47 protein-coding genes are annotated in these 49,257 nt (G+C 68.2%); 18 read left to right on the forward strand and 29 right to left on the reverse strand.

The annotated features are described in order from the left end of the window. A partial coding sequence (locus VHL31_RS05280; protein WP_329660158.1) for a glycosyltransferase family 2 protein occupies positions 1-891 on the forward strand: 891 nt, incomplete at its 5' end. A gap of 14 nt (positions 892-905) precedes the next feature. Here VHL31_RS05280 and VHL31_RS05285 read toward each other — a convergent pair. Both VHL31_RS05285 and VHL31_RS05290 read right to left on the reverse strand, forming a co-directional pair. Beyond that, on the reverse strand, positions 906-1,841 hold the full coding sequence (locus VHL31_RS05285) for a nucleoside hydrolase (protein WP_329660159.1): 936 nt from the start codon (positions 1,839-1,841) through the stop codon (positions 906-908). Position 1,842: 1 nt separating this feature from the next. Then, positions 1,843-3,057 carry a peptidoglycan -binding protein gene (locus tag VHL31_RS05290; protein ID WP_329660160.1) on the reverse strand — a complete coding sequence of 405 codons (1,215 nt, stop codon included), beginning with the start codon at positions 3,055-3,057 and terminating at the stop codon, positions 1,843-1,845. 59 nt (positions 3,058-3,116) lie between these two features. On the opposite strand from VHL31_RS05290, the gene VHL31_RS05295 reads away from it, so the two are divergent. Continuing rightward, complete coding sequence (locus VHL31_RS05295) at positions 3,117-4,601, forward strand: diguanylate cyclase domain-containing protein (protein WP_329660161.1); 1,485 nt, start codon at positions 3,117-3,119, stop codon at positions 4,599-4,601. On the opposite strand, the gene cobS is transcribed toward VHL31_RS05295, so the two are convergent. Continuing rightward, positions 4,598-5,344, reverse strand: coding sequence for an adenosylcobinamide-GDP ribazoletransferase (gene cobS, locus VHL31_RS05300; protein WP_329660162.1), 747 nt, complete (start codon positions 5,342-5,344; stop codon positions 4,598-4,600). The two genes, VHL31_RS05295 and cobS, sit on opposite strands and share 4 nt — an antisense overlap. Positions 5,345-5,425: 81 nt before the next feature. On the opposite strand from cobS, the gene cobT reads away from it, so the two are divergent. Then, positions 5,426-6,424, forward strand: a complete 999-nt coding sequence (cobT, locus tag VHL31_RS05305) for a nicotinate-nucleotide--dimethylbenzimidazole phosphoribosyltransferase (protein ID WP_329660163.1) — start codon at positions 5,426-5,428, stop codon at positions 6,422-6,424. A gap of 6 nt (positions 6,425-6,430) precedes the next feature. Here cobT and VHL31_RS05310 read toward each other — a convergent pair whose 3' ends face one another. Next, a complete protein-coding gene (locus VHL31_RS05310; RefSeq protein ID WP_329660164.1) occupies positions 6,431-7,723 on the reverse strand; it encodes a cobyrinate a,c-diamide synthase in 1,293 nt (430 codons plus the stop codon). 73 nt (positions 7,724-7,796) lie between these two features. On the opposite strand from VHL31_RS05310, the gene VHL31_RS05315 reads away from it, so the two are divergent. Continuing rightward, the gene (locus VHL31_RS05315) at positions 7,797-8,900 is read left to right on the forward strand and encodes a cobalt-precorrin-5B (C(1))-methyltransferase (protein WP_329660165.1); all 1,104 of its coding nucleotides are present in this window, start codon (positions 7,797-7,799) and stop codon (positions 8,898-8,900) included. After that, positions 8,879-9,625, forward strand: a complete 747-nt coding sequence (locus tag VHL31_RS05320) for a cobalt-precorrin-6A reductase (RefSeq protein WP_329660166.1) — start codon at positions 8,879-8,881, stop codon at positions 9,623-9,625. The genes VHL31_RS05315 and VHL31_RS05320 overlap by 22 nt, the downstream gene beginning before the upstream one ends. On the opposite strand, the gene cobM is transcribed toward VHL31_RS05320, so the two are convergent. The 6 genes from cobM to VHL31_RS05350 are packed head-to-tail and all read right to left on the reverse strand — an operon-like array spanning position 9,557 to position 15,728. Next, positions 9,557-10,366, reverse strand: a complete 810-nt coding sequence (cobM, locus tag VHL31_RS05325) for a precorrin-4 C(11)-methyltransferase (protein ID WP_329660167.1) — start codon at positions 10,364-10,366, stop codon at positions 9,557-9,559. The genes VHL31_RS05320 and cobM overlap by 69 nt on opposite strands. Beyond that, a complete protein-coding gene (cobJ, locus tag VHL31_RS05330) occupies positions 10,363-12,162 on the reverse strand; it encodes a precorrin-3B C(17)-methyltransferase (protein ID WP_329660168.1) in 1,800 nt (599 codons plus the stop codon). Before cobJ ends, cobM begins: the two co-directional genes overlap by 4 nt. Continuing rightward, the gene (gene cobI, locus VHL31_RS05335) at positions 12,159-12,857 is read right to left on the reverse strand and encodes a precorrin-2 C(20)-methyltransferase (RefSeq protein WP_329660169.1); all 699 of its coding nucleotides are present in this window, start codon (positions 12,855-12,857) and stop codon (positions 12,159-12,161) included. Before cobI ends, cobJ begins: the two co-directional genes overlap by 4 nt. Beyond that, complete coding sequence (gene cbiE, locus VHL31_RS05340) at positions 12,854-14,059, reverse strand: precorrin-6y C5,15-methyltransferase (decarboxylating) subunit CbiE (protein ID WP_329660170.1); 1,206 nt, start codon at positions 14,057-14,059, stop codon at positions 12,854-12,856. Before cbiE ends, cobI begins: the two co-directional genes overlap by 4 nt. Continuing rightward, complete coding sequence (locus tag VHL31_RS05345; protein ID WP_329660171.1) at positions 14,056-14,682, reverse strand: precorrin-8X methylmutase; 627 nt, start codon at positions 14,680-14,682, stop codon at positions 14,056-14,058. Before VHL31_RS05345 ends, cbiE begins: the two co-directional genes overlap by 4 nt. Further along, on the reverse strand, positions 14,679-15,728 hold the full coding sequence (locus VHL31_RS05350; RefSeq protein WP_329660172.1) for a sirohydrochlorin chelatase: 1,050 nt from the start codon (positions 15,726-15,728) through the stop codon (positions 14,679-14,681). Before VHL31_RS05350 ends, VHL31_RS05345 begins: the two co-directional genes overlap by 4 nt. A gap of 98 nt (positions 15,729-15,826) precedes the next feature. Here VHL31_RS05350 and cbiB point away from each other — a divergent pair, with 98 nt between their 5' ends. Then, the gene (gene cbiB / locus VHL31_RS05355; RefSeq protein WP_329660173.1) at positions 15,827-16,807 is read left to right on the forward strand and encodes an adenosylcobinamide-phosphate synthase CbiB; all 981 of its coding nucleotides are present in this window, start codon (positions 15,827-15,829) and stop codon (positions 16,805-16,807) included. A 10-nt stretch (positions 16,808-16,817) separates the two neighbouring features. Here cbiB and VHL31_RS05360 read toward each other — a convergent pair whose 3' ends face one another. The 3 genes from VHL31_RS05360 to otnI are packed head-to-tail and all read right to left on the reverse strand — an operon-like array spanning position 16,818 to position 19,707. Next, a complete protein-coding gene (locus VHL31_RS05360) occupies positions 16,818-18,278 on the reverse strand; it encodes a cobyric acid synthase (protein WP_329660174.1) in 1,461 nt (486 codons plus the stop codon). Positions 18,279-18,307: 29 nt separating this feature from the next. Then, a complete protein-coding gene (gene cobO / locus VHL31_RS05365; RefSeq protein ID WP_329660175.1) occupies positions 18,308-18,916 on the reverse strand; it encodes a cob(I)yrinic acid a,c-diamide adenosyltransferase in 609 nt (202 codons plus the stop codon). Continuing rightward, on the reverse strand, positions 18,913-19,707 hold the full coding sequence (gene otnI, locus VHL31_RS05370) for a 2-oxo-tetronate isomerase (protein ID WP_329660176.1): 795 nt from the start codon (positions 19,705-19,707) through the stop codon (positions 18,913-18,915). Before otnI ends, cobO begins: the two co-directional genes overlap by 4 nt. Before the next feature lie 76 nt (positions 19,708-19,783). Between otnI and VHL31_RS05375 the strand changes: the two genes are divergently transcribed. Beyond that, a complete protein-coding gene (locus tag VHL31_RS05375) occupies positions 19,784-20,578 on the forward strand; it encodes a DUF6600 domain-containing protein (protein ID WP_329660177.1) in 795 nt (264 codons plus the stop codon). Here VHL31_RS05375 and VHL31_RS05380 read toward each other — a convergent pair. Next, positions 20,575-21,477 carry a PfkB family carbohydrate kinase gene (locus tag VHL31_RS05380; RefSeq protein ID WP_329660178.1) on the reverse strand — a complete coding sequence of 301 codons (903 nt, stop codon included), beginning with the start codon at positions 21,475-21,477 and terminating at the stop codon, positions 20,575-20,577. The genes VHL31_RS05375 and VHL31_RS05380 overlap by 4 nt on opposite strands. 9 nt (positions 21,478-21,486) lie before the next feature. Continuing rightward, positions 21,487-22,359 carry a TIGR01459 family HAD-type hydrolase gene (locus VHL31_RS05385; RefSeq protein ID WP_329660179.1) on the reverse strand — a complete coding sequence of 291 codons (873 nt, stop codon included), beginning with the start codon at positions 22,357-22,359 and terminating at the stop codon, positions 21,487-21,489. Between the two features lie 35 nt (positions 22,360-22,394). Between VHL31_RS05385 and VHL31_RS05390 the strand changes: the two genes are divergently transcribed. The 3 genes from VHL31_RS05390 to VHL31_RS05400 are packed head-to-tail and all read left to right on the forward strand — an operon-like array spanning position 22,395 to position 26,985. After that, complete coding sequence (locus VHL31_RS05390) at positions 22,395-23,159, forward strand: SDR family NAD(P)-dependent oxidoreductase (protein ID WP_329660180.1); 765 nt, start codon at positions 22,395-22,397, stop codon at positions 23,157-23,159. After that, on the forward strand, positions 23,156-23,500 hold the full coding sequence (locus tag VHL31_RS05395) for a DUF6285 domain-containing protein (protein WP_329660181.1): 345 nt from the start codon (positions 23,156-23,158) through the stop codon (positions 23,498-23,500). Before VHL31_RS05390 ends, VHL31_RS05395 begins: the two co-directional genes overlap by 4 nt. Positions 23,501-23,526: 26 nt before the next feature. Beyond that, positions 23,527-26,985: an indolepyruvate ferredoxin oxidoreductase family protein gene (locus VHL31_RS05400; RefSeq protein ID WP_329660182.1), complete on the forward strand. Its 3,459-nt coding sequence runs from the start codon at positions 23,527-23,529 to the stop codon at positions 26,983-26,985. A 3-nt stretch (positions 26,986-26,988) separates the two neighbouring features. Here VHL31_RS05400 and VHL31_RS05405 read toward each other — a convergent pair whose 3' ends face one another. From VHL31_RS05405 to VHL31_RS05415, 3 genes are read right to left on the reverse strand one after another with little or no spacing between them, the layout of a single operon-like run. Continuing rightward, positions 26,989-27,654 (reverse strand): hypothetical protein, encoded by a 666-nt coding sequence (locus VHL31_RS05405; RefSeq protein WP_329660183.1) that lies wholly within the window; start codon positions 27,652-27,654, stop codon positions 26,989-26,991. Beyond that, positions 27,651-28,286 carry a uracil-DNA glycosylase family protein gene (locus VHL31_RS05410; RefSeq protein ID WP_329660184.1) on the reverse strand — a complete coding sequence of 212 codons (636 nt, stop codon included), beginning with the start codon at positions 28,284-28,286 and terminating at the stop codon, positions 27,651-27,653. Before VHL31_RS05410 ends, VHL31_RS05405 begins: the two co-directional genes overlap by 4 nt. Further along, on the reverse strand, positions 28,253-29,452 hold the full coding sequence (locus VHL31_RS05415; protein WP_329660185.1) for a pyridoxal phosphate-dependent aminotransferase: 1,200 nt from the start codon (positions 29,450-29,452) through the stop codon (positions 28,253-28,255). Before VHL31_RS05415 ends, VHL31_RS05410 begins: the two co-directional genes overlap by 34 nt. A 304-nt stretch (positions 29,453-29,756) precedes the next feature. Here VHL31_RS05415 and VHL31_RS05420 point away from each other — a divergent pair, with 304 nt between their 5' ends. Continuing rightward, positions 29,757-29,969, forward strand: a complete 213-nt coding sequence (locus VHL31_RS05420; protein WP_329660186.1) for a twin-arginine translocase TatA/TatE family subunit — start codon at positions 29,757-29,759, stop codon at positions 29,967-29,969. Positions 29,970-30,085: 116 nt separating this feature from the next. Here the strand turns inward: VHL31_RS05420 and VHL31_RS05425 are convergent, their stop codons facing one another. The 3 genes from VHL31_RS05425 to VHL31_RS05435 form a co-directional block, all read right to left on the reverse strand. Beyond that, positions 30,086-30,580 (reverse strand): PaaI family thioesterase, encoded by a 495-nt coding sequence (locus VHL31_RS05425; RefSeq protein WP_329660187.1) that lies wholly within the window; start codon positions 30,578-30,580, stop codon positions 30,086-30,088. Beyond that, the gene (locus VHL31_RS05430) at positions 30,577-31,797 is read right to left on the reverse strand and encodes an acyl-CoA dehydrogenase (RefSeq protein ID WP_329660188.1); all 1,221 of its coding nucleotides are present in this window, start codon (positions 31,795-31,797) and stop codon (positions 30,577-30,579) included. Before VHL31_RS05430 ends, VHL31_RS05425 begins: the two co-directional genes overlap by 4 nt. Positions 31,798-31,871: 74 nt before the next feature. Then, positions 31,872-33,665 carry an ABC-F family ATP-binding cassette domain-containing protein gene (locus tag VHL31_RS05435; protein WP_329660189.1) on the reverse strand — a complete coding sequence of 598 codons (1,794 nt, stop codon included), beginning with the start codon at positions 33,663-33,665 and terminating at the stop codon, positions 31,872-31,874. A 114-nt stretch (positions 33,666-33,779) separates the two neighbouring features. On the opposite strand from VHL31_RS05435, the gene VHL31_RS05440 reads away from it, so the two are divergent. Next, entirely contained in the window at positions 33,780-35,261 is a 1,482-nt protein-coding gene (locus VHL31_RS05440; protein WP_329660190.1) for an AMP nucleosidase, read from the forward strand. Between the two features lie 3 nt (positions 35,262-35,264). On the opposite strand, the gene VHL31_RS05445 is transcribed toward VHL31_RS05440, so the two are convergent. Both VHL31_RS05445 and VHL31_RS05450 read right to left on the reverse strand, forming a co-directional pair. Next, a complete protein-coding gene (locus VHL31_RS05445) occupies positions 35,265-36,314 on the reverse strand; it encodes an FUSC family protein (RefSeq protein WP_329660191.1) in 1,050 nt (349 codons plus the stop codon). Then, entirely contained in the window at positions 36,311-37,309 is a 999-nt protein-coding gene (locus VHL31_RS05450; protein WP_329660192.1) for an HlyD family secretion protein, read from the reverse strand. Before VHL31_RS05450 ends, VHL31_RS05445 begins: the two co-directional genes overlap by 4 nt. 205 nt (positions 37,310-37,514) lie before the next feature. On the opposite strand from VHL31_RS05450, the gene VHL31_RS05455 reads away from it, so the two are divergent. Beyond that, positions 37,515-37,850: a methyl-accepting chemotaxis protein gene (locus tag VHL31_RS05455; RefSeq protein ID WP_349262366.1), complete on the forward strand. Its 336-nt coding sequence runs from the start codon at positions 37,515-37,517 to the stop codon at positions 37,848-37,850. A 192-nt stretch (positions 37,851-38,042) separates the two neighbouring features. On the opposite strand, the gene VHL31_RS05460 is transcribed toward VHL31_RS05455, so the two are convergent. The 6 genes from VHL31_RS05460 to VHL31_RS05485 all read right to left on the reverse strand — a co-directional run bounded on the left by VHL31_RS05460 (position 38,043) and on the right by VHL31_RS05485 (position 43,275). Further along, positions 38,043-38,651 (reverse strand): GNAT family N-acetyltransferase, encoded by a 609-nt coding sequence (locus VHL31_RS05460; protein WP_329660193.1) that lies wholly within the window; start codon positions 38,649-38,651, stop codon positions 38,043-38,045. Positions 38,652-38,690: 39 nt separating this feature from the next. Then, positions 38,691-39,098 carry a ketosteroid isomerase-related protein gene (locus VHL31_RS05465; protein WP_329660194.1) on the reverse strand — a complete coding sequence of 136 codons (408 nt, stop codon included), beginning with the start codon at positions 39,096-39,098 and terminating at the stop codon, positions 38,691-38,693. Continuing rightward, positions 39,095-40,057 (reverse strand): tRNA dihydrouridine(20/20a) synthase DusA, encoded by a 963-nt coding sequence (gene dusA / locus VHL31_RS05470; protein WP_414653641.1) that lies wholly within the window; start codon positions 40,055-40,057, stop codon positions 39,095-39,097. The genes VHL31_RS05465 and dusA overlap by 4 nt, the downstream gene beginning before the upstream one ends. Positions 40,058-40,224: 167 nt before the next feature. Then, the gene (locus tag VHL31_RS05475) at positions 40,225-41,028 is read right to left on the reverse strand and encodes an ATP-binding cassette domain-containing protein (protein WP_329660195.1); all 804 of its coding nucleotides are present in this window, start codon (positions 41,026-41,028) and stop codon (positions 40,225-40,227) included. Beyond that, entirely contained in the window at positions 41,025-42,113 is a 1,089-nt protein-coding gene (locus VHL31_RS05480; RefSeq protein WP_329660196.1) for an ABC transporter permease, read from the reverse strand. Before VHL31_RS05480 ends, VHL31_RS05475 begins: the two co-directional genes overlap by 4 nt. Before the next feature lie 133 nt (positions 42,114-42,246). Further along, positions 42,247-43,275, reverse strand: a complete 1,029-nt coding sequence (locus VHL31_RS05485) for a sugar ABC transporter substrate-binding protein (protein ID WP_329660197.1) — start codon at positions 43,273-43,275, stop codon at positions 42,247-42,249. 318 nt (positions 43,276-43,593) lie between these two features. Here VHL31_RS05485 and VHL31_RS05490 point away from each other — a divergent pair, with 318 nt between their 5' ends. From VHL31_RS05490 to VHL31_RS05510, 5 genes are all read left to right on the forward strand, one after another. After that, entirely contained in the window at positions 43,594-44,832 is a 1,239-nt protein-coding gene (locus tag VHL31_RS05490; RefSeq protein ID WP_329660198.1) for an ROK family transcriptional regulator, read from the forward strand. 31 nt (positions 44,833-44,863) lie between these two features. After that, the gene (locus VHL31_RS05495; RefSeq protein WP_329660199.1) at positions 44,864-45,775 is read left to right on the forward strand and encodes an ROK family protein; all 912 of its coding nucleotides are present in this window, start codon (positions 44,864-44,866) and stop codon (positions 45,773-45,775) included. Then, positions 45,772-46,569, forward strand: a complete 798-nt coding sequence (locus VHL31_RS05500; RefSeq protein WP_329660200.1) for an inositol monophosphatase — start codon at positions 45,772-45,774, stop codon at positions 46,567-46,569. The genes VHL31_RS05495 and VHL31_RS05500 overlap by 4 nt, the downstream gene beginning before the upstream one ends. Before the next feature lie 65 nt (positions 46,570-46,634). Beyond that, entirely contained in the window at positions 46,635-47,342 is a 708-nt protein-coding gene (locus tag VHL31_RS05505; RefSeq protein WP_329660201.1) for a DUF3313 domain-containing protein, read from the forward strand. Positions 47,343-47,860: 518 nt separating this feature from the next. Then, positions 47,861-48,103 (forward strand): hypothetical protein, encoded by a 243-nt coding sequence (locus VHL31_RS05510; protein ID WP_329660202.1) that lies wholly within the window; start codon positions 47,861-47,863, stop codon positions 48,101-48,103. Positions 48,104-49,257: the final 1,154 nt, after the last annotated feature.

The following is a 49,257-nucleotide window of genomic DNA, read 5'->3' on the forward strand; positions in this document are numbered from 1 at the left end:
GTCCAAGAGGCGATCCAGTCGGTCCAGGCGCAGACCATGACGGACCTGGAACTGGTAATCTCGGACAATGCATCCACCGACCGCACCGGCATGATCTGCCAGGACCTGGCAGCCGCCGATCCGAGGATCCGCTACTTCCGCAACGAGCGAAATCTCGGGGCCGGTGCCAACTACAACATCGCCTTCGCCAAGAGCCGGGGCACCTACTTCAAGTGGCTGGCCCACGACGACCGCATCAAGCCCGGCTATCTGGCGGCCACCGTCGCGGCGCTGGACGCGGCACCGGATGCGGTGCTCTGCAACACGGTCGTCGACTATATCGGCAGCCAGGGCCAGCATATCGGCCTGTATGACAGTGGGTTGTCGGCGGCCGACCATCCCAGGCCGTCACATCGTTTCGCGACGATGATCCTGATGTCTCACTCCTGCGTGGATTTCTTCGGGGTCTGCCGGCGCGACGCCTTGGTGGATTCGATGCTGCACGGCCCGTTCCACGGGGCGGACCGTGCCTTCCTGGCCCAGATGGCGCTCAGGGGCCGGCTCCTTCAGGTCAAGACCCCGCTGGTCGAGATGCGCGAGCACGAGCAGCGCTACACGCGCTCGCAGCACGCGCCGAACGCGCGGGCGATCTGGCATGATGCGACGAAGGCCAAGCGGAACAGCCTGCCGACCTGGCGCCTTTATCGCGAGTATCTAGACCTGGTGAGCAAGGAGAAGCTGACGCCAGCCGAGCGCAGCGCCTGCCGCGTGGCGCTCGTGCGGTGGTGGATCGTGAACTGGAACAGCATCCGCGCCAGCGTGGACATCGGCGCGCTGGCCTGGCCAGACCTGCCGCGCCACGCCGAAGCGGTGAAGATCCGCCTGTTCGGCAAGGCGCCCGGTCACTTCTGACGGCGCTGCCCGGTTCAGAGCCTGGCCAGGCGCTCGGTCAGGAGCATGAAGAACCGCTCGGCGTCGACCTCGCGCATGACGGTGGCGTTGGGCACGTGGCGGTCGCTGTTCCACCAGTCGACGAGGGTCCGCCCGACCGAGCGGCCTTCCAGCTCGATCTCGACCGGACAGGCCTTGCCCTGGAAGATCTCGGGATCGATCAGATAGGCGATCACGCAGGGGTCATGCAGCGGAGCGCCGGGCGCGTCGTAGCGCTCCATGTCGAATCGGTTGAAAAAGTCCAGGAGCCCTCGGGCGGCCTCGGCGACCTTTGTGCCGATCCCGCCGATCCGTTCCAGCCGCACCCGCGTGACCAGTACCTGGTGCGTGACGTCCAGACCAAACATGATGATCGGGATGCCGGACCGGAACACGATGTCGGCGGCATGTGGGTCCACATAGATGTTGAACTCGGCGGCCGGCGTGACGTTGCCGAGCTCGATGGCACCCCCCATCAGCACGATCTCCTTCACGCGCTGCGTCAGGTGTGGCTCCTTGCGGATCGCCATCGCCAGGTTGGTCAGCGGGCCCAGCGCGCAGATCGTGACGGTGCGGGCGGGACGCGACATCACCAGGTCGATGATGGCGTCCACGGCATGGCCGTCCTGGAGAGGCATGGTCGGCTCAGGCAGGACGGCGCCGTTCAGGCCGGTCTCGCCGTGAACATATTCGGCGGTTTCCAGCTTGCGTACGAGCGGGCGATCGCATCCGGCCCAGACCTTCACGTCCGTGCGGCCGGCGACCTCCAGCATCTTTCGAACGTTGACCCGGGTCAGGCCGAGCGGGACGTTTCCGGCCACTGCCGTGATGCCGAGGATCTCGATCTCCTCGGGCGATGCCAGCGCCAGCAGGATCGCGATCGCATCGTCCTGGCCGGGATCGCAGTCCAGGATGATCGAATGGCGTGCCATCTCAGCTCTCCGTCAGCTTGAACTCGATCCGCCGGTTGCGCCGATAGGCGATCTCGTCGTCGCGCGGATCGAGCGGCTTGTACTCGCCGAAGCCGGCAGCGGCCAGCCGGTCCGGCGGCAGGCCGCGGGAGATCAGGTACTGCACCACCGCCACCGCGCGTGCGGTCGACAGGTCCCAGTTCGATGCGAACCTGCCGCTGCGGATCGGTTGCCGATCGGTATGGCCATCCACGCGCAGCACCCACGGGATGTTCGGCGGGATGGTCTGGGCGATCTGCTGCAGAGTCTGCGCCACCTTGGCGAGTTCGGCGCGCCCTTCCGGCCCGATCTCCGCCGAGCCGGGGTCGAACAGGAGTTCGGACTGTAGCACGAACCGGTCGCCCACCACCCTGATGTCCGGTCGTTCACCGAGTGATGCGCTGAGCGTGCCGAAGAACTCCGAGCGGTAGCGAGACAGCTCCTCGACCTTGCGCGCGAGGGCCTCGTTCAGCCGCTGCCCCAGATCCTCGATCGTCGCCTGCTGCTGGCCGACCCTGGTCTGGGTCTGATTCAGCGTGCTCTGCATCGCCAGCAACGAGCCGCGTGCCGTGTCGAGAAGACCTTCCAGCTCGCGGATCCGCGCCTGGGCCGCCTGAAGGGCGGCGCTCGTCTCCGTGACGCTGGCTTCTTTCTCCGCAAGCGCAGTATCGGCACGCGCCCTCTCCGCCTCGAGGTCCCGCTCGAGCATGGCCGCGCGCACGGCGCTCTGCTGGCTGACCTGGCGCTCCTGAGCCAGGGCGGCAGCACTGGTCGTGCGCTCCGCCGTAAGCATGGCCTCCAGTTCCGCGATCTTGCGCGCCAGCTGCTGCTCCAGCGTCTCCTTCTCCTTCGTGGCCTCCTGCAGGTTCTGATCGAGGGATCTCTGCTGCTCGGTCAGGTCCTCCACCGTGGTGCCGAGTTCGCCGACCTTGGCGCGCAGCGCCTCGTTAGTGGCGTCGCTGCCCTCCAGCCGCCCGGTCGCCTGGTCGATCTGGTCCTGGAGGAATTGCAGCCCCTCGTCCCGCTTGCGCGTGGCTGCATCCATCTCCTCCAGCTGACGCTTGATCTTGTCGACAAGGGCCTGAACGTCCTCGACAGATTGCGGATTCTGCTCCGCTGCCGGCTTCGCCTCTTGTGCGGGCGCATAGGCCAGCGGCAAAATGGTACATAGGATAGCAAACAAGCCGATGCGCGTCATCCGGCACCCCCCGGGAGCGATTTTGCCGGCATCATCCTGTATTGGGCAAGCGTCCCCGGATGACTGTGGCTCCTGGCGGACCGGTCGTGGGGCGTAGGCTGCCACCTTGGGCGCGGCTGATCCCCCGGCCGGTCGAATGGCTGTCGGGTCACCGTGCCGCGCGTCGTGGACTGGTGGTCAGGATCGCCTTGCCGCTCGCATCGGTGATGTTCCTCGGGCTGTTCGCGTCTGTCCTGCTCCTCAAGTTTGCGGCATCGCATCAGGACGAGCGCGCGCAGGCGCGGGAGGTGCGGTCGATCACGGCCATCCTCGCGACGCGTTCGCGCTTGTTGGAGACCATGGTGCGCGGCCAGGCCGAGGCGCCACGGGCGCTGACGGGTGCGTGGCCGATGAGCCCCGATGAGCTGGATGCCCTCCTGCGCAGCGACCAGACCACGATGGGGTTCGACGGTGCGGCCGTGCTGGACCCGGACGGCGCCGTCGTCGCGGCGATCAGTCGAGAGGGTACCTTCCTTGATCCCGCGGGCGCCAGGCACGCGCTCGGAACGGATTCCTCGGACATCCTCGTGCTGGCAAGGGGCGTCTCCACGATCACAGGCAACGTGCTGTGGGAAGGCGTACCGGCGCTGATGGTGGCAACGGTTCCACCCGACGCGCCCCCGCCGGCGGCACCGGTCGCTCCCCATCTCAGGCCGGTCCTAATCTATGTCGAACAGATGGACGCGGCGCTCCTGTCGAGGATCGCCCGATTGCTGGGCTTGTCCGGCCTCTATCTGGGCGCTCCTGCCAGCGATCAGGCTTCCTTGCCGATCACCGACCTGTCCGGTCGCCAGTTGGCTTCGCTCGTCTGGCAGCCGTCCCGCCCGGGCACCGCGCTGCTCGACGATGTGCTGAACCCGATCCTCGCGATCTTCGGCATTCTGGGTGCGGCGAGCGCAGCGGTCATCTGGCTGGCGCGGCATGCCGCGTCCCTTATTCGTGCCAGCGAGTTGCGCGCCTTGTCCGACCCGCTCACGGGTCTGCCGAACCGATTCCTGCTGGAGGACCGCCTGCAGCATGCCCTGCTCACCATGCGCCGCAACCAGGAGCGGATCACTCTGCTCTACCTGGACCTGGACGGGTTCAAGCGGGTCAACGACACGCTGGGCCATGCCGCGGGCGACGACTTGCTGCGCCAGGCCGCCGATCGGCTGCGCTCGCTCGTCCGGGACATGGACACGGTGGCCAGGATCGGTGGCGACGAGTTCATCGTCTTCCAGCCCGGCGACTGCAACGCCGCCACCATCCACCAGATCTGCGTCCGCCTGATCGACGGGCTGGCGGAGCCCTTCATCGTCGACGGCAAGAGGATCGACATCGGTGTGTCGATCGGCGCCGTCTGCGCACCCGCCGACGGAACGGAGGTCAGCCTGCTGGTACGTCGGGCCGACGAGGCCATGTACCACGCCAAGCGGTCCGGGCGCGGACGCTACCACCGCTGGAGCGACACCGTACGCTCGGGTGGCGTCTTCCCAGGAGCGGGTTCGTCTGAGGCGATGACCTAGTGCCAGAAGGCGGCGAAGGTCGCGAGGCAGGCCATCTCCGCCAGCTGCTGGGTGGCGCCTAAGGTATCGCCAGTAAACCCGCCAAGGCGGCTCCCGGTCCATCGGTCCATGATGAGCTGGACGGCGACCGCGACGAGAATTACCGCGGGCACCAGGGACCAGGACGACAGGGTCGCCGTCACAACAAGGGCGAGCACACAGCCGCCTGCCGCCACGCGGCGGCTCGCCGACCCGGCGGCAGCTCCGAGCCCATCGCGCCGCGCCGGTGACAGCCGCGCCATCGTCACCGCGACCTGCGCCCTCGACAGGCAGCCGGCAGCAACCAGGGCGGCCATCACGGCAGCGGGCTGGGCGATCGCTGCAAGCGCCGCGATCCTCATCGTTACCCCGATCATCAATGCTAGCGCGCCATAGGTGCCGATCCTGCTGTCGTGCATGATTGTCAGCGCCCGTTCACGGTCGGCGTGGCCCCCCAGCGCATCGAACGTGTCGGCAAGGCCGTCCTCATGCAGCGCCCCGGTCACCAGCGCGGTGGCGGTGATCGCGACGATGGCGGCCATGACCGTGGGCAGGCCCAGCAGGATCGCCGAGCCGTAGGCGCCGGCACCGGCCAGGCCCACGACGAGGCCGGCTATCGGGAATGCCCAGGCCGCGCGGGCAAGCGCGGCCATGCCCCCATGCTGATCGACGTGGATGGGAAGGCGGGTGAGAAATTGCAGTGCGATCTTGACGTCCTCGACCAAGTCCTGTGTCCGTGCCGGCCCATCCGTCGGCGGCAGCCTGCCTCCGCACGCTGGGCCGGTAAACGACGTTAGGAGGGCTGGGTGGTGGATGCGATCCTGGACGTGGCGGGCCTGCCAAAGCCGGACGACGCGGCAGGTCGTGCCGCGCAGGCGCGCGAGGCCGTGCTCACCAAGCCCCTGCGCGCGCTGGGCCGGCTGGAGGAACTGACGGCTCATCTGTGTGCCTGGCAAGGCCGCCACCCGCCGATAATGGACAAGGTCGAGATCCACGTGTTCGCGGGCCGGCATGGCGTGACCGCCCAGAACATCTCGGCCTTTCCCGCAAGCGTCACCGATCAGATGGTCGTGAACTTCCAGCAGGGCGGCGCCGCCATCAACCAGCTGGCCGCCGCGGCAGGGGCAGGGCTCACCGTGCACGACCCGTTCGTGGGCCACGCGACCCGCGACTGGACGGAGGAGGAGGCGATGGACCCGGCATCCTTCCGTGCCGCCGTCGATGCCGGCCGTGCAGCGGTCGGGGACGGGGTGGACCTGATCGCGATCGGCGAGATGGGCATCGGCAACACCACCACCGCGGCTGCCCTCTGCGCCGCCCTGTTTGGTGGCGGCGGGCTGGAGTGGAGCGGTGCTGGCACCGGCCTGTCGCCCGATGGCGTGCGCCACAAGGCGAAGGTGATCGAGCGGGCGCTGGCGCGGCACAAAGGCCGCCTGCGGGACCCGGTCGAGATCCTGCGAATCCTGGGCGGGTTCGAGCTCGCGGCCATGGCGGGCTGCATTCTGGAGGCACGTCGGCGCCGGGTCCCGGTCGTGCTGGACGGGTTCGTGGTCGGCGCCGCGGCGGCCGTCCTGTTCCGGCTCGCCCCGGACGCGATCGCCCATTGCCTTGCCGGCCACGTGTCCGCGGAGCACGCGCATCGGGGGCTCCTCGCGAGGATGGGCCTCGTTCCGATCCTCGACTTGGACATGCGCCTGGGCGAGGCATCCGGTGCTGCCCTCGCAATCAGCGTCATCCGGGCGGCCATGGCGTGCCATCTCGGCATGGCAACCTTCGCCGAGGCCGGCGTGGCTGGAAAGCTCTGAGCAAGGTCAGTCGGCGCGGTCGATCAGGTGGATGAAGCTGCCGCATACCCGGCCTGCCATGCAGCCGGCATCGTCCAGCGTGGCGCCGCGGGCATCCCTCAGCGCGAACAGGCGTGGCCCCCGCGCCTCCAGCTCGCGCGCATGGTGGAACTCGTGCGCCCGCCAGCTGGACCGCGGCAGGCCCAGGGGCGTCGGACCGTGTGCGGTCACGCGCCGATATCCCAGATGGAGGCGCGGTTCAGCGAAGCTGGTCACGACCGGCAGGAGCCCGGCCATGGCATGCGATGTGCCGCTCCGGTCGATCAGCGTTTCGCCCAGCGCCATGTAGCCACCACACTCGCCGTAGACGGTCGCATCCCGTCCCACCGCCGCCCGCAGGCCCTGCCGGAACCTGTCACAGGCTGCAAGCGGTCCCGCATGCAGCTCAGGATAGCCGCCGGGCAGGTAGACAGCGTCGGCGAACGGATCGGGCGGCTGATCGGCCAGCGGCGAGAACGGGATCAATTCGGCACCGCGCATCCGCCAGCCCATCAGGGTGGAGGGATAGGCGAAGGCGAAGGCGTCGTCCTCGGCGATCGCGATGCGCTGGCCCAGCGGGTTGAGCGGGACCACATGGTGGCTGATCGAAGTGACCACCGGAAATCGCGCGAGCCTGGCCAGCCGGGCAAGGTCGACATGCCGCTCCACGAGCGCTGCCGCCCGGTCCAGCCGGCCGTCCAGGTCGACCAGCTCCCGCGCCTGCACCAGGCCCAGATGGCGCTCCGGGATGATCATCGCCTCGTCCGGCGGCAGATAGCCAAGGATGGGCAGCGCGAAGCGCGCCTCGCATGCCTCGCGCAGGAGGCGCGCATGGTTCTCGGTGCGCACATGGTTGAACAGGACGCCAGCCACGGCCACGTCGCTGCGATGGTTGCGGAAGCCCTCGATGAGTGCTGCCACCGAGGCACCCATGCCTTTCGCGCTGACGACCAGGACGACGGGGATGCTGAGCGTGCCGGCAAGATCGGCCGTGGAGCCGGTGCCGTCGGTGGCCCCGTCGAAGAGGCCCATCACACCCTCGCCCACCAGGAGATCGACCTCCAGGCCGGCCTGCTCCAGAATGGAGGTCTGGGTGGCCACCCGCATCGCCCAGGGATCCACGTTTACGCAGGGACGGAAGCTGGCGGCCTGATGGAAGGCGGGATCGATATAGTCCGGGCCTACCTTGAAGGCGCCGACCGACTGGCCCCGGCGTACCAAGGCGCGCAGGATCGCGGCCGTGACCGCGGTCTTGCCCGATCCGGATGACGGCGCTGCCAAGATGATGGTGGGAGCCGAACTGATGGATCTCTCCGCGGGGCGCCGGCCTTTGCCGGGACGAGGATAGGTGCTGGTGGCGACGGAACCGATTATCTCCGAAGGAAGGGAGCTTCGTCGAGGCTGGACGACCGGCACCTGTGCCACGGCGGCGACCAAGGCCGCGTTCAGCGCTCTTTGTGGCATGGGCTTTCCGGACCCGGTGACCGTGGCACTGCCTCGCGGCGGCACGGCCAGCCTGACGCTGGCCGACGCCCGGCTGCTGGACAGATCGGCCATGGCGGCCGTCATCAAGGATGCGGGCGACGATCCCGATGTCACCCATGGCTGCCGGATCGAGGCCCTGGTGCAGCGCGGACCGGCCGGCAGCGGCGTCGAGTTCAGGGCAGGCGAGGGCGTGGGCATGGTGACCAGGCCGGGGCTGCCGATCCCGCCGGGCGAGCCGGCCGTCAACCCGGGCCCGCGCCGCATGATGCTGAACGCCCTGGAGGAAGTCGCCGCGGCCAGTGGCGAGCCGGCCGACCTGGTCGTCACGATCTCCATTCCCGGCGGTGAGGCCATCGCGGCCAAGACCTGGAACCCGCGGCTCGGCATCGTGGGCGGCTTGTCGATCCTGGGTACCACCGGGATCGTGGTGCCGTTCTCCTGCTCGGCCTGGATCCACTCCATCCATCGCGGCATCGACGTGGCCCGTGCGGCGGGCCTCACCCATGTCGCCGCCTCCACCGGCTCCACGTCGGAGGCGGCTGTCCAGGCGCATTACCGCCTCCCGGACTTCGCCCTGCTCGACATGGGCGACTTCGTTGGCGGGACGCTCAAATATCTGAGGGCCCATCCTGTGCCGCGGCTCACCCTTGCCGGCGGGTTCGCCAAGCTGACCAAGCTGGCGCAAGGAGCCATGGACCTTCATTCGTCCCGCAACCCGATGCGGCCGGACGCCCTGGGCAACCTTCTCTCGGAACTGGCCGCGCCCGAGGAACTGGTAGCCAAGGCGGGCACCGCCAACACGGCACTGGAACTGCTCCAGGAGGCCGACCGCTGCCAGTTTCCCCTGGCGGGGCATGTGGCTGCGCGGGCACGGGCGGTGGCCCAGGAGAGCGTGGGTGAGGATGTCGCGGTCGAGGTACGGGTCTACGATCGCAGCGGCAAGGAGATCGGATGGGCGCGCGGCTGGTCCTGATCCTGGGCGGCACGGCGGAAGCTGCGGCTTTGGCGGAAGCGCTGGTGGCAGGATCGGCGTGGCACCCGCTGACGTCGCTGGCCGGCCGCACCACCGCCCGCCGCGGGCTTCCGGGCGAGGTTCGCGTAGGCGGCTTTGGCGGGATCGACGGGCTGGTCGCCTGGCTGGAGCATCACCGTCCGGCCGCCGTGATCGATGCCACCCATCCATTCGCCCGCCAGATGCCCCACCATGCCGCGGCTGCCTGCAAACGGCTGGACCTGTCGCGGCTGCGCCTGGCCCGGCCCATGTGGCCACGGCAGCCGGAGGACCGCTGGCTGGAGGTCGAGGATGCCGCGCAGGCCGTGCGGGTGCTGCCGGGCTTCGGCAAGACCGCCTTCCTGTCGACCGGCAGCCAGGAGCTGGAGCGCTTCCTGACGCTTGCAGACCGGATGCGGCTGGTGCTGCGCACGATCGAGAAGCCGGCCGACCTGCCGCCCGGCATCGTCGCTCTCGAGGCGCGGCCACCCTTTGGGCTGGACGACGAACTGAAGTTGCTCCGCCGCTACGGGGTCGACGTCCTGGTGACCAAGGCGTCGGGGGGATCTGCTACCGAGGCCAAGATCGAGGCAGCCCGCCAGCTCGGCCTGCCGGTCGTGATGCTGCGTCGCCCGCCGTCACCCGACGGTCTGCTCGTCCACGACGTCCAGGGAGCGCTCGACTGGCTGGCAGAGTTCCGGGCGTAGCACATGGGTGTGATCGGCGGCATAGAGCCGGCTTTCCGCGAAGTTGCCGGGGTCGAGCACGCGCCCGACCATGATCAGGGCGGTCCGGGTCAGGCCCAGCCCCTTCACCCTGGAACGGATATCGCCCAACGTGCCGCGAACGATCTGCTGATCCGGCCATGTCGCCCGATAGACCACCACTACCGGCATGTCCGCCCCCAGCACCGGGGTCAGCTGGCGCACCACGTTGGCGAGGTTGTTAATCGACAGGTGGATTGCGAGCGTCGAGCCTGTGCGCGCGAAGGCTTCCAGTTCCTCGCCCGGCGGCATGGCCGAGGCCCGCATCGCCGTGCGGGTGAGGATCACGGACTGGGCGATCCCCGGCAGGGTCAGCTCGGTCGCCAGCTCCGCCGCCGCTGCGGCGAAGGCCGGCACGCCCGGCGTGATCGTGAACGGGATGCCCAGCGCCTGGAGGCGACGGATCTGCTCGGCAATGGCGCCATAGATGGACGGGTCGCCCGAGTGGACGCGCGCCACGTCCAGCCCGCGCCGGTGCGCGTCCTCCATCAGCTCGATGATCTGGTCCAGGTGCAGCGGTGCCGTGTCCACCACCTGGGCATCACCCGGCGCCGCGTCCACCACCGCCCTTGGGACCAGCGAGCCCGCGAACAGGCAGACCGGGCAGCGCTTGATCAGCTCCAGGCCACGCACGGTGATGAGATCGGGGGCGCCTGGGCCTGCGCCGATGAAGTGGACGGTCATGGGCGGGACTTCCGGTCGTAGCCGCGGGGCGTCAGGATCAGGTTGCGCCCGGAGGGAAGGGTGAGCTGGCGGCTGTTCGACGAGCCGACCATCACCAGGGACAGCATGTCGACCTGCTCGACATGAAGGTCGGCAAGGGTCGTGACGTCGATGCTCTCCTCGGGGCGGCCGAGGCTCCGCGCGATCGCCACGGGCGTCGATGCGGGGCGGTGCCGGAGCAGGATCTCCCGCGCCAGGGGCAGGAGGTCACGCCGACGGCGGCTGACGGGATTGTAGAACGCGATCACGAAGTCGCCAAAGGCGGCGGCCTCGAGGCGGCGCTCGATGTCAGGGCGCGGCGTCAGCAGGTCGGAGAGCGAGATGGCGCAGAAATCATGGCCAAGCGGCGCGCCCAGCCGAGCCGCTGCCGCCTGCATGGCGCTGATCCCGGGTGCCACGACGAGGTCGACCCGCAGCCAGGTCGGATCGTCAGGACGCTCCAGCAGCTCCACCAGGGGCGAGGCCATCGCGAAGATCCCGGCATCGCCCGAGCATACCAGCGCGACGTTCTTCCCCTGCGCCGCGAGCGCCAGGGCATGGCGGCAGCGCGCTTCCTCCTCGCCCAGCGCAAAGTCGTGCCGGTCTGCCTTGCCGATCCGGTCGCTCACAAGGTCCAAATAGAGGCTGTAGCCGACCACATCGCTGGCTTCCGCCAGCAATTCCTCGACTTCCCGCGTCCGCCAAGCCCGCTGACCGGGGCCCACCCCAACCACGAACAGCCGGCCGCGTGCCCGCCCGAACTGCATCGCGTCGAGTGGAACCGGACTGGCCGCGACGGCACAAGTGACGCGCTCGCCGCGGACCTTCGGCACCAGCAGATGAGCCTCGGGCCCGGCAGCAGCCAGCGCTGCGCCCTCGGCTACGCCATAGCAGCCGACTTCGCGGAACACCGCGTCGGATCGGCTCGACAGACGCTCGGTCTGCCCAAGAAGAGCATCGGCCGAAAAGAACCTTGCCGGGACCCGCAACCGATCCGCCAGGGCGAGGACAGCCGGTTCGTCCGACTTCAAATCGATCGACACGACCGCAGCGATCGCTTCTGGCGCCAGATCCGCCTCCGCCAGCGTTGCCAATGCATGCTGGATCAAAAGCTCGGGCGGGACGTTCCGCTCGCAGCCGACACCAAGCGCCAGCGTTCTAGGATACCAGACCAAGTGGCGAGGGTCCGGCTGCTGTCGCCGGTCGTCGATGCTCATCGTCCAAGGGCTGTGCGGATCCTGCCGCAGGTGGGCGACACCCGCAGCAGCCGCCAGGTCCAGCGGGTCCTCCAGCCGGACGCCGCCACCCTCCATCAAATGCACGGCCAGGGCCTTGGCCGGCGCCGGGTCGGTGCAGACGAAGCCCGTCGGCGGCTCGTCCAGGGCCACGCCCAGGCGGACGTCGCCAGCAGTCGTGATGGCGGCCACGCCGCCGGTCGAGGCAGCGATCAGTCTTGCCAGTTCGTTCGCGCCGCGATGGCCGCCCAGCAGCGGGACCACCACCGAGCCGTCCTCGGCCATGGCCAGCAGCGGCGGCTCGGCGTGCTTGTCGCCGAGCATGGCGGCCGTCGCCCTGATCGCGATGCCGGCCGCACCGATGAACACCGTCGGCACCCCGTCTCGGTAGAGGCCGCCCAGATGGTCCAAAACCTTGCCGAACCGTACGTCCACCGGGCTGCTGCATCCGATCGGGCCGTGGATATCGGCGTCTGCCAGGCAGGCCATGACCTTTTGCGCCAGGGGCAGGCTGCGCTCGCCCAGGATCACGATGGCGGTCACCGCGACACCCTCGGACGCCGGGCCAGGATCAGCGCAAAATAGGGAAGGCGCTCGTCCTCGAGCTTTGCGAGCGGCTGGATGGATTCGGATGGGCTACCGAGTTCCGTCACGACCTGCGCCTGCGCGGCCAGGCCCGCCTTCTCCAGGAGCGCCCTGATCCGGGGCAGATGCCGGCCGACCTTCAACAGCGCGACGCTGTCCGCCGCGGCGAGCGCCGCTTCCAGGCGATCGGTCCCCGCCGTCGCCGGAAGGATGGTCACGACCTCGTCGCGCGACGACAGGACGTGTCGGGTTCTGGCCGCGGCGGCCGCGACCGAGGTGATCCCCGGCACCACCGTGACCGGAACATGGCTGCCGAGCCGGTCGAGGATGGCGACGAAGGAGCCGTAGAGCAGTGGATCGCCCTCGCACAGGAAGCCGACCGCCCGGCCCTTGCCGATCTCGGCAGCGATGCGGTCGGCCAGGTTGTCATAGACCGGGTGGGCAGCTTGCGGCGCACAGCGCATGGGCATGTCGGCCGTGAGTTCCACGATGCCCGGTGGGATCAGGTCGGCCACGATCCGCCGCGCCCGGCTGGCACGGCCATCGGCGCCGATATGCGCCAGCACTGGCAGCTCGCCGATCAGGCGGGCCGCCTTCAGCGTCACCAGTTCCGGATCGCCAGGCCCGACGCCGATGCCGACCAGCCCGCTCAAGGCTTCGTCCAGGCCCACTGGGTCACCGGTGCGGCCGCTCGCCAGGCCGTCACACCGCCGAGTGGCTCGGCCCGCGCCACGGCAATTCTGGCGAGTTCACCGCCATGGGCCCCGTACGCCGCCAGCAGGGCGGCTTCGCCGTCGACCGTCACCGCATTGGCCAACAGTCTTCCACCGGACTCAAGCTGGTCCTGCAGCATGGCGATCAGCCCATCGGCAGCAACGGCCCCGCCCAGGAAGATCGCGTCGGGGCGCGGAAGGCCATGCAATGCGCCGGGAGCGTCGCCTTCGACCACCACCAGTTCGGGCGTACCGAGGCGGACCGCATTGGCACGGATCCGCTCGGCACGTTCCGGTACGCGCTCAATGGCGATGGCCCGGGTGCCGGGCTGTGCTCGCAGCCATTCGATGCTGACCGAACCAGCGCCGGCGCCGATATCCCACAGGCGCTGCCCTGGCAGCGGACCCAGCCGCGCCAAGGTCGCCGCGCGGACCTCGCGCTTGGTCAACTGCCCGTCATGCAGGAAGGCATCATCGGGAAGCCCCGGCACCAGGGGCCGCACCGCCTGCTCACCCGCGGGGACCTCGATCCCGACGATCACCAGGTCCCGGAACATGTGCTCCGCCACCTCGGCAGCTCTCAGGTTGCGAACCTGCTCCTCGGGTCCGCCCAAATGCTCCAGCACATGAAGACGGGCCGATCCGAAGCCGGAGCGCTGGAGCAGGTCGGCGATCTGGTGTGGGGAATGCCGGTCGGCACACAGGATGATCAGCTTTCGGCCTGGCTGCAGCCAGCGCACCAGCCTTGTCAGCGGGCGGCCATGGATCGTGACGACCTCTGTCTCGGCAAGCGACCAGCGTAGGCGGGCGCAGGCCAGCTGCATGGAGGCGACGCTCGGGACCACCTCGACGGCATCCGGGCCGAAATGGCCCACCAGCTTCCGTGCCACGCCGAACCACAAGGGATCGCCCGAGGCCAGGACCACGATCCGCAGGTGGCGCAGACGGTCGAACTCGCCGATCGAGCGATCGAGCGGGATTTCCCATGGCATCCGAGGGCGAGGATCATCGCCCAGCATGGCCAAGTGGCGCGCACCACCGACGAACAGTTCCGCGTCGGCCACCAGCGCGGCCGCGTCGGGAGACAGGGCGGCAAGGCCAGCCTCGCCAATGCCGATAACCGACAGCCAGGCCCTGCTCATGCCGCACCGACCAGGCAGGCATTGAAGGCGGCGGCCGCCAGGGCGCTGCCGCCGCGGCGGCCCAGAACGGTGACGTAGGGAATGCCGAGTGCGGCATCGACCAGGGCCTGCTTGCTTTCGGCGGCACCGATGAAGCCCACGGGCGTCGCAATGATCGCCGAGGGTCGGGGCCCACCGCCCGCGAGTTGGTCGAGCAGTTGGAACAGGCAGGTCGGCGCGTTGCCGATCACGACCACCGCTCCTTGCAGCCTGTCCTGCCAGTGCGACACGAGCGCTGCCGAGCGGGTGGTCCCGGCAGCGCGCGCATGCGCCGCGACGCCGGGCTCGCCAATGTCGCAGATGACCCGGGCGGGCTTGGGCAAGTGGTCGACCAGGAAGCCGGCCGCCACCATCCGCGCGTCCACCAGCACCGGCGCTCCATCCGCCAGCGCGTCGCGCACGGTCCGCACGACGTCACCCTCGCCGCGCACGTCATGGGCCAGGTCCACCATCCCGCAGGCGTGGATCATCCGGACGACCAGCGGCCGCAGCGGCTCCGCCACCGCGGCCAGATCCGCCTCCGCCCGGATCGTCGCGAAGGAGCGGCGGTAGATCTCCTCCGGATCCCTCAACCAGTCACTCATCCGGTCCGGCGCGTGCCGCCGTCCTTGGGCAGGGGGATGACGTTGCCGGACCCCTCATGCGCGTGGTCGTCATGATGGTGGTGGTGACCATGGGCGTGGTGGTGATGATGATGGCCGTGACCATGTCCATGATGATGGTGGTGGTGATGGTCGGCATCCGTGCCGATGCCTTCCACGTGATGGTGGTGGCTTTCCTGGGGTGCCCCCTGGGCCTCCTCAAAGCCCAGCACCTGGGTCCGGTACTTGCAAAGCTGGCAGTTCATCGCGACGTCACCCAGCGCGATCCCGTCGATCCGCTCGACGAAGGTCTGGATCACCTGCGGGTGGTCGTTGAGGTAGCCGGCCTCGATCACTTCCACCTCCGGATGCTCGGCCGCCACCGCCCGGGCCTGCTCGTAGATCCGCTGGACCAGCACGCCGGTGAACAGGAAGTAGGGGAACACGACGACCCGCCTGTATCCCAGCCGCAGGGCGCGACGGAGCGCCTCGTCGGTGCGGGGGTGGGCGACACCCGAATAGCCGGTCTCCGCATGGCCGAATCCCATGCCTTCCCAGAGCATCCGGGTCACCTTGGCGATGTTGCCGTTGGCGTCGCTGTCGGAGGTGCCGCGGCCGACCACGAGCAGGAGGGTCTCCGCGCGCGGCACGTCGTCGCTCGCCATGGCCAGTGCCGCCTCGATACGGTCGGCGGACGCGCGCAGGAGCTTCGCGTCGATCGCGAGGTCGCGCGCCATCCTGACGGTCACCCCCGGATTCTCGGCGGCCCAGCTGTTCAGCACTGACGGCACGTCGTTCTTCACATGACCGGCTGCGAACAGCATGGCCGGCATGGCGAGGATCTCGGTGACGCCGCGCTCCTTCAGCCGGTTCAGGCCGTCACGGATGACCGGGCGGGCGAACTCGAGGTAGCCGGCCTCCACCGGCCGGTCCGCGTAGTGCCGCTTGAGATGGGCCACCAGGGCGGCGAACTCATGGGTGGCCTCCACGTCGCGCGAGCCGTGACCGCAGATCATCACGCTGATGGTGTTCGTGCCGCTCTCGCTCATGATGATCCTTGCACTGGCAGATGTGGGCGGTGGATAGCAGCCCTGTCGTCGCGTCGCCACACGCGAGCGCCGCCTGACTATCGCGGATACGGCATCCCTTGCTGATCGATCAACCCGACCGGCTGCTGCTCATCCTGTTCGTGGCGATGCTGCTGGACGCCCTGATCGGCGACCCGCCCTGGCTCTGGTCGAGGCTGCCCCATCCAATCGTGCTGATCGGCCGCGTCATCAGCGGGATCGAGGGCGTACTGCTGCGCGACGAGGATTCCATGCCGCGCAAGCGGCGCCGTGGCATGATGCTGGTCGGAATCGTCCTGTTCCTGTCAGGCGGCCTGGGATGGGTGGTGCACCAACTGGCGGCAACCACCGCGCATGGCTGGGTCTTCGAGGCGCTGCTGGCGGCCGTGCTGCTTGCCCAGCGCTCGCTCTACGATCATGTCATTACCGTGGCCAAGGCGATGGACGAAGGCATCGGGCCCGCCCGCCGCGCCGTCTCGATGATCGTCGGACGTGACCCGGAAAGCCTGGACGAACACGCGGTGGGACGGGCCGCGATCGAATCGACCGCCGAGAACTTCAGTGACGGGGTGATCGCGCCTCTCTTCTGGGGTCTTCTTCTGGGGCTGCCTGGCATCCTGGGATACAAGGCGATCAATACCATGGACAGCATGATCGGGCACAAGAGCCCGCGCTACCTGGCGTTCGGCTGGGCGGCCGCACGGCTGGACGACCTGGTGAACCTGCCCGCATCCCGGTTGAGCGCAGGGCTGGCCTGGGTCGCGGCGGTCCTTATGCCCGGCGCAAGCCCAGGGAATGCATGGCGGACCGTGCAACGGGATGCCAAACAGCACCGCTCGCCGAACGCGGGTTGGCCTGAAGCCGCGTTCGCTGGCGCGCTGGGGATCAGGCTGGCCGGACCGCGCTCCTATGGCGGCGTGCCGAGCGTCGGCTCCTGGATCGGTGGCGGGCGGGCCGAGGTCACCGCGCACGACGTCCGCCGCTCACTCCTCCTGCTTTGGATCGCCTGGTCGGTGGCCGGTGCCGCGATCGGTCTGGCTTGGCTGGCCGTCCGCGTCTGAGTGTACGGGCTCAACTGGTGCCGACCGGCCTTGCGACCGCTAGCAACTCGTCCAGATCCAGACAGGCTTCCAGATGGGCAGCAAGACCGTCCAAGGCGGCTTCGGTCCGCTGCTGGACGTCGAGCGCCGAGCGCACCGACGGATCTAGCGAGCGGAGATAGCGGGCGCGCCATCCGTCGTTGCCGAGCAGGCCGTGCAGGTAGCAGCCTGCCACGCGCCCGTCCGGCGACACGGCCCCGTCGGCATGTCCATCGATGCGGATCATCGGCCGCTCGAGGCCAGGACCGGTCGTGCGGCCGAGATGGATCTCGTAGCCGTGCAGCGCAGTCCCGTCGTGCAGGTCGATGGCGGTGGTTTCGCGCACGGTCTTCGTCCGGTCGAGCTCGGTTGCGACGTCGAGCAGGCCCAGCCCCTCGACCTCGGCGGGTGGACCTTCCAGACCCAGCGGATCCGCGATGCTGCGGCCGAGCATCTGGTAACCGCCGCACAACCCAAGGACGTGCCCGCCGCGCCGGACATGGGCCTGGATGTCGATGTGCCAACCCTGGGCGCGCAGGAAGGCAAGGTCCGCGACCGTCGCCTTGGATCCGGGCAGCAGCACCAGATCGGCATCCGCACCGATCGGTGCTCCTGGCTCGACGATCACCAGGCGGACCGATGGCTCCTGGGCCAGCGGATCCAGGTCGTCCAGGTTGGACAGGCGCGGCAGTCGCGGCACGGCGACGACGATCCTGGCATCCGGCCGCTCCCGTGCGATTTCGGCCAGGCCCAGCATGTCCTCCTTGGGCAGGTCGGCCGCGGCATCGCACCAGGTGACCGTGCCAAAGCTCCGCAGGCCGGTGCGCGCCGCCAGGATCGGCAGGGCCGTATCGAACAGGCGCGGGTCACCGCGAAATTTATTGACGATGTAGCCCTTTACCAGCGCTCGCTCATCGGGATCGAGAAGCTCCCACGTGCCTACGAGCTGGGCGATCACGCCGCCCCGTTCGATGTCGCCGACCAGCACCACCGGCACCTGCGCTGCCTGCGCGAACCCCATGTTGGCGATATCGCCACTGCGCAGGTTGACCTCGGCGGGGCTACCGGCGCCCTCGACCAGGACCAAGTCCGCCTCGTCGCCAAGGCGAGCAAAACTCTCCAACACACTGGGAAGAAGGGACGGTTTCATCCCGTAGTAATCACCCGCCCGCACCCGCCCGACCATCCGCCCTTGAACGACGACCTGGCTGCCGCAGTCGGTCTCGGGCTTCAGCAGGACCGGATTCATGTGCACCGATGGGGGGACATGGCAGGCCCGTGCCTGCAGGGCCTGTGCCCGCCCGATCTCGCCGCCATCGGCAGCCGGTGCTGCGTTGTTGCTCATGTTCTGCGGCTTGAACGGCCGGACGGACAGACCGCGCCGGGTGAACGCACGGCAGAGCCCCGCCACCACCAGGGATTTGCCGGCGTTCGAGCAGGTCCCCTGGATCATCAGGGCCCCGGTCGGTCTTCGGGCGCTACTCAGAACTCGATGCCCGGCTGCGCCTTGATGCCGGCCCGGAACGGATGCTTGACCAGCTGCATCTCGGAGACCAGGTCGGCCGCCTCGATCAGCTCTGGCTTGGCATTGCGGCCGGTGATGACGACGTGGAGATTGGGGCGCTTGGTCCGCAGGACATCCAGCACTTCGTCGATGGGCAGGTAGTCGTAGCGCAGGGCGATGTTCAGCTCGTCCAGCACGACCATCCGCACCTCCGGGTCCGCCATCATCTCCTTGGCGGCGTCGAAGGCCGCACGGGCCAGGGCGATGTCCTTCTGCCGGTCCTGGGTTTCCCAGGTGAAGCCCTCGCCATGGGCCACGAAGCGGAGCTGGCCAGGGAACTTGTCGAAGATGGCGCGCTCGCCGATCTCGCGCGCTCCCTTCACGAACTGGACGATCCCGACCTTGTAGCCGTGGCCCAGGCAGCGCAGCACCATGCCCCAGGCCGCCGTCGACTTGCCCTTGCCCGTGCCGGTATGGACGACGATCAGGCCCTTCTCCTCGGTCTTGGACGCGTAGAGCGCGTCCTTGGCCGTCTTGATCTTGGCCCTCTTGAGGGCGTGGTCGTGGTCCAGATCGGCGTCGCTCAAGCGCTCGCTCCCTTGATGCCGTAGGGGGACGCCCAGCCGAGGCCATCCTCGGTGCGCCCGCGCGGCCGGTATTCGCAGCCTACCCAGCCTGTATAGCCGACCCGGTCCAGGGACGTGAACAGGTGCGGGAAGTTCACCTCGCCCTCCGACGGCTCGTGCCGGTCGGGCACGCCCGCGACCTGGACATGGCCCACCTGCCCGATCTGGCCTTCCAGGCGCCGGGTGAGGTCACCCTCCATGATCTGGCAGTGGTAGAAGTCCATCTGCACCTTCGCGTTGAGAGCACCGGAACGCTGGATGATCCGGCGCGCCTGCTCCTGCCAGGACAGGAAGTAGCCGGGCATGTCCCGTCGGTTGATCGGCTCGATCACGACCGTGATGCGCAGCGGTGCCAGGGCCTTCGCCACCTCCTTGAGATTGGCGGCGAAGGTCGCTTCAAGCCGTTCCTCCGACACGTCCCTGGGCGTCAGGCCGGCCATCAGGTGGACGGTCTTGCAGTCCAGCGCCTCCGCGTAGAGCATGGCCTTCTCCACGCCCCTCATCAGCTCCGCCTCGCGCCCGGGCAGGCAGGCCATGCCCCGCTCGCCTTCGGCCCAGTTGCCGGGCGGCAGGTTGAACAGGGCCTGGGTGAGGTTGGCTCCCTTCAGCGCCGAGGCGACCTCGTCGACAGGGAACTCGTAGGGGAACAGGAACTCTACGCCCTTGAACCCGCACTTCGCAGCCGCCGCGAAGCGGTCGAGGAAGGCGTACTCGTTGAACATCATGCTGAGATTGGCGGCGAACCGGGGCATGATCGTGGGCCTCCCGAGCGGTTGATCTTCAAGCTTCGACTGGTCTTGCCCGCCTTGGCGGCCAACATACAGAGGGATGAGACGACGCGCGCTACTTCTCGGACTCCTCGTCGCACCGGCAGTGGCGGCGGACGAACTGCTGGAGACAATAGCCGACCAGTTCCGGCCGAGCCTGGAGCCGCTCGGCCGGTGGCGCGACCTGCCGGGGCTGGGGCCCGCCTGGCAGCCAGACAGGGTCCCCGACTCCTGGCGGCCGTTCTCGCGCGGTCGCTGGCGCCTGACCTTCGAGGCGGGCTGGGTCTGGCAGGGCAGCCTGCCGTTCTCCGCGATCACCGAGCATCGCGGGCGCTGGCGACGCCTTGACGATGGCTGGTGGTGGATCCCCGGCACCCGCTTCGATCCGGCCCCGGTCGCCTGGGCACGGCCGGCACGCGACGAGGTCGCCTGGGCGCCCCTGCCCGGCGGTGATCGGCCGATCGAGGGATGGTTGTCCCTCCCGCTGGCCCGCTTGGCCGACACGGAGGCTCCCATCGCCAAACCGCGAGAAGGCGCGCCTCTGCGACGCGTCGCGCCGCCCGATCCTGCGGAGGTGGAAGCCGCCGCCGGACGAGCACTCGATGTCGTGTCCCTGGCCGATCTGGTGGACCGGGAGGACGTCCGGGCCTGGTACTTTACCGACTCCCGGTCGGTGTTCGGCATCGGCAGCCCCGCGCTGCAGCGCCCGCCCCCTGCGCCAACCCCCGGCACGACCGGTCCCAGCAGTCCTGACGATGCCTTCAGGTCGTTTGAGCGGGAGCGGCAGCTGAACCTGCGGGAGAACGAGCGCCTGTGGGAACGGGAACGGCGTCGGGACGCCAACGAGCTTCGCTAGGCAGCGCCTCGGGCACGCAGAAAGCTGTCGACCTCGGCCCGCGTCGGTGCACCCGGCCCGCCACCCTTGCGGGTGCATTTCACCGCCGCCGCGGCTGCACCGAGATGCAGCGCATCCTCGATCGAGCGGCCTTGCGCCAGGCCGTAGGCAAGCCCGCCATGGAACACGTCCCCGGCGCCGAGCGTGTCGACCACGTCGACCTGGAAGGCCGGCAGCTGGCGGATGGCGCCGTTCTCCAGCCACATGATGCCGTTCTCGCCAAGGGTCACCCCAACCCAGCCTGAATTCCGGCTCGCCACCGCCCGCAGGCCAGCCTCTGCATCGTCCAACCCGGTCAGGCTGCGCAGCCCCTGGCGGCTGAAGGCGATGTGGCTGGCAAGCTCGAGGATCTCGCTGCTGCCGCTGCGCGGCTTGACGTCGAAGTCGACGATGCCCGGAAGGCCGTGCTGCCTGGCTGCCTTGAGGGCAGGGATCGCCGCCATGGGATAGATCGTGTCCACCAGCACGGCGTCGAACGGCTCGACCGGCGGGATCACCCGCGGCGCCGCCGCATGCAGCCTTGGGTCGGTGTAGTTCACGATCTGCCGCTCGCCGTTCGGGTCGACCGCGACGGCGGAGAACGACGAGGTGGCGCCGGGCAGGATCTCGACGGCCGACGTGTCCAGGCCGGCGTCGCGGAACCCGTCCAGGATGGCCTTGCCCACCCGGTCGTCGCCCACCCGGGACAGGAGCGACGCCTTGCCGCCCAGGCGCACCGCCGCAAGGCCGCCGATCGCGGCCGGGCCACCGATGGCCTCGCTCATGCCGTGGCCCAGCATCTTCTCGCCGCCGCTCGGCAGCTCGTCGACCAGGAAGATCACGTCGAGCACGAGCACGCCGACGCACAGGAGCGCTGTCATGGGGGGTTCTTACCAGGTGGTGCGGTGGATGGCGTAGTCAGGCTTGGTCTCGTAGCGCTCGGCCAGTTCCCGCACGCGCACGGTCAGGCGTTCCGGCGGCAAGTCTTCGGGAAAATGGTCGGCGTGGATCCCCTGCATCACGAAGCATGACGCCATGCCCATGCCGGCTGCACCCGCAATGTCGTGCTCGAGGCTGTCACCGACGCACAGGATCCGCTCGGTCGGGACTTGCAGGATGTCCAGGCAGGCCTCGTAGATCGGCCGGTTCGGCTTGCCGAAATAATAGACCCGCCCGCCCAGCTCCTCGTAGCGCGCGGCGATCGTGCCGGGCGCGATCAGGAGGCCGTCGGCACTGACGGCGATCCGGTCCGGGTTCGAGCAGATCAGCGGCAGGCCGGCGGCCCGCGCCTCCACCAGCACCGGCTCGTAGTCGGCCAGGGTCTTGGGCGGGCTGTCGACGCCGGCCAGGTAGACGAAGTCGGCCTGGGTGGGATCGGTCGTCAGCGTCAGGCCGAGATCTTCCACCACCTCCAGGTCGCTGTCGCGCGTGATCAGCACCGCCCGGTCGCCGAGGTCGTGGAGGCGCGGGTCCTTGCGGTCCCGCAGGCCGAGCCAGGCCGCTTCGCCCGAGGTGACGAGCCCGTCATAGCTCTCGGGCGGGAAGCCCATCTCGTCCAGCCGGTCACGGTTCATCCGCGCGCGCCGGCCGCTATTGGTGAGCAGGCAGATCCTCTTGCCGGCTGCGCGCATCGCCTTCAGCGCGTCCACCACGCCCGGATAGGGTGCCCTGCCGTTGTGCAGCACGCCCCACTGGTCCAGAATGAAGGCATCGTATTGCTCGGCGATGCTGCCGAGCCCCTCCAGGATGCGGGGCTCGCTCATGGGACTGGGCTCCAGGAAAACATTGGGGACGACAGGTGACAGGCGGTTACGACGGGTTCGGACTGGGCGGCAAGCGCGTTCTGGTCACGGGCGGCTCGATCGGCATCGGGGCAGCCGCGGTCAAGGCGTTTGCCGAAGCCGGGGCGAAGGTCGCGATCCACTACAACAAGAACCGGGAAAAGGCGGAAGCGCTCGCGGCCGAGATCGGCGGCGCTCCCACCTTCGGCGGGGATTTCTCGAAGACGGCGGATGTGAAGGCAGTGGTGGAGGGAGCCATCCAGACGCTGGGCGGGCTGGATGTGCTCGTGAACAATGCCGGCCACATGGTCGCGCGCTTCCCGATCGAGGAAAGCGACGACGAGGCCTATGACCGCGTGATGGACCTGAACGCGCGCTCGGTGATGACCGCCTGCCGCGTGTCGGTGGCAGCGCTTGCGGAGAGCAAGGGCAACATCGTCAACACGAGCTCGATCGCCGCCCGCAACGGCGGTGCCGCCGGTGCCGCCCTTTATGGCAGCGCCAAGGGCTTCGTCTCGACCTACACCAAGTCGCTCGCGACGGAACTCGCCGCACGCCACATCCGGGTGAACGCTGTCTCGCCAGGCGTGATCCACACCTATTTCCACGACATCTACTCCACGCCGGAGCGGCTGGAGCAGGTCCGCCAGCGCATCCCCATGCAGCGCCTGGGCGTCAGCGAGGATTGCGCCGGCGCCTTCTTGTTCCTGGCATCGGAAAAGCTGGCCGCCTACATCACCGGCCAGGTGATCGAGGTGAACGGCGGACAGCTGATGCCGTGAGCTCGGACAACCTGCGGCCCGACCATGTCGATCTCCTCGATATCGCGCGCAGCACCTTCGTAGGCGAGATCCTGCCGGTGCTGCCCGACGACAAGCGGCTGGCGGGGCTGATGATCGCCAATGCGCTGGGTATCGCCCAGCGCATGCTGGCGGCACCGGCCGGCGAGGACGGCGATCAGTCCGGTCTCTGCGCAGAAATCCGTGCGGGACTGCATGACGTGGATGACGCAGGTGAGTTGCGTACCCATCTGATCAAGAGGACGCTGGCCCGCTTGGCGGTGAGCAACCCAAAGGCGCTTGCCGAAGCGGAACGCTCGCTGGCCGGGGCCGACAAGTCCTGAAAAACGAGATCAGGGAGAGTTCGAGGATGACGGACCTTCAGACGGTCGCCCTCGACGACAAGTATCTCAAGCCGTCTGGTCGCGTGTTCCTGACGGGCATCCAGGCGCTGGTCCGGCTGCCCCTCGAGCAGCGCCGCCGCGATGTCGCGAACGGCCTGAACACGGCCGGTTACATCTCGGGCTATCGCGGCTCGCCGCTGGGCCAGTACGACCAGCAGCTGACCCGTGCCAAGAAGCTGCTCGACGAGCACCATGTGGTGTTCCAGCCGGGCGTCAACGAGGACCTGGCCGCTACCGCCTGCTCGGGCACCCAGCAGGCGGCGCTCGATGGCGAGAACAAGTACGACGGCGTGTTCGCCATTTGGTACGCCAAGGGCCCCGGCGTGGACCGCTCGGGCGATGCACTCCGCCATGCCAACCTGTTCGGCACGGCCGCCCATGGTGGGTTCCTCTGCCTGCTGGGCGACGACCATACCTGCGAGAGCTCGACCACGGCGCACCAGTCCGAGCCGGCGATGATCGACCAGATGATCCCGGTGCTGAACCCGGCGGGCGTGCAGGAGATCCTCGACTACGGGCTGCTCGGCATCGCCATGTCGCGCTATTCCGGCGCGCTGGTGGCACTGAAATGCGTGCACGATACGGTGGAGAGCACCGTGTCGGCGGAGATCGATCCGGCACACCTGCCGATCGTGACGCCCGAGGACTTCCCGATGCCTCCTGGCGGGCTGAACATCCGCTGGCCGGACGCGCCGCTCGCCATGGAGGAGCGGCTGCACCGCTTCAAGCTGGAGGCCGCCAAGGCGTTCGCGCGTGCCAACCATCTGGACCGGGTGATGATGGGCGGCGAGGATGCGTGGCTTGGCGTCGCCACGACCGGCAAGGCCTGGCTCGACACGCTGCAGGCGCTGGACGATCTGGGCATCGACGAGGCACGGGCGAGGGAACTGGGCCTGCGCGTCTATAAGATCGGCATGAGCTGGCCGGTCGAGCCGCGCAGCCTGGAAGGCGCAGCGCTTGGATTGTCCCGCCTGATCGTGGTCGAGGAGAAGCGCCCGCTCGTGGAGGAGCAGGTCCGCTCGCTCCTGTATGGCCAGCCGAACGCGCCGGTGATCGAGGGCAAGCACGACCAGATGGGGCGGACGCTGTTCCAGTCCTGGGGCGCCATCAACTCCAACCAGGTGGCGCTGGCGATCGGCCGCGCCCTCCTGGAGCGGAGGGACGATGCCGAGTTGAAGGCGCGGCTGGCCGAGGTCGAGGCCAGGGCCGCCCTGGTCGCCGAGGACCCGGCCATGGCGCGCCTTCCGTATTTCTGCCCGGGCTGTCCCCATAACAGCTCGACCAAGGTCCCCGCGGGCAGCAAGGCTCGGGCCGGCATCGGCTGCCACTACATGGCCCAGTGGATGGACCGTGACACCGCCCGCTATGCCCAGATGGGCGGCGAAGGCGCATCCTGGGTGGGCGAGGGGCCGTTCTCGACCCGGCCCCACGTCTTCCAGAACATCGGCGACGGCACCTTCTACCATTCAGGATCGCTGGCGATCCGCGCCGCCGTGTCGGCCAAGGCCAACATCACCTTCAAGGTCCTCTACAACGATGCGGTCGCCATGACCGGTGGCCAGAAGATGGAGACCGAGAACCTAGACGTGGCCGAGGTGACGCGCCTCCTCCACGCCGAGGGCGTCAGGGAGATCCACATCGTCACCGACGAGCCCGAGAAGTATCCGGGCGGTCATGATCTCGCCGCAGGGGTGAAGGTCCACCACCGCGACGATCTGGATGCCCTGCAGCGCCAGCTGCGGGAGGTTCCGGGCGTGACGGCGGTCGTCTATGACCAGACCTGTGCAGCTGAGAAGCGCCGGCGGCGCAAGCAGGGTACGTTCCCTGACCCCGACAAGCGCGTGGTGATCAACGAGCTGGTCTGCGAGGGCTGCGGCGACTGCGGCGTCCAGTCGAACTGCGTGGCGGTCCAGCCGGTCGAGACCGAGTTCGGCCGCAAGCGCCGGATCGACCAGTCGGCCTGCAACAAGGACTTCTCCTGCCTGAAGGGCTTTTGCCCCTCCTTCGTGACGATCGAAGGAGCGGTGATGAAGAAGGGCCAGCAGCGGGTAGCCGCTGAAGTCAGCGCGGAGCTGCCCGAGCCTGTCCTGCCCGCGATCGATGGCACCTACGGGATCGTCGTGACCGGGATCGGCGGCACCGGTGTCGTGACGATCGCGGCGCTGCTGGGCATGGCCGCGCATCTCGAAGGCAAGGGCATCGCCGCCATCGACATGATCGGCATGGCCCAGAAGGGTGGTGCCGTCCTGTCCCACCTCAAGCTCGCCAATCGGCCGAGCGAGGTCGGCTCGCCACGCGTGGCCGCGGGCGGTGCTCGGCTTCTGCTCGGCTGCGACCAGGTAGTGGCCGCCAGCAAGCAGGCGCTCTCCACCGTTCGAGCCGGGTTCACGCAGGCGGTCGTCAACCTCGAGGAAACGTTCACCGGCGACTTCACCCGCAACGCCGACTTCTCGTTCCCGGCCGAGCGGCTCAAGCGCTCGATCGTGAAGGCGACCGGCGAGGGTCGGGCGACCTTCGTCGACGCCACCAGGATCGCCACGGCCCTGATCGGCGACAGCATCGCCACGAACCTGTTCATGGTGGGCTTCGCCTGGCAGCGCGGCCTCCTTCCCTTGAGCCGGGAGGCGCTCATGCGTGCCATCGAGCTGAACGGCGTGAGCGTTGGAATGAACCAGGCGGCCTTCACGCTCGGCCGCCGCGCCGCGCTGGACCTGGCGGCCGTCACCGCAGAGATGGCGCCAGCACAGGCCAAGCCGGTCGCACGGTCAATCGACGAAGCGATCGAGCGGCGGGTGGCGTTCCTCACCGACTACCAGAACCGGCGATACGCCGAGCGCTACCTGCGCGTGGTCAAGCGGGTCCGGATGGTCGAGCATGCCAAGCTCGGTTCGGACCAGCTGGCCGACGCCGTCGCGCATACCCTGTTCAAGCTGATGGCCATCAAGGACGAGTACGAGGTTGCACGCCTTTGGACCCATCCGTCCTTCGAAGCGCAACTCGAGCGCGAGTTCAGCAAGACCGGCCGGCTGACCTTCCATCTGGCCCCGCCGATCCTGGGGCGGCGTGATCCAGTCACGGGGCACCTGAAGAAGACGACGTTCGGCCCCTGGATGCGCCAGGCGTTCCAGGTGCTCAAGCGCTTCAAGGGTCTGCGTGGCACCGCGCTGGATCCATTCGGACGGACGGAGGAGCGAAGGATGGAGCGGCAGCTGATCGGCGAGTACGAGCAGCTCGTCGACGAACTGCTGGAGCGCCTGACCCCGCAGAACCATGCCCTCGCGGTGGAACTGGCCGACGTACCCGGCAAGATCCGCGGCTATGGGCACGTCAAGGAGCGCCATCTCGCGGAGGCGAAGAAGCGCGAGGCGGAGCTGCTGGCCCGATACAGGGCCGCAACGGAGCCGGTGCTCGTCGCGGCGGAATGACCGCTAGCGGCGGGCAGCCCTGAAGGCCCGCATGTGGAACGCCGCGTGCGACGGGGTATAGGCATGGGCGCGGCCGACCGGGCAGGCCCGACGGGCGGCGCAACCCAGCAGCATGCAGGCCTGCCCGCTCAGCGTGCTGAGATGCCCGCGGCAGCTGTTCACGTCGTAGCCGTCTTGCCGGAACGCGCCGACGGGGCAGGTGGAAAGGCATGGCTTGGCCGTGCAGCTGGCGCAGGGGCTGCCGGTCGGCACCGCGATCGTGCCGAGCTCGATCTTCTCGGTGAACAGGATGGCCGCCCGCAGCGCATGCCAGAGCCCGTGCTCCTCGTGGATCAGCAGGCCCAAGGGTGATGGCCACAGGCGCGGGTCGGCTCGGCTGGCCCAGCGCTGGAACGGATGGAACGGCGGTCCGTCGAACGGGAACAGCACCTCTGCCGCGCCGGCCTCGCACGCGATCTCTTCGACGATGCGGCGGGTCCAGCGGTCCGCCGGGTCCCCTGCCTTGGCTTCGGGACTGGCCTGCAACTGCCCATAGAAGGCGCTGCCGACATTGCCGACGACCAGCACCGTGCCGGCTGCGACCGGGACGGCATCGTCCGGCGTGGGATGAAAGCCGCCCAGCAGGTGGAGGCCTTGCGCTTCGAGGAGAGTGCGGAGCCGGCCTGTCATGCGTCCGCCAGCGCCGGCAAGGCTGCGTCCACCCGGGCGCGCAGTGCTGGCACCACCTCCGCGTCGAACCAGGGATTGGCCAGGAACCAGCCGATGTTGCGCGGACTCGGATGGGGAAGGGGGAAGAACGGCGCCGGCGCGGCTCGCCACGCGCACATGTTGTCCGTCAGGCGCTGGCTCGTTCGCAGATAGTGCCGCTGGGCGAAGCTGCCGACCAGAAGCACCAGGCGGAGGTCAGGCATGAGCGCCCAAAGGCGCTGGTGCCAGGCGGGAGCGCATTCCCGGCGAGGCGGGAGGTCGCCCGAGTTGCCCTTGCCGGGATAGCAGAACCCCATCGGCATGACCGCGATCGAGGGGTCACCATAGAACCGGTCCCGGTCGATCTGCAGCCAGCCCCGCAGCCGGTCACCCGAGGCGTCGTTCCAGGGCAGCCCGGTGGCGTGCACCCTGGTGCTGGGCGCCTGCCCGATGATCAGGAGGCGCGCCCCGGGCTTGGGCCAGACCACGGGCCGCGGCTCATGGGGAAGCCGGCCGGCACAGCGCCGGCACGACCGGATCTCGCCCAGCAGCAGGTCGAGCTCGACCGACCCGGTGCCGCTCAGCGGTCGAGATAGCGCTGGATCCGTGCGCATGCTTCCTCGATCGCTTCCACCGACGCGGCATAGGAGAACCGCAGATAGCCCTCGCCGTGGATCCCGAAGCTGGTACCCGAGATCAGCGCCACCCCGGCCTCGTTCAGGATCTCGTCCTGCAGCACGCGGGATGATTTGCCGGTGCCGGTGATGTTGGGGAAGGCGTAGAAGGCGCCGCCTGGGTTGACGCAGGAGAAGCCCGGCAACTGGTTCAGCCGCTCGACGATGACCTTCCGCCGCTCGGCAAACGCCGCCATCATCATGTCGACCGAATCCTGCGGGCCTTCCAGGGCGGCGATGCCGGCATACTGGGCCGACGCGTTCACGCAGGAATGGACGTTGATGGCGAGCCTGGTCGCAAGGTCGATCAGCGGCTTGGGCCACACGCCCCAGCCCATCCGCCAGCCTGTCATCGCATAAGTCTTCGACCAGCCGTCCAGCAGGATCAACCGGTCCTGGATCTCGGGATAGGCGGTGAGCGAGGCATGCGGCTGGCCGTCATAGACCATCCTGGCATAGATCTCGTCCGACATGATCGCCACCTCCGGGTGGGCCCGCAGGCCCTCGACCAGCCGGTCCAGTTCCTCCTTCGGCACCACGCCGCCTGTGGGATTTGCGGGACTGTTGACGATGATCAGCCGGGTCGCAGGCGTGATGCGGCCCAGCACGTCCTCGGCGGAAAAGGAGAATCCCTTCTCCTCGAGCAAGGGGATCGGCACGGCCTTGGCGCCAGTGAACTCGATGGCGGAGCGATAGATCGGGAAGCCCGGGTCCGGGTACATGATCTCGGCACCCGCCTCGCCGAACATCTGGATGGCGAAGAACATCGTCACCTTGCCGCCCGGGACGACCAGGATCTGGTCGGGGTCGACAATGACGTTGCGGTGCCGGTGCATGTCGGCTGCGACGGCCTCGCGCAGCTTGAGGATGCCGTTGGCGGGCGTGTAGCCATGATGGCCGTCCCGCAGCGCCTTGATCGCGGCCTCGACGATATGCGGCGGGGTCGGGAAGTCCGGCTGACCGATGCCCAGATTGACGATCGACTTGCCCTGCGCCTGGAGCCTGACCGCCCGGGCCAGCACCTCGAATGCGCTTTCCGTGCCCAAGCGGTGCATGCAGGCGGCGATCCGCATCTCTTCCCCTTCCTCGAAACGGCGGCGGATCATGACCACGCGATCCAGGCGAGGCAAGGCGCAGGTGCAAGCGCGCGTTGGACAAAAAAAACCGGGTGGAGCCGTGTTCGGCCTTTGCCCACCCGGTTGATACAGAGCCCTCAGCCCCCCCGATATGTCACTGGGAGCGAGTTCCGGATGTGAGATTTTTCACAGATATGTGCGATTTATCGAATTCATCTCTCATTTTGCGGAATTGTTCCGGCAGGCAGCGGACGTACCGATGGACGGCGACCGCCCTTGGCACCGGCCGGCTCAGCGGCTAGGTTCCGGGACCGTCGCACTAGGGAGAGTTTCGATGGGTTCCTTCAGCGCTTGGCACTGGATCGTCGTTCTGGTCATCGTCCTGATCGTCTTTGGCGCAGGCCGCCTGCCCAAGGTCATGGGTGACCTTGCCTCCGGCATCAAGACGTTCAAGAAGGGCATGGCGGACGAGCCTGTCGTCACCAAGGACGAAGAACTCCGGACCACACCGGCCCCGGACAACACCGCCGACAAGCGGCCGGTCTGAACCGTTACGTGCGACGCCGGGGGTGACGCCGACGGCGCCACCGATCGAGAACAGGTTCTACACCGATGCGACCGCCCGGAGGATCATCCGGCGCGGTCGTTTTGTATGGAATGCACTCATTCGCGCTCCAGCACCATCCAGGTGCCGGTCGCCTGGCCGAGTAGCTTGCCATCCGCCTCGCTGCTGATCGTGCCCTCGGCAACCACGAGCCGGCGGCCGCGGTTGAGCACCCTGCCGGTCACCCGCACCGGCCCCGTCGACGGCAGGATCGGCCGCATGAACCGGGTCGAGAGCTCCACCGTCGCCGCCCCCTGACCGGCATCGAGTGTCGTGACGACGGCGCAGCCAAGTGCCGAATCGAGGAGGGTGGCCGCCCAGCCGCCGTGCACCGTGCCGTGCAGGTTCAGGTAGCCCTCGTTCGGGATGGCCCGGATCACCGCGTGGCCCACCGAGGCTTCCACCAGGCGGAAGGCCATGGTGGTCGCCATCGTCGAGGCATCCAGCTGGCCACCCACCAGGCCCTGGATCACCTGCAGCCCCGTCAGCGTGCTGTCGCCCGCCGCCACGCCGTCGGTCAGCGTCATCGACTTGGGCCGGGACTGCCCGCTCATGCCATGAAGGCCTGGATGCCGGTCTGGGCGCGGCCCAGGATCAGCGCATGGATGTCGTGGGTGCCCTCATACGTGTTCACCGCCTCGAGGTTCATCACGTGGCGGATGACGTGGTACTCGTCCGAGATGCCGTTGCCGCCATGCATGTCCCGGGACATCCGGGCCACGTCGAGCGCCTTGCCGCAATTGTTGCGCTTGATCAGCGAGATAGCTTCCGGCGCTGCCTTGCCCTCGTCCATCAGCCGGCCGACCCGAAGCGCTGCGCCCAGGCCCAGCGTGATCTCGGTCATCATGTCCGCCAGCTTCTTCTGGATCAGCTGGTTCGCGGCCAGCGGCCGGCCGAACTGGATGCGGTCCAGCGTGTACTGCCGGGCCTGGTGCCAGCAGAATTCCGCCGCACCCATGGTGCCCCACGCGATGCCGTAGCGCGCACGGTTCAGGCAGCCGAACGGCCCTTTGAGCCCCTTCACGTTCGGCAGGAGGTTGGCCTCCGGCACGAACGCCTCCTCCAGCATGATCATGCCCGTGACCGATGCACGCAGCGAGAACTTGCCCTCGATCTTGGGCGTCTCGAAGCCCTTGGTGCCGCGCTCGACCACAAAGCCGCGGATCTCGCCGGCATCGTCCTTTGCCCAGACCACCGCCAGGTCGGCAATCGGCGAGTTGGTGATCCAGTTCTTCGAGCCGGACAGCAGCCAGCCGCCATCGACCTTGCGCGCCCGCGTCCGCATGCCGCCCGGATCGGAACCGAAATCCGGCTCCGTCAACCCGAAGCAGCCGACCAGCTCGCCCTTGGCCAGCCCGGGCAGCCAGCGCCGGCGCTGCTCCTCGTCGCCATAGGCGAAGATCGGGTGCATCACGAGCGAGGACTGCACGCTCATCGCGGAGCGGTAGCCGGAATCGACCCGCTCCACCTCGCGCGCCACCAAGCCGTAGGCAACATAGGAAGCGCCGGCGCAGCCATACTCTTCTGGAATCGTGGCCCCGAGCAGGCCGAGTTCGCCCATCTCCGTCAGGATCTCGCGATGGAACACCTCGTGCCGGTTGGCCTCGAGGATCCGCCCCATCAGCGCGCTCTGGCAATAGTCCCTGGCCGCATCGCGGATCATCCGCTCCTCGTCGGTCAGTTCCTCTTCCAGGAGGAGTGGGTCCTCCCACTGAAAGCGGCCGAGCCTCGCAGAGGCCTCGCCGCCCTTGGCCATTGCCAGTGCCATCATGATCTCCCACGCCCTTGCCGCGCTGCAATCTAGCGCAGCCGGTCCACAATGTTCAGGGGGATCGCCAATGCGGGTCAGAGCCCGGCGGCCTCCTTCATCGCTTCCAGCTCCAGCCAGCGCTCTTCCATGGCGGCAAGTTCGGCCCGCTTTGCTTCCAGCGCCGCGTTCGTCCTGGCGAAGCCATCCGGGTCCCGCCGGTAGAAATCTGCCGCCCCGAGCTTGGCCTCCAGCGCCGTGATCTCGCTGCCGGTCGCATCGATCTTGCCCGGTAGCCGCTCCAATTCGCGCAGGAGCCGCGTCTCCATCGGCCGCTTGATCCGCTCGGCCTTCTTTTCGGGTTCGGCCTTCGGCTTGGCCGGCTCGACCGGCGGTGCCCGCTGCACCAGCCAGTCCGAGTAGCCGCCCGCATACTCCCCGACCTTGCCGTCGCCCTCGAACACGATCGTGCTGGTGGCGATCCGGTCCAGGAAATCGCGATCATGGCTGACGACCAGCACGGTACCCTCGTAGCCGTCCAGGGTTTCCTGCAGGAGGTCCAGCGTGTCCATGTCCAGGTCGTTGGTCGGTTCGTCCAGCACCAACAGATTGGACGGTACCGCCATGATCTTGGCGAGCAGGAGCCGGTTGCGCTCGCCGCCCGACAGCACCCGGATCGGCGTGCGCGCCTGCTCCTCCTCGAACAGGAAGGCCCGCAGATACCCTACCACGTGCTGCCAGCGGCCGAGCACGTTCACCTGGTCGCCGCCTTCAGGGCAGAGCGTGGTCCATGGCGTGGCGTTCGGGTCGAGCTGGTCGCGGTTCTGGTCGAACCTCGCCAGCGTCAGGTTGGTGCCAAGCCCCACCGTGCCGCTGTCGGGTTCCAGCTCGCCGGTCAGCATCTTCAGGAGCGTCGTCTTGCCCGCCCCGTTCGGCCCGATCAGGCCGATCCGGTCGCCCTTCATGATCCGGGTCGAGAAGTCGGCCACGATCGTCCGCTCGCCGAAGCGCTTGGCGACATGCTTGGCCTCGATCACCAGCGTGCCCGAGGACTGACCGGCATCCATCCGCAGGTCGACGCTGCCGGTCCGGCCTACCCAGGTGCGCTTTTGCATGCGCAGGTCCTGCAGGCGACGCAGCCGGCCCATGTTCCGCTTGCGCCTGGCCGTTACGCCGCGATGCAGCCAGTGCTCCTCCGCGTCGATCCGCTTCTGTAGCCGGTAGAGGTTGGCCTCTTCCTCGGCCAGCACCTGTTCCGACCAGTTCTCGAAGTCGCCGAAGCCCTTGTCGTGCACCCGGATCCGGCCGCGATCCAGCCACCAGGTCACCGCCGACAGGGTGGTGAGCAGGCGCCGGTCATGGCTGATGATGACCAGCGCGCCCATGAAGCCGGCCAGCTCCGCTTCCAGCCACTCGATCGACGCGATGTCCAGATGGTTGGTCGGCTCGTCCAGGAGCAGCACGTCCGGCTCGACCACCAGGGCTGCCGCCAGCGCGATCTTGCGTGCCTCGCCGCCCGAGAGGGGCGAGGTCGGGCGGGACGGCTCCATGCCCAGCCGTCCGAGGACGGACTCGGCCATCACGTGCCGCAGGGCCTGCTCGACATTGCCCGGCAAGGCGGCGGCCACGAACTCGCCGGCCGTGGCATGCCCACCGAAGTCCGGCTCCTGGGGCAGGTAGGAGACGACCGTGCGCGGCTGCTGGAAGCGCTCGCCGGAATCCAGCTCGGCCAGTCCGGCCAGCACCTTCATCAGCGTGCTCTTGCCAGCACCGTTGCGGCCGATCAGGCAGACGCGCTCGCCCTTGGCCAGCGAGACGTCCAGTTCGTCGAACAAGCGCTTGCGGCCGAGCCCTAGGGAGGCGGAGCGCAGGGCCAGGAGAGGGGGAGTCATGGTCTGGGCGGATCTCTGGCAGGCGTCCGGAACGTGCGGAACAGGCGGGGAGTTCATGACGGCCGGCCCGTGCTATGTCAGGGGCCGACGGTAGACAAGCGTAGTGGGCATGGCATGGCGATCGATCTGGTGGAGCTGTTCGGCGGGTATGGCGTCCGCAATGCCGAAGCCTTCACCGACGCCGACCAGGCAGTGGTCCGGATCGAGGAGATCTACCGGGACGCGGTGACGCGGCTGCGCGCCGCTCTGCGGCGGTTCGCGGCGGGCGAGGATCCGGGGCGGCCGGATTCGTTCTACCCCTTCGTGGGCATGATGGTGCAGGCGCGCGACCTGGCCCTCGACGGCCGGATCGCCTACGGCGTGCTCCACGAGCCCGGCGTCTACGGCACCACCGTGACCAGGCCCGACATCTTCCGCGACTATTATCGCGGCCAGCTCGCCATGCTCATGGGCAACCACGGCCAGCCGGTCGTGGTCGGCATCAGCGACCGGCCGATCCCGCTTCCCTTCGGCGTCGACGAGATGCCGGAAGGGCTGAGCGAGGAGGAAGCCCGCCGCCTGCAGCACCTCTTTCCCATGCCTGACCTGTCCCGGACCGACGACGCCATCGCGAATGGCACCTCGGATCGCGGCGCCGACCGCCCAGGCGCCCTTGCCCTCTTCACGGCCGAGCGCGTCGACTACAGCCTGGCCCGCTTCTTCCACTATACCGGCACGTCGCCAGGCTGGGTACAGCGCTTCATCCTGCTCACCAACTACCAGCGCTATGTCGACCACTTCGTGAGCTGGGGCCGCCGGCAGATCGAGGAAGGCAACGAGTACGACTTCCTGGTCGAGCCCGGCAACGTCACCACGCCCAACGAGCGGATGACGGAGGCGGCGCCCAGCGGCCTGGCGCCCTCGCATCTGCCGCAGATGCCGGCCTACCACCTGACCCGCCCGGATGGCCGGGGGATCACGCTGGTGAATATCGGCGTAGGCCCCAGCAACGCGCGGACCATCACCGACCATCTGGCCGTGCTGCGCCCGCATTGCTGGCTGATGCTGGGCCACTGTGCCGGCCTGCGCCGCTCCCAGCAGCTGGGCGACTATGTGCTGGCGCATGGCTATGTTCGCGACGACCATGTGCTCGACCGGGAAGTGCCTCCCTTCGTGCCGATCCCGCCGATCGCTGAGGTGCAGGTGGCGCTGCAGCAGGCGGTCAGCAACGTGACCGGGCTGGACGGGCTCGACCAGAAGACCCGCATGCGCACCGGCACCGTCGCCAGCACCGACAACCGCAACTGGGAACTGCGCTACGACGAGTTCTTCGAGAAGCTCTCGCAGTCGCGCACGATCGCGGTCGATATGGAAAGCGCCACGATCGCGACGAACGGCTTCCGCTTTCGGGTGCCCTACGGGACGCTGCTCTGCGTGTCCGACAAGCCGCTGCACGGCGAGATCAAGCTGCGCGCCTCGGCCGACAGCTTCTACCGCCAGCGGGTCGAGCAGCACCTGCTGGTGGGCCTGGAGGCCATCCGCCTCCTGCGCGAGCAGGGGCCGGAACGCCTCCATTCCCGCAAGCTGCGCTCCTTCGACGAGCCGGCCTTTCGCTGACGGTCAGGCCTGCTCGGCCGCCACGGACGACCGCCTCGTGCTCCGCTGGCGGACCAGGAGCGGCCGCAGCAGGGTTACCGTCGTGATCAGGACCAGTACGCCGATCAGCATGCCGGACAGCCGATCCAGGACCGGCAGGATCGTCGTGGCTGGACCCGGCCCGGTGACCAGCGCCATCAGGTAGGCGAGCCCGCCCTGGGTACCGATATAGGCGGTCCCAGGGTCGCCGTGATGAACATGGGCCAGGAGGAAGATCCCGCCGAACAGCAGGATCGACCAGAGCACCAGCCCCTGCGGATCGACCAGGATGGTGACGGCGAGGCCGATGCCGCCACCGATCGCACAGCCCATCAGGCGCTGGGCGCCCTTCGTCCGCATCGACCCGACGTCCCTGTCCACCAGCACCACCGAGGAGATCAGCATCTGGGTGAGGCTCGGCAGGTCGAACCAGATCCAGAGGAACAGCACGATCGGCGGCAGGATGCCTGCGATGGACGCCGCCTGGGTGATCTCGAGGCGCTCGGCCGCCCGTTGCGGTACCACGGGCGGCCGGTCTGGCGCCGGCTGGAAGGCAGGATCCTCCCGCAACACCAGCGCCACGACGAGGTAGGCGAGAATGCCGAGGCTGACCTCGATGCCGCGAAACGTCACGAACGGCAGGAGCGTGGCCGGGCTCTCGAAGCTGACGCCGACGGCCATCATGAAGGTCATGCTGCCGAGGAGCACCGCATAGGAATAGGCGACGCGGAGCCGCCAGTGCGTGCTGACCCCGACGGCGGCGGCCAGGCCCAGTGCGGAGACCACCGGGTCGCCCTCGCAGGCCGCCGCGAACAGATAGCCGGCCACGCAGCCAGCGACCGTTCCGAGAAAGCGCATCGCCGCCTTGCTCACGACCGCGCGGTGATCCGGGTTCGAGACCACCAGCGCCGAGATCCCGGCCCACCAGGGATCGGGCATGTGCACGATGCAGGCCAGCATGATCGCGAGCCACACGGTCGACGCCGTGATGATGGCCTGGCGGGTCAGCGCGACGCTGGATCCGGCGGCCGTCATGGCTGGCCGCCCTCCTCGACGAAGATCAGGACGCTGACATCGGCACCCGCGAAGAGCCGACGCCGCTTGGGCAGGTCGCCTAGGTCGATCTCGACGGGGAAGCGGCGCTGGAGCCGGATCCACTCCGTCGCATAAGGCACGAACGGGACGACGCCGGGCAACTCAGCCGCCCGAGCCACGGCGCGGGCAACCGTCCGGACCGAGCCCCGATGGAGCGTCCAGGGGTCGGCCGCCAAGCGCAGATAGACAGGCTGACCCGGTGTCAGCGCATGGACGTATTGTTCCTCGAGGTTGGCCACGACCCGCCAGTCCGCGTCGCTCACCACCGCCAGCACCTGGTCGCCGGCTTTGACGAAATCGCCGGGCCGCGCCGTGAACGGGGCGACCGTGCCATCGGTCGGCGACGACACCCGGGTCATCTGCAGGTCGAACCTGGCTCGGTCGAGCTCCGCTGCGTTCACCGCAACGGCCGCCTCCCGCACCGCCACCTGGCGACGGGCATTCACCAGCGCCGTCTGCGCGGCTACCAGCTCGGCATCGGCGACCGCCAAGTCGCGATCGGCATCGTCGGCAGCCTGTCGCGGTGTGGAGCCGGTGCGGAGAAGCGACGCCTCGCGATCCTGCCGTGCCGCTGCGTCGGTCTGTCTGGCCTGGGCCTCATCGACGTTCGCCTGCGCCATGACGACGCTCTCCTGGGCCGCCGCGACATCGGCCTGGGCCAAGGCCAGCGAAGCCTGTGCCTTTGCGACGGCGATCTGGTAGGGCCGCGGATCGACCGCGAACAGCAGGTCGCCAGCCTTCACCTGCTGGTTGTCGCGGACCGCCACCTCGCCGAGCTGCCCCGGCACCAGGGGCGACAGCCGCACGATGTCGCTCGTGACATAGGCATCCCAGGTATAGGCGACGAAGGTGGTGACGACCTGGTACATGACGGCGATCGTCAGGAGTCCGAGCAGCACGACGGCTGCGAGACGCGCCTTGATGAACGCCATCATGCCGTCGCTCCCCCGACCAGTACCGCCTGTACCTCCATGCCGCAGGGCATCCGGCCGGACAAGTCGGGTCCGCGGAGGCAAAAGAGGCCACGATGTCAACGGGTCGTTAATGAGTCTGCGCTAGGTTTCCCTCATCAAGCGGTGCGCGACGAACGCGCGCCCACTGTAGGGAATGACGGCATTGTTGAACTCACCAGCCGCTGACGTGACGAAGTCGACCCCGCCGGCTGATGCGATCGCGCGCGCTGGGCAGGCCATCGGCGACCTGCACCAGCTGACCTCGCGCATCGAGGATGCCGTCGCCACCATCGAGAAAATCGCCAGCAAGACTGCCATGCTCGCCATGAACGCCGCCATCGAGGCTGCGCGCGCGGGCGAGGCCGGTCGGGGCTTTGCGGTGGTAGCGCTGGAGGTCAAGCACCTGGCCCGCGGCACGTCCGACGCCACCACTGTCCTGCGCAACCTCAGTCATGAAATCGAACGCCATCTTTGCGCAGCCGAGCTGGCCCTGGACATGGAAGGACAGCCGTCAGCCAACTGACCGCCTGCAGTCGGAGCGGGCCGCAGGGGCCGACCGGCTGCGCCAGGGGCCTGCTCGATAGCCTTGGATCGATCGTCGTCCGTGCTGCTGACCGGTGCTGTCCAGGTGTCGGAACCGAGGCTGGCGGCCGACTTGACTGGGCGCCGCATCGGGTGAGCCGGTGCCGGTCGGGCCAGACGGCGCGGACGGTTGCTAGAGCGACTTGATCCAGTAGGCCATGGGCTTGGCCGTCTCGCGCGGTTCGCCGACATCCTTCCAGGCGAACCGGCAGGTCAGGCCCTCGATGCGGTGGAAGCCGCGCTTGGTCCAAAAGGCGTCGAGCGGGACATGATCGGCCGGCCTCGCCGGGTGGTCGTCCGGCCGGATCACTGCGCAGAACAGGGCGGTATCGTAGCGGCCCGATCGCCTGGCGGCTGCCAAGCGCTCCTGGAAGAAGCGGACGCCGATTCCCCGGCCTCGATAGGCCGGCTCCAGGACCGATTCGCCGAAATAGAAGATCCGGTCGATATCGTAGCCCGCCTCGCGCAACGGCCGGGTGACGGTATCCGGCTCGCCGCGCAACGGGAGGGCCGTGGCGGCGCCGACCAGGCGGCCATCGGCGATGCAGGCGATGACCACCGCCTCGGGATCCTGCGCATAGGTCTGCAGATAGGCACGCTCGTAGGCTTCGGAGCCCTCGTAGAGATAGGGGAAGGCCCGGAATACCTCGATCCGCAGACGGGCCAGTTCGGGGAGCACCTCCTGGAGGCGAGCATTGCTCAGCTCTTCGAAACGTAGCCCGGCCATCGGTCCATCCGCCATCGCACCGTCCACCGACGCTGGCTTCGGCCTGGCACCGCCTCAGGCGCCGACCTGCCGAAACCAATCCTGCAGGTTGTAGTAGTTGGTCACGCGCACGATCCGGGCGTCCGCCACGGCGAAGAAGGCACCGCCCGGCAGCTGGTAGGTCTGCCCGTTCGCCGCTGGCAGGCCCTCGTCCGTCGCCAGGTAGGTGCCGTGGACGACGAACTCGGCGGCGGCACGATTCCCGCTGGGTTCGGCCAGCACGACGATGTCGGTGAGCTCCTCCCGGTAGCAGCGGTTCATGCGCTCCATGAAGCTGCGGAACGCGGCCTTGCCCGTCTCGCGCCCTCCCTGGTTCAGGTCATGCGCGACATCGTCGCTGAGCAGGGCGAAGAACGCCTCCCAGTCCCGGCGGTTGAAGGCATCGTAATAGGCCCTGATCAGGGCCGTGGTCTCCGCGCTCACGCAGCTTCCTTTCGCCGTTCGTCGCCAATGCCGACCGCCTGCAGGGCGGTGTCGAGCAGGTCGGGCCCGCCCCCGCTCCCGATCATCCCCTCGGACAGGATCTGGCGGTAGCGCCTGGCACCGGGCAGGCCGTTGCACAAGCCCAGCATGTGCCGCCCGATCGCCTTGAACGGCGTGCCTTCCTGCCCGCGCTGCCGGGCATAGCTGGCCATGGCTGCCGCCGCACCGGTCCTGGTAAGGCCGGCCGGGACCGATTGTCCGGCCATGGCTGCAAAGCCGGTCAGGCTCCAGGGGTTCTCGTAGGCCTCGCGGCCGATCATCACCCCGTCGAAGCATCCCAGCGCATCAGCCACGGCCTCGGGGCTTCGCAGACCGCCGTTCAGCACGATCGACAGGTCCGGCCGCTCCTGTTTCAGCCGCGCCACCAGTTCGTAGCGCAGGGGCGGCACGTCCCGGTTCTGCTTGGGGCTCAGGCCCGAGAGCCAGGCTTTCCGCGCATGCACGACGAACACCCCGCAGCCGGCCGAGGCGACCGTCGTCACGAAGCGCAGCAGGGTCGGCCATTCCTCGTCGTCATCCACCCCGATCCGGTGCTTGACCGTCACCGGAATGGACACGGCCGCCCGCATGGCACGCACGCAGTCGGCCACCAGCTCGGGCTCGCGCATGAGGCAGGCGCCGAAGGCCCCTTTCTGCACGCGCGGCGAGGGACAGCCGCAGTTCAGGTTGATCTCGTCATAGCCCCAGGCCTCCCCGAGCCTGGCACTGGCGGCAAGGGCGTCCGGGTCGCTGCCGCCCAGCTGCAGGGCAACCGGGTGCTCGGCCGGATCGAAGCGCAGGTGCCGCTCGACATCGCCATGCAGCAGTGCCCCGGTCGTGATCATCTCGGAATAGAGCAGCGCATCGGGCGCCAGCAACCGATGGAACCGGCGGCAGTGCCGGTCCGTCCAGTCGATCATCGGCGCAACGCACAGGCGTCTGGCGTGGGCCAGCGGATCGCCGGGCAGATCATGGTCGGGTGGCGGCAACAGGACGGTAGGGCTCTCTGCGGCAGGCTTGCTGCAGCGCCATGTGGCAAAGAAGGGCAGGGGTGACAAGGCCGTGGCCAGCCGCCCCTGCCGGCTCCTCAGTGAACAGGGGCTTCCTTCGCTCCCGTCATGATCGCGACCGCATCCGACATCGAGTAGTCCTGCGGCCGGATCACACAGGCGCGCCGGCCCAGTCGGTGAATGTGGATCCGGTCGGCGATCTCGAACACGTGCGGCATGTTGTGGCTGATCAGCACGATCGGCAGGCCGCGCCGCTTCACGTCCAAGATCAGGTCGAGGACCTTGCGGGATTCCTTCACCCCCAGCGCCGCGGTCGGCTCGTCCATGATCACGACCCTGCTGCCGAACGCGACCGCCCGTGCGATCGCCACGCCCTGGCGCTGGCCGCCCGAGAGGGTCTCGACGGGCTGGTCGATGTTCTGGATCGTGAGGAGGCCCAGCGCGTTCAGGTGCTTGCGGGCGTCGCTGCGCATCGAATCGCGGTCGAGCTTGCGGAAGTACTTGCCGAGGAAGCCCTGCGACAGCCGCTCGCGGCCCAGGAAGATGTTGTCGGCGATGCTCAGCGCGGGCGAGAGTGCCAGGTTCTGGTAGACCGTCTCGATGCCGGCCGCGCGGGCTTCCAGCGGCGAGCGGAACGCGACCGGCTTGCCTTCCAACAGGATCTCGCCGCCGTCGGGGTGCAGCGCGCCGGTGAGCGCCTTGATGAGCGACGACTTGCCGGCACCGTTGTCGCCGATCACCGCCAAGATCTCGCCCGGATAGAGCTCGAACTCGGCATGGTCGATCGCGACCACATGGCCATAGCGCTTGACCAGGTCTCGTGCCTGGAGGATCGGCGCCACGCCCGCGGGTGCATGGGTGTTCTGCGCTGACTGGTTCATCCGGACACCTTTCGGATCCACTGGTCGAGAGCCACCGCGACGATGATGAGCAGGCCGATCGAGAATTCCTGCCAGAGCGCATCGGCGCCAGCCAGGGCCAGGCCGTTGCGGAACACGCCCACGATCAGGGCTCCGACCAGCGTGCCGACGATCGATCCGCGGCCGCCGAACAGGCTGGTGCCGCCGATCACGACCGCGGTGATCGAATCGAGGTTGCCGGTGGCACCCGAGATCGAGCTGATGGCGCCGATCCGGCCGATCAGCGCCCAGCCCGCGATCGAGCAGATCAGGCCGGCCAGGGTGTAGACCGCGATCAGCACGCCCCTGACGTTGATGCCGGCGAGCTGCGCAGCCTCGGGATCGTCACCGGTGGCATGGACGTGCCGGCCGAACGCGGTTCGGTTCAGGACGTACCAGATGATCCCGGCGAGGATCAGCATCAGGATGGAACCCAGCGTGATGCGGGCTCCCATGAAGTTGAAGGCCGTCCCGGTGAACTGCAGGAAGGAGGCGACGGCCTCGACGTCCTGCTGCCGGATCGTCTCCGAGCGCGAATACCACAGGTTCAGCGCGCCGAAGATGCTCCAGGTGCCGAGCGTCACGATGAATGGCGGCAGCTTGAGGCGTGCCACCAGCATGCCGTTGATGAAGCCGCCGAGCACGCCGACCATCAGGCCGAGGATGAAGGCGATCGGCACCGGCACGCCCGACATCACGGCGAGGCGCCCCATCACGACCGACGAGAGCACCATCATGGCACCGACCGACAGGTCGATGCCTGCCGTCAGGATGATCAGGGTCTGCGCGCAGCCCAGGATCGCGATGATCGTGACCTGCTGGAGGATCAGCGACAGGTTGAACGGGTGGAAGAACCTCGCGCCGACGATCGAGCTGAACAGCACCAATGCCAGGGCCAGAACGATGAACGGGATCGCGGTCGGGTTGGCGTGGAGGAAGTGCTGCATGCGCTTGAGCGGCGACTTGTTGTCGACGTCGAAACTCACATGCGACTGGTCCGTCGCCGCCGGCACCGCCTGCTCGTGAACAGCCCGCCCGTTGGGGGGGGCCTTCGCAGCATCGGTCATGGTTGGTCCTCACCCAGAAGCGTCACGTCGGGTCCGGACGGACGGTGGAACGTCCTGCCAGGAGAACAGCAAGGCGCCGACCGCGCCCGGCTCCCGAAGGAACCGGACGGTCGGCGCCAGCGATGCGTTCAGCTCAGCCCCAGCAGAGCTTCAGGCCTTCCTCGGAGGTGATGGAAGGCAGGCCCTCGACCGGCTTGTCCGTCACCAGCTCGACGCCGGTATCGAAGAACGTCTTGCCGGGCGTCGGCTCCGGCTTCTTGCCGCTCTTGGCGAACTCGGCGACCGCCTCCACACCCATGGACGCCATCTTCAGCGGGAACTGCATCGAGGTGGCGCCGATCACGCCGGCCTGGACGTTGCGCACGCCCGGGCATCCGCCGTCGACCGAGGTCATCAGCACGTCCGCTTCCTTGCCGAACGCCTTGAGCGCCTCATAAGCGCCGGCCGCGGTCGGCTCGTTGATGGTGTAGACGACGTTGGTGTCCGGATCCTTCTGGAGCAGGTTTTCCATGCCGGTCCGGCCGCCTTCCTCGGCACCCTTGCCCCACTGGTGGCCCACGATCCGCGGATCGTCCTCGTCGCCGTAGCGGCTCTTGTCCTTCACATCGATGCCGAAGCCTTCCATAAAGCCCTGGTCGCGCATGGCGTCGACCGACGGCTGGTTCTCCAGCGCGTCGAGGAAGGCGATCTTGGCGTTCGCCGTCCCATCCGGCCCGAGGGTCTTGGCCGCCCAGGTTCCGATCAGCACGCCCGCCTTGTAGTTGTCGGTCGCGAAGGTGGCGTCGGCCGCGTCGATCGGCTCCAGCGGGGTGTCGAGGGCGATCACCAGGATGCCTGCGTCACGCGCCTTCTGGATAGTCGGCACGATCGCCTTGGTGTCGGATGGCGTGATCAGGATGCCCTTGGCACCAGCCGAGATCAGGCTCTCGATAGCCGCGACCTGGCTGTCGTTGTCGCCGTCATACTTGCCGGCGAAGCTGGACAGGGTGACGCCCAGCTCATTGGCCTTGGCTTCCGCACCCTCCTTCATCTTCGCGAAGAACGGGTTGTTGTTGGTCTTGGTGATGAGGCCGACGATCGTTTCCGCGGATGCGGGTGCCGCGAACGCGGAAAGCGCCAGTATCGCAGCGGCGGTCGACAGAATCATGGGGCGACGAATCATGCTCCCCCTCCTGATCGGTTGTTTGGACGTTGATCCCTGATCGACCCGTTCTGGTCCCGGTCGACGGGCCAACGGAGCGTTCGTTTGGTCTGGCCGATCACTGCTTGCCGCAGGCCTGCCGTAGCTGGATGCAAACCACCACAAGGCGGCGACCGTCAATAGATAAATCAGTTGGATTTATCTATTGACGTGCCGCTTTGGGCCGGCGCAGCATCCGGCCGCCGCGTACCGGCGCCAACGCGCACACCATCGGGTCATGGTCCGATACCACGAATGCGCCCCTGGCCGCGGACGGCCCCTGCGGGGACGGGAGGCAAGATGAACGCGTATGCTGCGGTCGGGCCCGGCGGTCGCGTGGCCCTGACCGATCTCGGCGGAAGCATCAACCAGAGTGCGGGCAGGCTCTACAACGAGCGCACGATCCTGTCCCTGATCCGCCAGCGCAGGAGCCTGCCCAAGGCCGAGATCGCGCGACTGACCGGCCTTTCCGCGCAGACCGTATCGGTCATCATCAACCAGCTCGAGGCGGAAGGGCTTTTGCGTCGACAGAGCCCGCAACGAGGCCGGGTCGGCCAGCCCTCCGTGCCAATCTCGCTGGATCCGGAGGGTGCCTTCTCGTTCGGGATGAAGCTGGGGCGGCGCTCCAGCGACCTGATCCTGATGGATTTCTGCGGAACGATCCGGGCCAGCCTGCGCGAGACCTATCCCTACCCGACGCCTTCGCGGCTCCAGTCGTTTCTCGATCGCGGTTGCCGGTCGCTGCTGATGAGGCTCACCGCCGGTCAGGCCCGCCGGGTGCGCGGGCTGGGTGTGGGTGCCCCATTCGATCTCTGGTCGTGGGAACCCGAGGTCGGTGCACCCGCCGATGTCGCCGCCTCGTGGCGGGGCTTCGACATCGCCGCCGAGATCCAGCGACAGAGCCCATGGCCGGTCCAGTTCTGCAACGATGCGTCGGCCGCCTGCGCCGCGGAGCTGGCGTTCGGGGAGAACGCGCAACTGCAGGACTTCCTCTACATCTTCATCGGCTCGTTCCTTGGGGGCGGGATCGTTCTGAACGGGAGCCTCTACACCGGGCGGAGCGGCAATGCCGGGGCGCTGGGCTCCCTGCCGGTCCCAGCGCCTGGCCACCGGCTGATCCGGAGCGCGTCGCTCTACGTGCTGGAGCGCATGCTGGCAGAGCGCGGCCAGGACCCGCGGCTGCTTTGGCGCTCCGACGACTGGTCGGGCCTGGGCCCAGCCCTGGACAACTGGATCGAGCAGGCCGCCGAGGCTCTGGCGTTGGCCTGCGTGGCCGGCATCTCGATCATCGACTTCCAGGCTGTCGTGATCGACGGGGCATTTCCTGATTCAGTCCGCACCCGCCTGCTCGAACAGGTCCGCGCCCGGTTCGAGCGGCAGGACCGGCAGGGACTGACCGAGTTGAAGATCCTGGAAGGCTCGATCGGGCCGAACGCGCGCGCGATCGGTGCAGCGAGCCTGCCATTGCTGGCCGGCGCCGCGCGCGAGCCGGACCCGGCCTTCAAGGAGCGGGCCCGGCAGCCCGCGGTGAGCATTTGAACCATTCCTGCAGATGGACCGGACATTCAAGATGACAATGCTGATCGGCGTCGACTGGGGCGGGACCAAGATCGAGGCCCTGGCGATGCGGGCGGACGGAACGGAGATCGTCCGGATCCGGGAGAACACGCCGGCCGGCGACTACGAGGCCTGCGTGAAGATGGTGGCCGAGCTGGCCCTGGCCGTGGAAGCAAGGGCGGGCGAGCCCGGCATGATCGGGATCGGGATCCCGGGCTCGCTCGATCCTCGCACCGGCGTCGCCAAGGGCTGCAATTCCACCTGGCTGCTGGGCCATCACGTGGAGCAGGACGTGGTGGCGGCGCTTGGCGGCCGGCCGGTCCGGATGGAGAACGATGCCGACTGCCTGGCTTCTTCCGAGGCGATCGACGGAGCCGGTGCCGGCAAGCGGGTCGTGTTCGCGGTCATCCTGGGCACGGGCAACGGTGCCGGGATCGCCATCGACGGGCGGCCGCATCACGGACCGAACAACAGTGCCGGCGAGTGGGGCCACAGTCCGTTGCCCTACCCGGACCTGACAGAGATCCCGGGACCTCCCTGCTATTGCGGCAAGCATGGCTGCCAGGAGACCTGGACGTCCGGCACCGGCTTCCAGAACGATTTTGCGCGCCATAGCGGCCGGCATGTCAGGGCGGCCGACATCATGGAGCTGTACAGGTCGGGCGACCGGATGGCGCGCCTGATCTACCAGCGCTACCTCGATCGTTTGGCGCGCGGCCTGTCGGTCGTCGCCAACACGCTCGATCCCGACATCTTCGTCCTGGGCGGCGGCATGTCCAACGTGGACGAACTCTACCACCACCTGCCGGAAAAGATCGGCGACCATACCTTCTCACCAGTCTTCTACACACCTGTCGTCAGGGCGAAACACGGCGATTCCTCCGGCGTGCGCGGGGCGGCCTGGCTTTGGAAGGAACGGCATTGAACGGGGACGACGGCATGGACGAGATCGGACAGCGCCTGGCAGTCGCCACGGACGTGATCCGGGCTGCCGGCGCCCTGGCGCTGGGCTATTTCCAAAAGCTCGACCAGCTCACGATCAAGAGCAAGGGCCTCCAGGACATGGCCAGCGAGGCCGACCTGAACACCGAGTTGCTGATCAAGGACAGCCTGGCCAAGGCCTTTCCGTCCGATGCGTTCTTCGGCGAAGAGACTGGACCCGGAGCCATCGAGGGTGCCACGGGTGTGTGGGTGGTCGACCCGATTGACGGAACCCAGCCGTTCGTGTCGGGCATTCGCACCTGGTGCATCTCGATCGCCTATGTGCGCGGCGACGAGATCGAGTTCGGCCTGGTGTATGACCCTTGCGCCGACGAGCTATTCGCGGCCAGGCGCGGCGGGCAGGCCACGCTGAATGGCCGCCCGATCAAGCCGCATCCGGGGAAGGACTTCACCGCCGGGATCACCAGTGTCGGCTATTCCAACAGGGTACCTGCGGCCACCGTGCTGCATGTCATGGACAAGCTCCTGCATGCTGGGGGCATGTTCCACCGCAGCGGCTCCGGCACGCTGTCGATCTGCTACGTCGCCTGCGGACGCCTGCTGGGCTATGTCGAGGGCCATATGAACAGCTGGGACGCGCTTGCCGCGATCGCGATCGTGCGCGGGGCAGGTGGCCGGACCAACGACTTCCTGGCAGGTGACGGCCTGCGCAACGGCAACATCATCGTGGCCGGACCTTCGCAGATCTACGACAGCCTCGAGGGCCTTCTACCCTAGCGCGTGATACGAATCGCGCGTTCAGGTGTGAAATGCTAGAAGCCACCGTGCGAGGAGCGGAGCCGGTGGCCGATCGGTGCTGCCGGGTCGAGAGCGGGAACGACCGAATGCGTGCGATGGCCTTGGTGGCAGGTGGATTGATCATGGCCCTTGCGGGATGTGCCGGGCGTGGGCCGGACGGCCCGGTATCCGGCGTCGCCGAGGCTGCCCAGATGCAGCCCGAAGCCGGGATCGCCCAGGCCTGGACCTATCGCAACCCGAGCATGAACCCCCGCAGCTACAGCCGGGTGCTGATCGACCCAGCCCAGGTCTATCACGGAGCCGAGGCCGACTTCGACGACTTCAGCCCGGCCGAGGTCGAGAGGTTCGCTCAGATGCTACCGGACGAGACCAGGAAGGCCCTGCAGGGCAGCTATCCAATTGTCAGCAAGCCAGGTCCGGATGTCATCCGGCTGCGCTTCACCCTGGTCGCGGTGGAACGCACCGTGCCCTATGCCGCGAAGGCCACGCGTATCATCCCGATCGGGGCCGTCCTCAACCTCGGCAAGGCCGCCGCCGGCGAGGGAGGCTCGCTCACCGGGTCCCTCACCATCCTGCTGGAAGCCTTCGACTCACAGACCGGCAAGCTGCTGGTCGCCTCGCAGCGTCGGGTCAGCCCCGGCGCCTTTGACCTGCAGGCTACCCTGGGCACGGAGGAGACGGCCATGGCGGTCGCCAAACAGGTCGCAGCGCAAGTGAAGCAGCGGTTCGACGCCATCCGCGCAGGAAGCTGAGGCTTCTTCCTCCCGCCCTTGGGCCAGCTGATGTGGAACGCGGTGTACCAGCCCGACGGCAGCGACCAGAGCGCTTGGCAGTGGCTGGTCGCGGCCTGAAGATCGACCGCCGGAGCAGGCTGGCGCACTTGAGGCGCACGTGGCCCAGGCCGGGACGTCCTTGACCTTGTTCAGCCATCATCTTGGCGGACGGACGACCTGCATCCATCGTGACGACATGAGCCAGGCTGCATTGTCGTCGAGGATGGCGTCGATCAGGCAACAGATGAACCCTTGGTGCCGCATGCCGCAGCTTGGGGGTGAACGCTGGAAGCCCTGTCCGCGAGGGTTCCAGATCCCTGGTGCCGTGCCTGGGCCAACACCGGGCCATCGTGGCCATGGCCCCCCGGGATGACGAGCAGTGGACGTTCCAGGCGACGCCCCCGGGCAGCGCCTGTGCCTGCTGGGTGGGATCCAGACGCGCCGTGAGCGCCTTCCAGCGCTGGCGATGAGCGGCACGGTCCGGCAGGTCACCTGACTTGCCCAGCCGCCTGACCATCTCCTGCCGGTACGGCCTGGTGGCGACCACGGTGGCACAGCGGCGCTTCCTGGCCACGGATCAGGCTGTCGACACATGGTACCTCCCGGAGGGGGCAGCCGCCCGGGACGCAAGGGCACAAGATCGCTCGATGTCACCGGCCGGCCCCGGCGCGGCCCGCTGGGCCAGGAGCATCCGTGGCTCGATCCAAAGCGTCGGCGCCCACTTCAGCCAGCCGCACTGACGGCGATGATGCCGTGCACCCATGCGACGTACCGCGAGGTGTGAAGGCTACAAGCCGGTGGAGGCGAGGGTGATCTGGCGGCGCGTTGGCCTGGCCTGTCGACTTGCCAGCCGAACCGTTTCCCGGAGCATCGCTTCGATCTGTTCAGGTGACAAACGGTGGCGGGCGCCCCCCGAGACCGGCAGGAGCCGGCGCGGGCGCGTCCAAAAGCCCGGGCAGGTCCTCCAGGCCCAGATAGGTCAGCCGCAACCGCTCCCGCGGGAGCAGCGCCGCGAAGGGACCGGAGGATGGACAGGTCGGGTGGACCTATCTGGTTCGTCGTCGAGACACACCACCTCGTGCAACGGCCATTGATGCGCATGCAAGACGTAGAAGTTCATTGTCCGTGCCGCCCGCAGATGGGCATCAGGACTTGGCCTCACATGACTTTCAACTGAGCAAGGCGGTCCAAGGCTAAGGGAGGGCTCTTCATGTTCCTGGCGACCAGCCGTCAGCAGACGGCTGATCCGTCTCCTGCAAGGGACCGGGCCAGCAGGCCCGGGAGGCGACCGGGCTTTGCTCACGTCGCCTTCCTGCGCGCCAACACCAAAGCGAGCGGCGCCGCCTTCCTGAGCGAGGTGGTCGAGGTCTTCCCCTACCGGATCCATACCGTCCGTCGATGGCCTGCCGGCGATCAATCCGCTTGCTGGAAGGACCGCCATCAGGAGGTGGCATGGCCTTTGCCGACCAGACCCGTGAACCGTGGCCATTGCCCAGAAGATCGAGGCCTTCTTCGGTGGCCACATCTTCGAGCGGGCGTGCGACCGGTCTTGCTGCGGCTGTGCCGCTGCTCCCTGCGGGGATCGAACAGCGATGACATCAGGCATCGCCTGACCAAGCCCTGCCACCCCTCCACGGGCTTCTCCCTACGATCCTTCAAAAAAGCGGATCGATGGCCAGGCCGACAGAATGATCCATGTCGTCAAGGAGACCACCATCAAGGCCATCACCATCCCGACTCTCAAGCACGCCAAGCACACGTCCTGGCCTTCGTCGCTGCCTGCAGCGTCGCCAGGCATCTGCAGACACTGTGATGGCGGACACCGGTCCAGGCGATCTGCGACGCCTGGAAGGTCGATCCTCAATTTACAAGATCAACCCGCACTACCTCATCT

Origin of the sequence: Geminicoccus sp., from assembly GCF_036263595.1 — a bacterium.
Taxonomy (GTDB): domain Bacteria; phylum Pseudomonadota; class Alphaproteobacteria; order Geminicoccales; family Geminicoccaceae; genus Geminicoccus.

Coding starts and splice junctions, on each gene's coding strand:
- VHL31_RS05285 (WP_329660159.1), bottom strand. CDS start 1,841: ATGGCACGCCATTCGATCATCCTGGACTGCGATCCCGGCCAGGACGAT.
- VHL31_RS05290 (WP_329660160.1), bottom strand. CDS start 3,057: ATGACGCGCATCGGCTTGTTTGCTATCCTATGTACCATTTTGCCGCTG.
- VHL31_RS05295 (WP_329660161.1), top strand. CDS start 3,117: ATGACTGTGGCTCCTGGCGGACCGGTCGTGGGGCGTAGGCTGCCACCT.
- VHL31_RS05320 (WP_329660166.1), top strand. CDS start 8,879: ATGGGCGCGCGGCTGGTCCTGATCCTGGGCGGCACGGCGGAAGCTGCG.
- cobM (WP_329660167.1), bottom strand. CDS start 10,366: ATGACCGTCCACTTCATCGGCGCAGGCCCAGGCGCCCCCGATCTCATC.
- cbiE (WP_329660170.1), bottom strand. CDS start 14,059: ATGAGCAGGGCCTGGCTGTCGGTTATCGGCATTGGCGAGGCTGGCCTT.
- VHL31_RS05345 (WP_329660171.1), bottom strand. CDS start 14,682: ATGAGTGACTGGTTGAGGGATCCGGAGGAGATCTACCGCCGCTCCTTC.
- VHL31_RS05350 (WP_329660172.1), bottom strand. CDS start 15,728: ATGAGCGAGAGCGGCACGAACACCATCAGCGTGATGATCTGCGGTCAC.
- VHL31_RS05360 (WP_329660174.1), bottom strand. CDS start 18,278: ATGATCCAGGGGACCTGCTCGAACGCCGGCAAATCCCTGGTGGTGGCG.
- otnI (WP_329660176.1), bottom strand. CDS start 19,707: ATGCCCCGGTTCGCCGCCAATCTCAGCATGATGTTCAACGAGTACGCC.
- VHL31_RS05375 (WP_329660177.1), top strand. CDS start 19,784: ATGAGACGACGCGCGCTACTTCTCGGACTCCTCGTCGCACCGGCAGTG.
- VHL31_RS05380 (WP_329660178.1), bottom strand. CDS start 21,477: ATGACAGCGCTCCTGTGCGTCGGCGTGCTCGTGCTCGACGTGATCTTC.
- VHL31_RS05385 (WP_329660179.1), bottom strand. CDS start 22,359: ATGAGCGAGCCCCGCATCCTGGAGGGGCTCGGCAGCATCGCCGAGCAA.
- VHL31_RS05400 (WP_329660182.1), top strand. CDS start 23,527: ATGACGGACCTTCAGACGGTCGCCCTCGACGACAAGTATCTCAAGCCG.
- VHL31_RS05405 (WP_329660183.1), bottom strand. CDS start 27,654: ATGACAGGCCGGCTCCGCACTCTCCTCGAAGCGCAAGGCCTCCACCTG.
- VHL31_RS05410 (WP_329660184.1), bottom strand. CDS start 28,286: ATGCGCACGGATCCAGCGCTATCTCGACCGCTGAGCGGCACCGGGTCG.
- VHL31_RS05415 (WP_329660185.1), bottom strand. CDS start 29,452: ATGATCCGCCGCCGTTTCGAGGAAGGGGAAGAGATGCGGATCGCCGCC.
- VHL31_RS05420 (WP_329660186.1), top strand. CDS start 29,757: ATGGGTTCCTTCAGCGCTTGGCACTGGATCGTCGTTCTGGTCATCGTC.
- VHL31_RS05425 (WP_329660187.1), bottom strand. CDS start 30,580: ATGAGCGGGCAGTCCCGGCCCAAGTCGATGACGCTGACCGACGGCGTG.
- VHL31_RS05430 (WP_329660188.1), bottom strand. CDS start 31,797: ATGATGGCACTGGCAATGGCCAAGGGCGGCGAGGCCTCTGCGAGGCTC.
- VHL31_RS05435 (WP_329660189.1), bottom strand. CDS start 33,665: ATGACTCCCCCTCTCCTGGCCCTGCGCTCCGCCTCCCTAGGGCTCGGC.
- VHL31_RS05440 (WP_329660190.1), top strand. CDS start 33,780: ATGGCGATCGATCTGGTGGAGCTGTTCGGCGGGTATGGCGTCCGCAAT.
- VHL31_RS05445 (WP_329660191.1), bottom strand. CDS start 36,314: ATGACGGCCGCCGGATCCAGCGTCGCGCTGACCCGCCAGGCCATCATC.
- VHL31_RS05450 (WP_329660192.1), bottom strand. CDS start 37,309: ATGATGGCGTTCATCAAGGCGCGTCTCGCAGCCGTCGTGCTGCTCGGA.
- VHL31_RS05460 (WP_329660193.1), bottom strand. CDS start 38,651: ATGGCGGATGGACCGATGGCCGGGCTACGTTTCGAAGAGCTGAGCAAT.
- dusA (WP_414653641.1), bottom strand. CDS start 40,057: ATGATCGACTGGACGGACCGGCACTGCCGCCGGTTCCATCGGTTGCTG.
- VHL31_RS05475 (WP_329660195.1), bottom strand. CDS start 41,028: ATGAACCAGTCAGCGCAGAACACCCATGCACCCGCGGGCGTGGCGCCG.
- VHL31_RS05480 (WP_329660196.1), bottom strand. CDS start 42,113: ATGACCGATGCTGCGAAGGCCCCCCCCAACGGGCGGGCTGTTCACGAG.
- VHL31_RS05485 (WP_329660197.1), bottom strand. CDS start 43,275: ATGATTCGTCGCCCCATGATTCTGTCGACCGCCGCTGCGATACTGGCG.
- VHL31_RS05490 (WP_329660198.1), top strand. CDS start 43,594: ATGAACGCGTATGCTGCGGTCGGGCCCGGCGGTCGCGTGGCCCTGACC.
- VHL31_RS05495 (WP_329660199.1), top strand. CDS start 44,864: ATGACAATGCTGATCGGCGTCGACTGGGGCGGGACCAAGATCGAGGCC.